The 56,776-nt window shown below is 54.4% G+C and carries 55 protein-coding genes (1 of these 55 cut by a window edge); 25 read left to right on the top strand and 30 right to left on the bottom strand.

The features are described 5' to 3' along the window. Positions 1-118 precede the first annotated feature (118 nt). Both mobB and mobA read right to left on the bottom strand, forming a co-directional pair. Positions 119-640 carry a molybdopterin-guanine dinucleotide biosynthesis protein MobB gene (gene mobB, locus AC1RKC_RS22540; protein WP_174574934.1) on the bottom strand — a complete coding sequence of 174 codons (522 nt, stop codon included), beginning with the start codon at positions 638-640 and terminating at the stop codon, positions 119-121. Next, positions 633-1,226, bottom strand: a complete 594-nt coding sequence (gene mobA, locus AC1RKC_RS22545; RefSeq protein ID WP_020837685.1) for a molybdenum cofactor guanylyltransferase MobA — start codon at positions 1,224-1,226, stop codon at positions 633-635. The genes mobB and mobA overlap by 8 nt, the downstream gene beginning before the upstream one ends. Before the next feature lie 151 nt (positions 1,227-1,377). On the opposite strand from mobA, the gene AC1RKC_RS22550 reads away from it, so the two are divergent. The 3 genes from AC1RKC_RS22550 (at position 1,378) to dsbA (ending at position 3,392) form a co-directional block, all read left to right on the top strand. After that, entirely contained in the window at positions 1,378-1,647 is a 270-nt protein-coding gene (locus AC1RKC_RS22550; RefSeq protein WP_046375106.1) for a YihD family protein, read from the top strand. Between the two features lie 105 nt (positions 1,648-1,752). After that, a complete protein-coding gene (locus AC1RKC_RS22555; RefSeq protein ID WP_149573771.1) occupies positions 1,753-2,739 on the top strand; it encodes a serine/threonine protein kinase in 987 nt (328 codons plus the stop codon). A 29-nt stretch (positions 2,740-2,768) separates the two neighbouring features. Then, positions 2,769-3,392: a thiol:disulfide interchange protein DsbA gene (gene dsbA, locus AC1RKC_RS22560; RefSeq protein WP_020837681.1), complete on the top strand. Its 624-nt coding sequence runs from the start codon at positions 2,769-2,771 to the stop codon at positions 3,390-3,392. Positions 3,393-3,440: 48 nt separating this feature from the next. On the opposite strand, the gene yihG is transcribed toward dsbA, so the two are convergent. Next, positions 3,441-4,331 (bottom strand): 1-acylglycerol-3-phosphate O-acyltransferase, YihG family, encoded by an 891-nt coding sequence (yihG, locus tag AC1RKC_RS22565; RefSeq protein ID WP_020837680.1) that lies wholly within the window; start codon positions 4,329-4,331, stop codon positions 3,441-3,443. A 496-nt stretch (positions 4,332-4,827) separates the two neighbouring features. Between yihG and polA the strand changes: the two genes are divergently transcribed. Further along, positions 4,828-7,620: a DNA polymerase I gene (polA, locus tag AC1RKC_RS22570; protein WP_020837678.1), complete on the top strand. Its 2,793-nt coding sequence runs from the start codon at positions 4,828-4,830 to the stop codon at positions 7,618-7,620. 207 nt (positions 7,621-7,827) lie between these two features. Next, positions 7,828-7,875, top strand: a complete 48-nt coding sequence (spfP, locus tag AC1RKC_RS22575; protein ID WP_071892919.1) for a small protein SpfP — start codon at positions 7,828-7,830, stop codon at positions 7,873-7,875. Between the two features lie 276 nt (positions 7,876-8,151). Here spfP and yihA read toward each other — a convergent pair whose 3' ends face one another. Next, the gene (gene yihA / locus AC1RKC_RS22580) at positions 8,152-8,802 is read right to left on the bottom strand and encodes a ribosome biogenesis GTP-binding protein YihA/YsxC (RefSeq protein WP_020837676.1); all 651 of its coding nucleotides are present in this window, start codon (positions 8,800-8,802) and stop codon (positions 8,152-8,154) included. Positions 8,803-9,554: 752 nt separating this feature from the next. Here yihA and yihI point away from each other — a divergent pair. Together yihI and hemN are read left to right on the top strand one after the other, a co-directional pair. Continuing rightward, positions 9,555-10,103, top strand: a complete 549-nt coding sequence (gene yihI / locus AC1RKC_RS22585) for a Der GTPase-activating protein YihI (protein WP_020837675.1) — start codon at positions 9,555-9,557, stop codon at positions 10,101-10,103. Positions 10,104-10,285: 182 nt separating this feature from the next. After that, positions 10,286-11,659 carry an oxygen-independent coproporphyrinogen III oxidase gene (gene hemN, locus AC1RKC_RS22590; protein WP_493092753.1) on the top strand — a complete coding sequence of 458 codons (1,374 nt, stop codon included), beginning with the start codon at positions 10,286-10,288 and terminating at the stop codon, positions 11,657-11,659. A 35-nt stretch (positions 11,660-11,694) separates the two neighbouring features. Here the strand turns inward: hemN and AC1RKC_RS22595 are convergent, their stop codons facing one another. From AC1RKC_RS22595 to glnA, 4 genes are all read right to left on the bottom strand, one after another. After that, a complete protein-coding gene (locus AC1RKC_RS22595) occupies positions 11,695-11,817 on the bottom strand; it encodes a YshB family small membrane protein (RefSeq protein WP_139285489.1) in 123 nt (40 codons plus the stop codon). A 112-nt stretch (positions 11,818-11,929) separates the two neighbouring features. Further along, on the bottom strand, positions 11,930-13,342 hold the full coding sequence (glnG, locus tag AC1RKC_RS22600; protein ID WP_041415118.1) for a nitrogen regulation protein NR(I): 1,413 nt from the start codon (positions 13,340-13,342) through the stop codon (positions 11,930-11,932). A gap of 8 nt (positions 13,343-13,350) precedes the next feature. Continuing rightward, on the bottom strand, positions 13,351-14,400 hold the full coding sequence (gene glnL / locus AC1RKC_RS22605; protein WP_020837668.1) for a nitrogen regulation protein NR(II): 1,050 nt from the start codon (positions 14,398-14,400) through the stop codon (positions 13,351-13,353). A gap of 309 nt (positions 14,401-14,709) precedes the next feature. Beyond that, the gene (glnA, locus tag AC1RKC_RS22610) at positions 14,710-16,119 is read right to left on the bottom strand and encodes a glutamate--ammonia ligase (protein WP_020837667.1); all 1,410 of its coding nucleotides are present in this window, start codon (positions 16,117-16,119) and stop codon (positions 14,710-14,712) included. A 370-nt stretch (positions 16,120-16,489) separates the two neighbouring features. Here glnA and typA point away from each other — a divergent pair, with 370 nt between their 5' ends. From typA to fabY, 5 genes are all read left to right on the top strand, one after another. Then, positions 16,490-18,313: a ribosome-dependent GTPase TypA gene (gene typA, locus AC1RKC_RS22615; protein WP_020837665.1), complete on the top strand. Its 1,824-nt coding sequence runs from the start codon at positions 16,490-16,492 to the stop codon at positions 18,311-18,313. Between the two features lie 163 nt (positions 18,314-18,476). Further along, positions 18,477-19,067 (top strand): glucose-1-phosphatase, encoded by a 591-nt coding sequence (gene yihX, locus AC1RKC_RS22620; RefSeq protein ID WP_020837663.1) that lies wholly within the window; start codon positions 18,477-18,479, stop codon positions 19,065-19,067. A gap of 49 nt (positions 19,068-19,116) precedes the next feature. Next, entirely contained in the window at positions 19,117-20,007 is an 891-nt protein-coding gene (locus AC1RKC_RS22625; protein ID WP_020837662.1) for a virulence factor BrkB family protein, read from the top strand. Continuing rightward, positions 20,004-20,441, top strand: coding sequence for a D-aminoacyl-tRNA deacylase (gene dtd / locus AC1RKC_RS22630; protein WP_020837661.1), 438 nt, complete (start codon positions 20,004-20,006; stop codon positions 20,439-20,441). Before AC1RKC_RS22625 ends, dtd begins: the two co-directional genes overlap by 4 nt. A 22-nt stretch (positions 20,442-20,463) precedes the next feature. Next, on the top strand, positions 20,464-21,411 hold the full coding sequence (gene fabY, locus AC1RKC_RS22635; protein WP_020837659.1) for a fatty acid biosynthesis protein FabY: 948 nt from the start codon (positions 20,464-20,466) through the stop codon (positions 21,409-21,411). A gap of 39 nt (positions 21,412-21,450) precedes the next feature. Here the strand turns inward: fabY and AC1RKC_RS22640 are convergent, their stop codons facing one another. Continuing rightward, on the bottom strand, positions 21,451-23,112 hold the full coding sequence (locus tag AC1RKC_RS22640; protein ID WP_392454917.1) for an AsmA family protein: 1,662 nt from the start codon (positions 23,110-23,112) through the stop codon (positions 21,451-21,453). Between the two features lie 132 nt (positions 23,113-23,244). Continuing rightward, the gene (locus AC1RKC_RS22645) at positions 23,245-24,645 is read right to left on the bottom strand and encodes a nucleobase:cation symporter-2 family protein (protein WP_046374860.1); all 1,401 of its coding nucleotides are present in this window, start codon (positions 24,643-24,645) and stop codon (positions 23,245-23,247) included. A 242-nt stretch (positions 24,646-24,887) separates the two neighbouring features. Between AC1RKC_RS22645 and gltS the strand changes: the two genes are divergently transcribed. Beyond that, a complete protein-coding gene (gene gltS / locus AC1RKC_RS22650) occupies positions 24,888-26,099 on the top strand; it encodes a sodium/glutamate symporter (RefSeq protein WP_020837656.1) in 1,212 nt (403 codons plus the stop codon). Between the two features lie 58 nt (positions 26,100-26,157). Here the strand turns inward: gltS and recG are convergent, their stop codons facing one another. The 5 genes from recG to gmk are packed head-to-tail and all read right to left on the bottom strand — an operon-like array spanning position 26,158 to position 32,024. Beyond that, positions 26,158-28,239, bottom strand: coding sequence for an ATP-dependent DNA helicase RecG (recG, locus tag AC1RKC_RS22655; protein WP_261440416.1), 2,082 nt, complete (start codon positions 28,237-28,239; stop codon positions 26,158-26,160). Further along, positions 28,236-28,931, bottom strand: coding sequence for a tRNA (guanosine(18)-2'-O)-methyltransferase TrmH (trmH, locus tag AC1RKC_RS22660; RefSeq protein WP_493092752.1), 696 nt, complete (start codon positions 28,929-28,931; stop codon positions 28,236-28,238). The genes recG and trmH overlap by 4 nt, the downstream gene beginning before the upstream one ends. A 5-nt stretch (positions 28,932-28,936) precedes the next feature. Continuing rightward, positions 28,937-31,048 carry a bifunctional GTP diphosphokinase/guanosine-3',5'-bis pyrophosphate 3'-pyrophosphohydrolase gene (gene spoT, locus AC1RKC_RS22665; protein ID WP_020837653.1) on the bottom strand — a complete coding sequence of 704 codons (2,112 nt, stop codon included), beginning with the start codon at positions 31,046-31,048 and terminating at the stop codon, positions 28,937-28,939. Between the two features lie 22 nt (positions 31,049-31,070). Next, positions 31,071-31,346, bottom strand: coding sequence for a DNA-directed RNA polymerase subunit omega (rpoZ, locus tag AC1RKC_RS22670; RefSeq protein ID WP_004953385.1), 276 nt, complete (start codon positions 31,344-31,346; stop codon positions 31,071-31,073). Between the two features lie 54 nt (positions 31,347-31,400). Then, positions 31,401-32,024 (bottom strand): guanylate kinase, encoded by a 624-nt coding sequence (gene gmk / locus AC1RKC_RS22675; RefSeq protein WP_041415115.1) that lies wholly within the window; start codon positions 32,022-32,024, stop codon positions 31,401-31,403. A 275-nt stretch (positions 32,025-32,299) separates the two neighbouring features. Here gmk and ligB point away from each other — a divergent pair, with 275 nt between their 5' ends. Continuing rightward, positions 32,300-34,003 (top strand): NAD-dependent DNA ligase LigB, encoded by a 1,704-nt coding sequence (ligB, locus tag AC1RKC_RS22680; protein WP_261104511.1) that lies wholly within the window; start codon positions 32,300-32,302, stop codon positions 34,001-34,003. Positions 34,004-34,064: 61 nt separating this feature from the next. Here the strand turns inward: ligB and AC1RKC_RS22685 are convergent, their stop codons facing one another. Next, on the bottom strand, positions 34,065-34,682 hold the full coding sequence (locus AC1RKC_RS22685) for a trimeric intracellular cation channel family protein (RefSeq protein ID WP_020837649.1): 618 nt from the start codon (positions 34,680-34,682) through the stop codon (positions 34,065-34,067). A 294-nt stretch (positions 34,683-34,976) separates the two neighbouring features. On the opposite strand from AC1RKC_RS22685, the gene AC1RKC_RS22690 reads away from it, so the two are divergent. Further along, the gene (locus AC1RKC_RS22690; RefSeq protein WP_116691542.1) at positions 34,977-35,411 is read left to right on the top strand and encodes a DUF3574 domain-containing protein; all 435 of its coding nucleotides are present in this window, start codon (positions 34,977-34,979) and stop codon (positions 35,409-35,411) included. 31 nt (positions 35,412-35,442) lie between these two features. Here the strand turns inward: AC1RKC_RS22690 and AC1RKC_RS22695 are convergent, their stop codons facing one another. After that, complete coding sequence (locus AC1RKC_RS22695) at positions 35,443-36,627, bottom strand: NupC/NupG family nucleoside CNT transporter (protein ID WP_020837645.1); 1,185 nt, start codon at positions 36,625-36,627, stop codon at positions 35,443-35,445. 335 nt (positions 36,628-36,962) lie between these two features. On the opposite strand from AC1RKC_RS22695, the gene AC1RKC_RS22700 reads away from it, so the two are divergent. Further along, positions 36,963-37,703 (top strand): SDR family oxidoreductase, encoded by a 741-nt coding sequence (locus tag AC1RKC_RS22700; RefSeq protein WP_174574924.1) that lies wholly within the window; start codon positions 36,963-36,965, stop codon positions 37,701-37,703. A 90-nt stretch (positions 37,704-37,793) separates the two neighbouring features. Here AC1RKC_RS22700 and AC1RKC_RS22705 read toward each other — a convergent pair whose 3' ends face one another. Further along, positions 37,794-38,657 carry a YicC/YloC family endoribonuclease gene (locus AC1RKC_RS22705; protein ID WP_020837642.1) on the bottom strand — a complete coding sequence of 288 codons (864 nt, stop codon included), beginning with the start codon at positions 38,655-38,657 and terminating at the stop codon, positions 37,794-37,796. Between the two features lie 126 nt (positions 38,658-38,783). On the opposite strand from AC1RKC_RS22705, the gene rph reads away from it, so the two are divergent. Continuing rightward, positions 38,784-39,500: a ribonuclease PH gene (gene rph, locus AC1RKC_RS22710; protein ID WP_046374863.1), complete on the top strand. Its 717-nt coding sequence runs from the start codon at positions 38,784-38,786 to the stop codon at positions 39,498-39,500. Between the two features lie 93 nt (positions 39,501-39,593). Then, entirely contained in the window at positions 39,594-40,235 is a 642-nt protein-coding gene (pyrE, locus tag AC1RKC_RS22715; RefSeq protein ID WP_020837639.1) for an orotate phosphoribosyltransferase, read from the top strand. Positions 40,236-40,282: 47 nt separating this feature from the next. Here pyrE and slmA read toward each other — a convergent pair whose 3' ends face one another. The 3 genes from slmA to coaBC form a co-directional block, all read right to left on the bottom strand. Next, entirely contained in the window at positions 40,283-40,879 is a 597-nt protein-coding gene (slmA, locus tag AC1RKC_RS22720; protein WP_020837638.1) for a nucleoid occlusion factor SlmA, read from the bottom strand. A gap of 260 nt (positions 40,880-41,139) precedes the next feature. After that, positions 41,140-41,598 (bottom strand): dUTP diphosphatase, encoded by a 459-nt coding sequence (gene dut, locus AC1RKC_RS22725; protein WP_046374864.1) that lies wholly within the window; start codon positions 41,596-41,598, stop codon positions 41,140-41,142. After that, complete coding sequence (gene coaBC / locus AC1RKC_RS22730) at positions 41,576-42,793, bottom strand: bifunctional phosphopantothenoylcysteine decarboxylase/phosphopantothenate--cysteine ligase CoaBC (protein WP_020837634.1); 1,218 nt, start codon at positions 42,791-42,793, stop codon at positions 41,576-41,578. The genes dut and coaBC overlap by 23 nt, the downstream gene beginning before the upstream one ends. A 180-nt stretch (positions 42,794-42,973) precedes the next feature. Here coaBC and radC point away from each other — a divergent pair, with 180 nt between their 5' ends. The 4 genes from radC (at position 42,974) to mutM (ending at position 45,225) form a co-directional block, all read left to right on the top strand. Then, positions 42,974-43,657, top strand: a complete 684-nt coding sequence (gene radC / locus AC1RKC_RS22735; protein ID WP_020837632.1) for a RadC family protein — start codon at positions 42,974-42,976, stop codon at positions 43,655-43,657. A gap of 263 nt (positions 43,658-43,920) precedes the next feature. Further along, positions 43,921-44,157, top strand: a complete 237-nt coding sequence (gene rpmB / locus AC1RKC_RS22740) for a 50S ribosomal protein L28 (RefSeq protein WP_004931195.1) — start codon at positions 43,921-43,923, stop codon at positions 44,155-44,157. A gap of 11 nt (positions 44,158-44,168) precedes the next feature. After that, positions 44,169-44,336, top strand: a complete 168-nt coding sequence (gene rpmG, locus AC1RKC_RS22745) for a 50S ribosomal protein L33 (protein ID WP_002208990.1) — start codon at positions 44,169-44,171, stop codon at positions 44,334-44,336. Positions 44,337-44,415: 79 nt separating this feature from the next. Then, positions 44,416-45,225: a bifunctional DNA-formamidopyrimidine glycosylase/DNA-(apurinic or apyrimidinic site) lyase gene (mutM, locus tag AC1RKC_RS22750; protein WP_044554887.1), complete on the top strand. Its 810-nt coding sequence runs from the start codon at positions 44,416-44,418 to the stop codon at positions 45,223-45,225. On the opposite strand, the gene coaD is transcribed toward mutM, so the two are convergent. The 3 genes from coaD to waaA are packed head-to-tail and all read right to left on the bottom strand — an operon-like array spanning position 45,226 to position 47,766. Then, complete coding sequence (coaD, locus tag AC1RKC_RS22755; RefSeq protein ID WP_020837609.1) at positions 45,226-45,711, bottom strand: pantetheine-phosphate adenylyltransferase; 486 nt, start codon at positions 45,709-45,711, stop codon at positions 45,226-45,228. Positions 45,712-45,714: 3 nt separating this feature from the next. Next, positions 45,715-46,488, bottom strand: coding sequence for a glycosyltransferase family 2 protein (locus AC1RKC_RS22760; RefSeq protein ID WP_258090731.1), 774 nt, complete (start codon positions 46,486-46,488; stop codon positions 45,715-45,717). Beyond that, positions 46,489-47,766 (bottom strand): lipid IV(A) 3-deoxy-D-manno-octulosonic acid transferase, encoded by a 1,278-nt coding sequence (waaA, locus tag AC1RKC_RS22765; protein ID WP_115060835.1) that lies wholly within the window; start codon positions 47,764-47,766, stop codon positions 46,489-46,491. Between the two features lie 125 nt (positions 47,767-47,891). On the opposite strand from waaA, the gene AC1RKC_RS22770 reads away from it, so the two are divergent. Then, positions 47,892-48,905 carry a glycosyltransferase family 9 protein gene (locus AC1RKC_RS22770; protein ID WP_046374869.1) on the top strand — a complete coding sequence of 338 codons (1,014 nt, stop codon included), beginning with the start codon at positions 47,892-47,894 and terminating at the stop codon, positions 48,903-48,905. A 32-nt stretch (positions 48,906-48,937) separates the two neighbouring features. Here the strand turns inward: AC1RKC_RS22770 and AC1RKC_RS22775 are convergent, their stop codons facing one another. The 3 genes from AC1RKC_RS22775 to rfaQ are packed head-to-tail and all read right to left on the bottom strand — an operon-like array spanning position 48,938 to position 52,244. Further along, entirely contained in the window at positions 48,938-50,035 is a 1,098-nt protein-coding gene (locus AC1RKC_RS22775; RefSeq protein ID WP_115060832.1) for a glycosyltransferase, read from the bottom strand. A 2-nt stretch (positions 50,036-50,037) separates the two neighbouring features. Further along, entirely contained in the window at positions 50,038-51,165 is a 1,128-nt protein-coding gene (locus AC1RKC_RS22780) for a glycosyltransferase family 4 protein (RefSeq protein ID WP_046374871.1), read from the bottom strand. After that, on the bottom strand, positions 51,162-52,244 hold the full coding sequence (gene rfaQ / locus AC1RKC_RS22785) for a putative lipopolysaccharide heptosyltransferase III (RefSeq protein ID WP_046374872.1): 1,083 nt from the start codon (positions 52,242-52,244) through the stop codon (positions 51,162-51,164). The genes AC1RKC_RS22780 and rfaQ overlap by 4 nt, the downstream gene beginning before the upstream one ends. Positions 52,245-52,455: 211 nt before the next feature. Here rfaQ and AC1RKC_RS22790 point away from each other — a divergent pair, with 211 nt between their 5' ends. Continuing rightward, positions 52,456-53,412 carry a polysaccharide deacetylase family protein gene (locus tag AC1RKC_RS22790; protein WP_115060830.1) on the top strand — a complete coding sequence of 319 codons (957 nt, stop codon included), beginning with the start codon at positions 52,456-52,458 and terminating at the stop codon, positions 53,410-53,412. A gap of 1 nt (position 53,413) precedes the next feature. Beyond that, positions 53,414-54,511: a glycosyltransferase family 9 protein gene (locus tag AC1RKC_RS22795; RefSeq protein ID WP_115060828.1), complete on the top strand. Its 1,098-nt coding sequence runs from the start codon at positions 53,414-53,416 to the stop codon at positions 54,509-54,511. A 1-nt stretch (position 54,512) separates the two neighbouring features. Here the strand turns inward: AC1RKC_RS22795 and AC1RKC_RS22800 are convergent, their stop codons facing one another. The 3 genes in view from AC1RKC_RS22800 to AC1RKC_RS22810 are tightly spaced (at most 28 nt apart) and all read right to left on the bottom strand, a layout consistent with a single transcriptional unit that may run on beyond the window. Continuing rightward, a complete protein-coding gene (locus AC1RKC_RS22800; RefSeq protein WP_174574907.1) occupies positions 54,513-55,496 on the bottom strand; it encodes a glycosyltransferase family 2 protein in 984 nt (327 codons plus the stop codon). 4 nt (positions 55,497-55,500) lie between these two features. Then, positions 55,501-56,739 carry an O-antigen ligase family protein gene (locus AC1RKC_RS22805; protein WP_174574906.1) on the bottom strand — a complete coding sequence of 413 codons (1,239 nt, stop codon included), beginning with the start codon at positions 56,737-56,739 and terminating at the stop codon, positions 55,501-55,503. Between the two features lie 28 nt (positions 56,740-56,767). Further along, positions 56,768-56,776 carry the end of a glycosyltransferase gene (locus AC1RKC_RS22810; RefSeq protein ID WP_115060822.1) on the bottom strand. The gene runs 1,155 nt beyond the window's last position, so the window shows 9 of its 1,164 coding nt (coding positions 1,156-1,164); its start codon lies off the right edge, out of view; its stop codon occupies positions 56,768-56,770.

Below are 56,776 nucleotides of genomic sequence, written 5' to 3' on the forward strand. Positions count from 1 at the left end.
CGCCGATGGTAGTGTGGGGTCTCCCCATGCGAGAGTAGGACACTGCCAGGCATCAATTAAGCCAAGAGGCCATCCGCGAGGATGGCCTTTTTGCTATGTGCGAAAGAAAAAGGCGCAGCTAGGCTGCGCTTTTTAACCAGTCCCCGATAAAGTCAGCGATGCACTCTGGGTCATTAAGATCCAACAGTGGGGCATTGCCAGTGATTGATCGATCGCTGGCAATGGCGATCACAAACTCGTCCAGCATATCCTCCAGTGGTTTACCCACCTCTTCACGATAGAGAATGATTTTACTGATGGGCTCATGCTTGAATCCTTCGACTAAAATGATATCCACCTTGCCAGTATCAAAACGACTCGCCAAATATTGCAGATCCAGTGGGGGTTGTTCCGGCGTTTCTGTCATTAATGCCCAGCGGTTATTGCTGGCGACCAACGTTTGGTCGGCACCGGCTTTGCGCAGTTCATAACTGTCTTTGCCGGGGGTATCGACATCCATATCATGGTGAGTATGTTTGATCAGCCCTACGCGGATTTGCCGCTGCTTTAATAAAGGAATCATTTGTTTAAGCAGAGTGGTTTTGCCCGTGCCGCTATAGGCAGCAATGGCCAGTAGAGGGGGTTGGGAAGGGCTATTCATGGATAATTCCTTTTTCTTTTACCCAACGTTGGCAGTCCTCAAGGGTATTAAGATTGTGGAAGGCCGATTGTTGCCCTTTGAACTCCACCTGCTGTGCACCCGCAGCGTCCAGGAACAGCATCAGCTTGCGTTCCCCGCGGGCCAGATAATCTTCCAACGGAGTCGCCAGACTGGTGTGCAATAGCGCTAGCGTTGGGTGAGCCCGTTCCCCATCACTGGCATAGGCGGCTATCGCACTTCCTTTTTGTTGCCAGAGTTTCTCGATAAGCGTTGCAGGAAAGTCAGGAACATCACAGGGGACAAAGGCCACCCACTCGGTCGTTGCGTATTTCAGGCCGGCCAGCATACCGGCGAGCGGGCCTGAAAAGTCAGGGATCAGATCGCCAATTATCGGCAGGCCACTTTCCCTATACCGTGCTTGATTGCGATTGGCGTTGATGGCTATCGGCCCGACCTGCGGCCGTAGCCGGGCAAGCACGTACTGATACAGGGGGATGCCGGCAACGGGAACCAGACCTTTATCTTCCCCGCCCATGCGAGTGGCACGCCCTCCGGCCAGAATAATGCCGGTAATCTCTTCATGCATATTTCAAATTCCGCATTGTGACTAACGCCATGATTGTAGCGCTAAAGCAGGTATGGCATCAGGATTTACCTTTATTGACAAGCTGCTTCTTTCACTGCGTTGGCAAGCCTGTTACTTTGTGTGTTTATTGATTCTATTGGACAATATTGCGATGAAAACGCACCGCGTAAACGAGCTGATTGAGCTTCTGCACCCGGCCTGGCAGGAAGATCCGGATCTTAATCTGATCCAGTTTTTACAGAAGTTGGCGCAAGAAGCTGGCTTTCAGGGCAATCTGACTGAACTGAGCGATGATATTCTGATCTACCATTTGAAAATGCGCGGCAGCGCCGGCAACGAACAGATCCCTGGTCTGAAAAAGGATTATGAGGAAGATTTCAAAACGGCACTGCTACGCGCCCGTGGCGTGATCAAGGATTAGCATTCGTGCGTTAGGGGTAAGCCGTTGCTCGTGCAACCCGTCATTAATGCTACTATTTCTCAATCCCGGCATTGTGATGTCGCCCAACCGAAACCGAATGTTGTTATGAACAACTCAGCTTTTAATTTTCAGACCCTGTCGCCCGACCTGATTATGGACGCGCTGGAAGGGGTTGGCCTGCGTGTAGACTCCGGGCTAACGGCGCTTAACAGTTATGAAAACCGCGTCTATCAGTTTATGGACGAGGATCGTAAGCGTTATGTGGTGAAGTTTTATCGGCCAGAACGTTGGAGCGCGAAACAAATTGGTGAAGAACACCAGTTCTCCCATGATCTTGCTCTGGCGGAGATCCCTGCAGTTGCCCCATTAGTTCTGCAGGGCAATACGCTGCATACGCACAACGGTTTCTTTTTTACGGTTTTTCCCAGCGTTGGCGGACGGCAGTATGAGATCGACAATCTCGATCAACTGGAGTGGGTTGGCCGTTTCCTGGGGCGCATTCATCAGGTGGGCAGCGAAAGCCTGTTTGTTGAACGTCCGACGATGGGCATCGAGGAGTACCTCACTTTACCGCGTCAGGTCTTGGCGGGCTGCGCGCTGTTGCCCAAAGCGCAGCGTGACAGCTTTCTTGCAGCGACTGACAAGCTGATTGAGGCGATCAAACAGCATTGGCATCAGGATTGGCAGCCGCGGCGTTTGCACGGTGACTGCCATCCGGGCAATATTCTGTGGCGTGATGGCCCACTGTTTGTTGATCTTGATGACGCGCGTAACGGGCCGGCGATACAGGATCTGTGGATGTTGTTGCACGGTGAGCGTCGCGATCGTTTGATGCAGTTAGATATTTTGTTGGAAGCGTACTCAGAGTTTGCTGAGTTTGATCAAAATGAGTTGGCGTTGATCGAGCCGCTGCGTGCTATGCGTATGGTTTACTACCTGGCATGGGTTGCTCGCCGCTGGCAAGATCCTGCGTTCCCTAAAAGTTTTCCGTGGATGGCGGAGTCTGATTTTTGGTTATCTCAGACGGCGGCATTCACCGAACAGGTTAAGCTGTTGCAGGAGCCCCCTCTGCAGCTGATGCCAATGTATTGAAGCTTTAACACAATGGAGAGTTTAGTCTTATGAAGAAAATTTGGTTGGCGCTCGTTGGCATGGTAATGGCATTCAGTGCCTCGGCTGCGCAGTTTAGCGATGGTACCCAGTATGTCACCCTGGACAAGCCAGTGACGGGTGAACCTCAGGTCCTGGAGTTCTTCTCCTTCTATTGCCCACACTGCTATCAGTTCGAGCAGGTTTATCACGTTTCCGAAAATGTGAAAAAAGCGCTGCCTGCGGGCACTAAAATGACCAAGTACCACGTTGAGTTCCTGGGGCCGTTGGGTAAACAACTGACTCAGGCATGGGCTGTTGCAATGGCGCTGGGTGTGGAAGATAAAGTCAGCCCGCTGATGTTCGAAGCGGTGCAGAAAACCCAGACCGTACAAACGCCTGATGATATCCGCAACGTGTTTGTGAAAGCAGGCGTGAGCGCGGCTGATTATGACGGGGCTCTGAACAGCTTCGTAGTTAAATCCCTGGTGGTTCAACAGGAGAAAGCTGCAGAAGATCTGCAGCTGCGTGGCGTACCGGCGGTATTTGTTAATGGCAAATACATGGTCAAAAATGACGGCCTGGACACCAGTTCGATGGATGCTTACGTGAAGCAATTCGCCGACGTGGTTAAATTCCTCAGCGAGCAGAAGTAACCGAAATTTAAAGTAAAAAAGCCGGCTTAGCCGGCTTTTTTTTAACTTCTATTGCCGTTTCAATCGATCCAGCAATCTGTCTTTATCCTGCCACAGCGTGTTCAGCCAAAGCTGGAAACGTCGCTTGAACTGCTTATCGTTAAAGTAATCGCCATGCATGCTTTCGTCGATTGGCAGCAATTCAACCCTTACCACAATGCGTTTTAACCGGCCGCACAGCATATCCATAAAAGGCCGCTCAGTATTATCTGGATAAAGCAGGGTGACGTTTAACACCTTATCGAACTGCTTACCTAATGCACTGAGTGTAAAAGCAATACCGGCAGCTTTAGGGGCTAATAAATTGCGGTAGGGCGAACGAGTTTTAATTTTCTTGGCTTCGGTAAAGCGCGAGCCCTCTACAAAATTAACGATGGTGGTCGGGCGTTTACGAAACTTCTCGCAGGAACGGCGTGTGGTCTCGATATCATTACCGCGCTTTTCAGGGTGTTTGAGCAAATAGGCGCGCGAATAGCGTTTCATGAAGGGCATATCCAGCGCCCAGCAGGCCAGACCGACAAAAGGGACCCAGGCCAATTGCTGTTTAAGAAAGTACTTATTCATTGGAATATGGTTACGGAACAATACGCACAGCACCACAATATCCGACCAGCTTTCGTGATTACTGATCAGCAGATACCAGTTTTTTCGATCCAGGCCTTCCAACCCTTCTATATCCCAGCGCAGTTGGCCGTTAATACGTAATAGCAGCGATAACCCCAGGCACCAGCACCACATCATAAAGTCGGCGAAGGCGGAGATACGTCGCCATACGGCAGGAAAGGGCACCAGTAACTTAATGACGCCGGCGATCGTAATGGGGATCGAACACAGTACGGTGACCAAAATGGCGAGCAGGCTGGAAACGATAAAAATAACAGGGGATAGCAATCTTGGCATGGTTATAGGCTGACGGTTGGTGAGAACAGCGTTACATGCCAGTATGCATGAACAAAAAATATTTTAGCGACATTATAGGGGGAAAATGCCTGCCAACAGTAGCTGTTTTAGAGGGGAAGAAATAGGCATTTGCTGCGTTTTCGTGCAACTTGCTCACCTTGTGCTATGGTAATTGAGGCGCCAAATTTGATTAATAGTGCGATTAAAATCGGGCGCAAGTTATATCCACAAATTGTGTAAAAGTCGATAATAACCTTCAGTTAAAACAGCTCTGTTTAACACAGTGATTTCAATAGGATTTTTATTTTCCATTATAACGATAAACTCATCGTTATAATTTGTTGTCTTTTCTATGCACAAAGTTATCCACAGGCAGGATCTTGCGGATCGCTTTGCAGAATCACATGATTTTCGCCCTTAATGCACGCTAAGGTTCGTCTCAGGCGGCCAGCTATGGCATGCTTACCGTCATGTCCGATCACGATAAAGAAACGCTATGGCCCAGATTGCAGAAAACCCATTAATCCTGGTTGACGGTTCCTCGTACCTCTACCGCGCTTATCATGCCTTCCCTCCGCTGACCAACTCTGCGGGTGAACCTACTGGGGCAATGTATGGCGTGCTGAACATGCTGCGCAGTCTATTGCTGCAGTACCAGCCAAGCCATGTTGCGGTGGTGTTTGATGCCAAAGGAAAAACCTTCCGCGATGAGCTGTTCGCAGAATACAAATCGCACCGGCCGCCGATGCCGGACGACCTGCGTGCGCAAATCGAACCGTTGCACAAAATGGTCAAGGCGATGGGGTTGCCGCTGCTGGTCACGCCTGGCGTAGAAGCCGACGATGTGATTGGCACTTTGGCACTGGAGGCAGAAAAAGCCGGCCATGCGGTGCTGATCAGCACCGGCGATAAAGACATGGCGCAGTTGGTCACACCGAACGTCACCCTGATCAACACCATGAACAACACCATCCTTGGTCCACAGGAAGTGTGCGACAAGTACGGCATTCCGCCGGAGCTGATTATCGACTTCCTGGCGCTGATGGGTGATTCCTCGGATAACATCCCTGGCGTACCTGGTGTTGGCGAGAAAACCGCGCAGGCGCTGTTACAGGGGCTTGGGGGGCTGGATGCGCTCTATGCCAACCTCGATAGCATCGCCACGCTCAGCTTCCGCGGCGCCAAGACCATGGCGGCCAAGCTGGAACAGAACAAAGAGGTGGCTTACCTCTCCTACAAGCTGGCGACCATCAAAACCGACGTCGAACTGGATCTTACCTGCGCCGATCTCGAAGTATCAGCGCTGGATGTCGATGTGCTGCAGCAGTTGTTTAAACAATACGAATTTAAACGCTGGCTGGCGGATGTTGAAGCCGGTATTTGGCTGGAAGGTAAAAAGGGTACCGGCGTGAAAGCTGCCAGTGCGCCAAAGGCGACGGCGGTAGCAGACAAAGCACCTGCCGAAGCGACGTTATCGCAAGAAGGTTATGTCACCATCCTGGATGAAGATACTTTCGTGCAGTGGCTGGAAAAGCTGAAAAAAGCCGAGGTATTTGCGTTTGATACCGAAACCGACGGTTTGGACACCCTGACCGCCAATCTGATCGGCCTGTCGTTTGCCATTGCACCGGGCGAAGCCGCCTATTTGCCGGTAGCGCATGACTATCTAGATGCCCCGGCACAGCTGGATCGCGATTATGTGCTGGCCACCTTGAAGCCGCTGCTGGAAGACGAGAAAGCGCTCAAGGTCGGGCAAAATCTGAAGTTCGATATGGGCCTGCTGGCGCGTTACGACATTACCCTGCGTGGCATTGCCTTCGACACCATGCTGGAATCTTATGTGCTGGACAGCGTGGGCGGTCGTCACGATATGGACAGCTTGTCCGATCGTTACCTCGGCCATAAAACCGTGACCTTCGAAGAGATAGCCGGCAAGGGGAAAAAGCAGCTCACCTTCAACCAGATTGCACTGGAGCAGGCGGCTCCTTACGCTGCCGAAGATGCCGACGTTACCTTGCAATTGCATTTGGCGATGTGGCCGCAATTGAAGGAAAGCGCCGAGCTGCTGAAAGTATTCAATGAGATTGAAATGCCGCTGTTGCCGGTGTTGTCGCACATCGAACGCACCGGGGTGCTGATTGATCAAAGCATTCTGGCCACGCACTCCATCGAATTGACCAAACGCCTGGCCGAGCTGGAAATTCAGGCCCATGAACTCGCGGAAGAGCCTTTCAATCTGGCGTCAACCAAACAGCTGCAGGCGATCCTGTACGAAAAGCAGAAGCTGCCGGTACTGAAGAAAACGCCGGGTGGAGCCCCATCTACTAACGAAGAAGTGTTGGCCGAACTGGCGTTGGATTACCCGTTGCCTAAGGTGATCCTGGAATACCGTGGCTTGGCGAAGCTGAAGACGACCTACACCGACAAGCTGCCGCTGATGATCAATCCGGTCAGTGGCCGGGTGCATACCTCTTATCATCAGGCGGTGACGGCTACTGGACGTCTCTCCTCGAGCGATCCTAACCTGCAGAATATCCCGGTGCGTAACGACGAAGGGCGCCGGATCCGCCAGGCCTTTATTGCTCCTGAGGGTTACCGCATCGTTGCGGCCGACTATTCGCAAATCGAACTGCGCATTATGGCCCATCTGTCACAAGATGAAGGGTTACTGAAGGCCTTTGCGGCCGGTGAGGATATCCACCGTGCCACCGCAGCCGAGGTATTTGGCCTGCCGCTTGATAAAGTGACCAACGAACAGCGTCGCAGCGCCAAGGCAATTAACTTTGGCCTGATTTATGGCATGAGCGCGTTTGGTCTGGCACGCCAATTGGGCATTCCGCGTGGTGAAGCGCAGCGCTACATGGATCTCTACTTCGAGCGCTACCCGGGCGTATTGGAATATATGGAGCGTACCCGCCAGCAGGCTGCCAGTCAGGGCTATGTAAGCACGCTGGACGGCCGCCGTCTCTATCTGCCGGATGTCAGCTCCAGTAACGGCATGCGTCGCAAGGCGGCCGAGCGCGCGGCGATTAACGCCCCTATGCAAGGGACTGCCGCCGATATCATCAAACGTGCGATGATCGAGGTGGACGCCTGGTTGCAAGCTCAGGAAGAGCCGCTGGTGCGTATGATCATGCAGGTACACGATGAATTGGTGTTCGAGGTGCATGAATCGGTGCTGGAAACCTCTAACCAACGCATTCGCGAGCTGATGGAAAATAGCATGACGCTGGCTGTCCCACTGAAAGTGGATGTCGGCGTGGGAGCCAACTGGGACGAAGCCCACTGATTGCGTGGCCGTTCGCTGGCCTCGTTCTTAAAGGATGGGCTAACTGGCGATAACCTAAGCAGTTTTTGTAATTAAGCTACAGGATACGGCGATTGTTTCCCCAACCTCGCCGTTATTACGCGCCAAACTGTGTAAGTAAACTACAAAAAATTCTTTTGCACTGCGAAAAAATCATGTAGAGTTACTGGCGTAGGGTACAGAGGTAAGATGTTCTATCTTTCAGACCTTTTACTTCACGTAATCGGATTTGGCTGAATATTTAGCCGCCCCAGTCAGTATTGACTGGGGCGTTTTTTATTGTAAAAACAAAGCCAAACCATAGGTTCTTCTTATTCGTCCCGCGACCTCTTTCCTTCAGATTTTCCCCCGAAATGGCCTGCTCATCGGATTCTCAATACCAAGTCATCATAAGTATTTATGATGGATTTCAGTCAGAACTGTAATTAGATAACGAAAATAGCCTGGCGCCCGAATAACGCACATAAAAAAGCCGATGCGTTTCCACATCGGCTGTTGCAGCACAGCGGCTTTTTATTCGCTGGCGGCTTCATCATCTTCCGGTAGCACTTCCGGCGGGATCTCGTTAAACCAGGTGTTCAGTTTCTGGCTCAGTTTGTCGACGCCCATTTTTTTCGGTGAGGAGAAGGCCTCAACCTGGATATCACCCATAAACGGCACTACCGCTTCACGCACCATATTCAGTTGCGCCTTACGTGCGCCGGATGCCAGTTTGTCCGCTTTGGTCAGCAGAACCAGAACCGGCGTGCCGACATCGACAGCCCATTGGATCATCTGCTGGTCGAGATCTTTCAACGGATGGCGGATGTCCATCAGCACCACCAGGCCTTTCAGGCAGTTGCGCATTTGCAGGTATTCACCCAGCGCCCGCTGCCATTTGCGTTTCATCTCTTCAGGCACTTCGGCGTAGCCATAACCCGGCAGGTCGACTAGGCGAATGCCTTCTTCCACTTCAAACAGGTTGATAAGCTGGGTACGCCCCGGCGTTTTACTGGTACGCGCCAGGCTTTTCTGGTTGGTCAGGGTATTTAACGCGCTGGACTTACCGGCGTTAGAACGGCCGGCGAACGCAACTTCAATACCTTCATCCCCCGGCAGATGGCGAATATCGGGCGCACTGGTGACGAAATGGGTCACATGATAATTGTAATTCTTGCTGGTCAAAATTTTTCGTCTCCGTGAGGATGGCTAACTGGTTGGCGATTATAACTGCATCAGCGCTAAAAATGGTGTGTTTCTCTGTTTTTAAGCGCCGGGCCAGTTGGGTGTGGCAATTTATGTGGGGCAGGCTTGTGAGACATTTGCCATTCGAATAGGGGGTAATGTCGCTTTTATTCGAAAGTTGTTTTTATTCTTTTTATTATAAAACATGATGTTAATTCTCCGATGTGTATTTTTATCAGCCTATTACGCAGCGGGTGCCTTGAGCCTGACCCCTGATAGCGTAAAGTAAGTTGCAGCACAGGACTGTGCAGGATTAAGGAACATCCGGGAAGGGTGATAAATCTCAGGGAGAGCACGGGACGTGCTAATGAGTGCCAGGACGAATAACCGAAGGAATGGGTCTATTTGCATCGGAATTTGCAAATAGCACAGGGATGGTGAAGTTACCGCAATTGGGATGCCGGCAGGAAGCAAACTCAGGAAGAGTGGACACGAACGGATTTCGCCATGGATGATTTTCCCTTCAGGATGAAGGAAGTAGTGCGGCAGGGAATGCGCTTACAGCAAAAGGAAAAACCTGGATGTTGAGTGTGCGCACGGAATGCGTAGCAGGAATATCCTTCGAAAGAGGGTGCAAAAAGGCGGCGGGTTTAACCTGCCGCCTTTTTTCTTTGTTCGCTTTCTGCTAGATTCCGCCGCAATCGTATAGCATCTATCTCTATACTGAATCTACATACCTAAGAGCATACGCTATGAACCAGCCATCAAAAGCACCTCGCGCCCCACGCAGCAGCGCGGCGACGTCGAAAACCAAAAAGAAAAGCCGTGTGGAGCTCGATCAGGAAGCCCGTGAGCGCAAGCGTCTGAAAAAGCGCCGTGGTCTTGCCTCCGGTTCTCGCACCCAGGTTGAGTCTGCCAATCAAAAGAACAAGGCCGACGCGCAGACCAAAGATCCGCGTATTGGCAGCAAAGTGCCGGTAGCGCTGGTGGTCGAAGCCAAGCCAAAAGCCAAGCCGCAGCCAAAACCTAAGGCCGAAGCCAAACCACGTCTGTCCCCGGAAGAAGAGCTGGCGAAGCTGGAAAATGATGAGCGTCTGGACGCACTGCTGGATCGTATTGACGACGGCGAGACGCTGAGCGCAGAAGATCAGAGTTATGTTGACCAGACTCTGGATCGCATTGATGCCCTGATGGAGCAACTGGGCATTGAGCTGGGCGACGATGAAGACGACGAAGAAGAAGAGAAAAAGGAAGATATCCTGAAACTGCTGAAAGGCGGTAACCCGAAAGACGTAATTTAACGCGTCATGTGGCTGATCCCGTCAATAGCCCTACTCTTGATGTGTTATCTGCTGTGGTTATTCGGTAAACTATGGCGGCTGTCTAAACGCAAAAAGCGTTTTCGCAGCGCTTCCGCGGCCAGACAGCGTAGACAACTGCCCATCTCCCGGCCCGGTAGGAAAAAATATCGGAAGGAGTGAGCATGTCAGAGCAGGCAATTGTCTGGGATCTGGCCCTGATCCAGAAATATAACTATTCAGGGCCGCGTTACACCTCATACCCCACAGCGCTGGAATTCAACCAGAGCTACGACGAAGCGGCGTTTCAACGCGCCGCGGCGCGTTATCCTGGGCGCCCTTTATCGCTGTACGTGCATATCCCTTTCTGCCACAAGCTCTGCTATTTCTGTGGTTGTAACAAGCTGGTGACGCGTCAAACGCACAAGGCCGATGAATATCTGGCGGTGCTGGCGCAAGAGATTGCTCAACGTGCACCGTTGTTTGCCGGGCGTAAGGTCGGCCAGATGCACTGGGGCGGCGGTACGCCAACCTATCTGAGCAAGGCACAAATCAGCCAACTGGTAACGATGCTGCGCCAACACTTTGATTTCCTTCCCGATGCCGAAATGTCGATCGAAGTCGATCCGCGTGAGATTGAGCTGGATGTGCTCGATCATTTACGCAGCGAAGGTTTTAATCGCCTGAGCATGGGGGTGCAGGACTTCAATAAAGAGGTGCAGCGGCTGGTGAACCGCGAGCAGGATGAAGCCTTCATCTTTGCCCTGATTGCTCGCGCTAAAGCGCTTGGCTTTAATTCCACCAATATCGATCTAATCTACGGCTTGCCAAAGCAAACGCCGGAGAGCTTTGCCTACACTCTGCAGCGGGTGGCAGAGCTAAGCCCCGATCGCCTGAGCGTATTTAACTATGCCCATATGCCGAACCTGTTTGCTGCCCAGCGCAAAATCAAAGATGCAGATCTGCCGAGCGCGCAGCAGAAACTGGATATCTTGCAGCACACCATAGCCTCCCTGACCGAATCGGGTTATCAGTTTATCGGCATGGATCATTTCGCACGACCGGACGATGAGTTGGCGGTGGCACAGCGCGAAGGAAAACTTCATCGTAACTTCCAGGGGTACACCACCCAGGGCGACAGTGATTTGCTGGGGCTGGGTGTCTCCGCCATCAGCATGCTGGGGGACAGCTATGCGCAGAACCAGAAAGAGCTGAAGGTTTATTACAGCAGCGTCGAAGTACAAGGTCATGCACTGTGGCGCGGCCTGGCGATGACCGAAGACGACTGCTTGCGGCGTGAGGTGATCAAAACGCTGATCTGCAATTTCAAACTGGACTATCTGGCCATAGAACGTCAGTTCGGCATCAACTTTGCCGATTATTTTGCCGAGGATTTGCAATTGTTGGCGCCGTTTGAACGCGATGGGCTGGTGGAGCGTGATGAGCAGGGCATTCAGGTTACGCCGCGTGGCCGGTTACTGATCCGCAATATTTGCATGTGCTTTGATATCTACCTGCGTCAACAGGCCCGCACTCAGCAATTCTCTCGGGTTATTTAATGAGTAAAACATCGGCCGCTTTCGCGGCCGTTGTTTTAACTGAAGAAATTAATCAGTGCGGCGCACAATACCGCAGCAACGGCTGCCTGCGGCGTGTGGCTGGCGGCAGAACCAAGTTCTGCGCCTTGAGAAATGAATGCGATTAACGAATCCAGCATGGAAGCCTCCAGGGTGTGCGCCCCGATCATACTGCGGCCTCTTCGGCTGTAAAGCCTGAAATAGCCGTTTTTTTGTGCGCTTGATTGTATTTTCTATAATCAATTCCGCAAACTATTCCATTCCCAATTCTTTCAACTTACGCGTTAACGTATTGCGCCCCCACCCCAGCAAACGGGCGGCTTCCTGCTTATGCCCCTGGGTATGACGCAGTGCAGTGGTGAGCAAGGTGCGCTCCATCTCCGGTTGCGCTTCCGACAGCAGGTTTTGATGACCGGAACGCAGCGCGCGGTCTGCCCACTGTGCCAGCAGCGTGGCCCAACTGTCGGGCAGGCTATGCCCGGTCGTTTCCGGCGCAGAGGTTTCAAACAGCTCGCTCGGCAGATCCTGAATCAGCACCTCCTGACCAGCGGCCATCACGGTTAACCAACGGCAGGTGTTCTCCAACTGGCGAACGTTACCTGGCCATGGCAGGCGCGTCAGTGCAGTTTCAGTCTCCGGGTGCAGGTTTTTCGCTTCCACACCCAGCTCCTTTGCCGCCACCTGCAGGAAGTAACGCGCCAGACGCGGAATATCCTCACGGCGTTCACGCAACGGCGGAAGGTGCACGCGGATCACATTCAGGCGGTGGAACAAATCCTCACGGAATTTACCTTCCTGTACCCGCATTTCCAGGTTCTGGTGGGTGGCGGCGATGATGCGTACGTCAACCTTCACCGGGGCATAACCACCGACCCGATAGAATTGGCCATCTGCCAGCACCCGCAGCAAGCGGGTTTGCACATCCAGCGGCATATCGCCGATTTCATCCAGGAACAAGGTCCCGCCGTCGGCCTGCTCAAAGCGACCCTGACGGATTTGGTTGGCGCCGGTAAAGGCCCCTTTTTCATGCCCGAAAAGTTCGGACTCGATCAGGTCTTTGGGGATCGCCGCCATATTCAGCGCGATAAAAGGCGATTTGGCGCGCGGACTGTGACGGTGCAGGGCATGGGCAACCAGCTCTTTACCGGTACCTGATTCGCCGTTGATCAGTACGCTGATCGACGAACGCGACAGGCGTCCGATGATGCGGAACACGTCCTGCATCGCCGGGGCTTCACCGATGATGTCTGCCACCGGATCGTTGGCCGGTTGGCTGCGTGCAGGCTGCTGCTGCTCCTGATAATGGCTGATGGCGCGTTCTACCAGCGCTACGGCTTCATCGATATCAAAGGGTTTCGGCAGGTAATCGAACGCCCCTTGCTGGTAGGCGCTGACGGCGGCGTCGAGATCCGAATGTGCGGTCATTATGATGACCGGAAGCATCGGATGACGCTGTTTGATCTGCTTGAGCAACGCAAGGCCATCCATACCCGGCATGCGGATGTCAGACAGCAACACGTCAGGAGTTTGCGTGGCCAGGGCTTCGAGCACCGCATTGCCACTGTCGAAGGTCACGCAGCTCACACCGGCTCCAGTGAGCGCACGTTCAAGCACCCAGCGGATGGAGCTATCGTCATCGACGATCCAGACTATCCCTCGTTGCATAGAAAACCTCACTGGCGAATAGGCAGGTAAACCGAGAATTCGGTATGTCCTGGCCAACTGTTAAATTCAATTTTTCCGCAATGCTGATCGATAAGATTACGGGCGATGGATAACCCCAGGCCGGTCCCGCCTTCGCGGCCGCTGACCATCGGGTAAAATAGCGTGTCCTGCAACTGCGCCGGCACACCGGGGCCGTCATCTTCTACGTCGATACGTGCCGCTAACCGGTAGCGGGTGCCGTGCAGGGTGATCTGGAAAGCGGTACGAGTGCGCAGCGTGATGGTGCCGCCCGTTTCTCCCAGCGCCTGCAGTGCATTGCGGGTGATGTTCAGCAATACCTGTTCGATTTGATCCGGGTCGTGCGCCATTTCAGGCAGGCTCGGGTCGTAGTCCCGCACCAGCGTCACGTTATCCGGCTTCTCCAGCGACACCAGTTGGCACACTCGCTCTGCCACCTGATGAATGCTTTGGGTTATGTGCTGGCCCGGCCGCTGCGGGCCGAGCAGGCGATCGACCAGGTTGCGCAGGCGATCGGCCTGCTCAATGATCACCTTGGTGTATTCGGTCAGCGACGGATCGGGCAGCGCTTTGGCCAGTAGCTGTGCCGCGCCGCGCAGTCCGCCAAGCGGGTTTTTAATTTCATGCGCCAGGCCACGGACCAGATCGCGGGCTGCCACCTGCTGGGCGTGCTGAAGTTGTTCCTGGCTCAAACGGCGTTGGTTATCCATTGGCGCCAGCTCGATCAGGATATAGCCATCAGGCAGCGCCTGTGCGGTCAGGGAGAGGATATGCGCACGCCCGTCAACCACCAGGGTCACTTCGTTATCGGTAAAACCCTGACCGGCATGCAGGCTCTCACGCATCAGATCGACGTTCAGTGAGAAATAACCGAGCAAATCGGGTAACGGTGTACCGAAAAGTTTACGAGAACTTTGTGCCAGCAGTTGTTGTGCTGCCGGATTGGCGTAATGAACCGCCAGTGAGTCATCCAACAGCAGGATGCTGTTGATGAGAGAATTGAGGATCTGCCCTGCGTCGGGCAGCTTGCCAGTTGCCATATATGCCCTTTATCTTTCAAGACGCAGCGTTGTTGGCTGCTCTTACTCACACCAGTCACTTGGCAGACCAAGCTCCTGTCGGTTCGCTCGGTTGCCGCCTAGCTGCACCGTGAAATCTCTTGGGCATAGCAGACGACTGCACCTTTTTAGTGCATTTATCCTACTCCATCCGTTATGCACGCGGTATGGAATAGTTTTGCAGAAAATACGGTGGAGAAAAAAACCCATCCGAAGATGGGCTGAAAGTTTCCACGGCAACAAAAAAAGACAACTAAATCTGGGCGCCGCCCGCAGACGGCGCGGTAAAACTTAAACGCTGTAGTACAGTTCGAATTCAACCGGGTGTGGCGTCATGCGAACGCGGTCCATCTCTTCTTTGCGCAGATCGATGTAAGCATCGATAGCGTCGTCGGTGAATACGCCGCCACGGGTCAGGAACTCGCGGTCTTCGCTCAGTGCTGCCAGCGCTTCATCCAGGGAGCCTGCAACTTTTGGAATTTCAGCTTCTTCTTCCGGTGGCAGGTCATACAGGTTTTTGTCCATGGCGTCGCCAGGGTGGATTTTGTTAATCACACCGTCCAGGCCTGCCATCAGCAGGGCCGCGAAGCACAGGTACGGGTTAGCCGCTGGATCCGGGAAACGGGCTTCGATACGGCGCGCTTTCGGGCTGGCAACCACTGGGATACGGATGGAAGCGGAACGGTTACGGGCAGAATAAGCCAGCATGACCGGAGCTTCGTAGCCTGGGACCAGACGCTTGTAAGAGTTGGTGGTCGGGTTGGCCAGGGCGTTGATCGCTTTAGCGTGCTTGATGATACCGCCGATGTAGAACAGGGCAGTCTCAGACAGGCCGCCGTATTTGTCGCCGGCGAACAGGTTAGTCCCGTTCTTGGACAGCGACATGTGGCAGTGCATGCCGGAACCGTTATCACCGAACATTGGTTTCGGCATGAAGGTCGCGGTTTTGCCAAATGCGTGAGCCACGTTGTGAACCACGTATTTGTAGATTTGGATTTCGTCGGCTTTCTTGGTCATGGTGTTGAAGCGGGTTGCCACTTCGTTCTGACCTGCGGTTGCCACTTCGTGGTGGTGCGCTTCAACGACCAGGCCCATTTCTTCCATGGTCAGACACATGGTAGAACGGATGTCCTGTGAAGAATCGACCGGAGGAACCGGGAAGTAACCGCCTTTGACTGCCGGACGGTGGCCTTTGTTGCCGCCATCGTATTGGGTGCCGGAGTTCCATGCGCCTTCGATATCGTCGATGGCCACGTGGGAACCGCGGATGCTGCTGCCGAAACGAATGTCGTCAAACAGGAAGAATTCTGGCTCTGGCCCGAACAGAACGGTGTCCGCGATGCCGGAAGAGCGCAGGAAATCTTCTGCACGCTTGGAGATGGAGCGTGGGTCACGATCGTAGCCCTGCATGGTGCCTGGCTCGAGGATGTCGCAGCGAATGATCAGGGTAGATTCTTCGAAGAACGGATCCAGTACCGCAGTGCTGGCGTCTGGCATCAGCACCATGTCAGATTCGTTGATGCCCTTCCAACCGCCGATCGAGGAACCGTCAAACATTTTACCTTCTTCGAAGAAGTCGGCATTTACCTGATGAGCAGGGATGGTGACGTGTTGTTCTTTACCCTTGGTGTCAGTGAAACGCAGGTCTACGAATTTCACTTCATGCTCATTCAGCATCGTCAAAACGTGTTCAGCGGACATACTTAACTCTCCCGGATTTATCATTGTCGTCGTCGTGGAACGAATCTGTGAAACTGGCTTTTTTTGCCTTGAAAAGACTAAAGCGAAAACTGTGCCAACTTTGCTAAAGCGCTTTAATCGCCTTTCTGAGTGGGTTTTGCACAGAATCAGTATGCACCATCAGTGACGTTTTGCACTTAAATGGTGCAATCGGTGCGGGGTGGGGCACTGTAATGGTGCAAAAGTGCACCGGATGCTGCTTTTTGCACCGTGAAAGGGATCACATACTGACCTGTACACAGTTGTTTATAAGAGACTGTTGTGATCTTGTTTAGTCCCTCGCTTAATACGTGTACAATAGCGCGCTATTTCTAATGCCTGAGGCAAAGCTGTGATCGAAAATTTGCGTAACATCGCCATTATTGCCCACGTTGACCATGGTAAGACCACCCTGGTTGATAAGCTGCTGCAACAATCCGGTACTTTCGGAGAGCGTGTAGAAGCCACCGAACGCGTAATGGACTCCAACGATTTGGAGAAAGAGCGTGGGATTACCATCCTCGCAAAAAACACCGCCATTAATTGGAAAGACTACCGCATCAACATCGTGGATACCCCAGGACACGCCGACTTCGGCGGTGAGGTTGAGCGTGTGATGTCAATGGTTGACTCGGTGCTGCTGGTTGTGGATGCAATGGATGGCCCAATGCCGCAAACCCGCTTCGTGACCAAAAAAGCCTTCGCTAATGGTCTGAAGCCGATCGTGGTAATCAACAAGGTTGACCGTCCGGGCGCACGTCCTGATTGGGTTGTTGATCAGGTCTTCGACCTGTTCGTTAACCTCGACGCAACCGACGAGCAGCTCGACTTCCCAATCATCTATGCTTCTGCATTGATGGGGATCGCCGGTACTGACCACAATGAGATGGCGGAAGACATGACCCCGCTGTATCAAGCGATCGTAGACCACGTGTCTGCACCGCAGGTTGAGCTCGAAGCGCCATTCCAGATGCAAATCTCCCAGTTGGACTACAACAACTACCTGGGCGTGATCGGTATCGGCCGTATCAAGCGCGGTAAAGTGAAGCCAAACCAGCAGGTCACCATCATCGATAGCGAAGGTAAAACTCGCAACGGTAAAGTGGGCAAAGTGCTGGGCCACATGGGTCTGGAGCGTATCGAGTCTACCCTGGCTGAAGCGGGCGACATCATCGCTATCACCGGTCTGGGCGAGCTGAACATTTCCGACACCATCTGTGACACCTCTGCAGTGGAAGCACTGCCGGCGCTGTCTGTAGATGAGCCGACCGTAACCATGTTCTTCAACGTCAACACCTCACCTTTCTGCGGTAAAGAAGGTAAGTTTGTGACTTCGCGTCAAATCCTTGAGCGTCTGAACAAGGAACTGGTGCACAACGTGGCACTGCGCGTTGAAGAAACTGAAGATGCTGATGCATTCCGCGTATCTGGCCGTGGTGAACTTCACCTGTCGGTTCTGATCGAAAACATGCGTCGTGAAGGTTTCGAACTGGCGGTATCCCGTCCGAAAGTAATCTTCCGTGAAATCGATGGTCGTAAACAAGAGCCGTTCGAAAACGTGACCTTGGACATCGAAGAACAGCACCAGGGTTCAGTCATGCAAGCCATGGGTGAGCGTAAAGCTGACCTGAAAAACATGGATCCAGACGGTAAAGGCCGTGTGCGTCTCGACTACGTGATCCCAAGCCGCGGCTTGATTGGCTTCCGTAACGAGTTCATGACCATGACTTCCGGTACCGGTCTGCTGTACTCCACCTTCAGCCACTACGACGACGTGCGTCCGGGTGAAGTTGGCCAGCGCCAGAACGGCGTGCTGATCTCTAACGGCCAGGGTAAAGCGGTAGCGTTCGCCCTGTTCGGTCTGCAAGATCGCGGCAAGCTGTTCCTGGGTCACGGTGCGGAAGTGTATGAAGGCCAGATCATCGGTATTCACTCACGTTCCAACGACCTGACCGTGAACTGCCTGACCGGTAAGAAGCTGACCAACATGCGTGCTTCCGGTACTGACGAAGCCACTACCCTGGTTCCGGCTATCAAAATGACTCTGGAGCAAGCTCTGGAATTCATCGATGATGACGAACTGGTAGAAGTCACGCCAACCTCGATCCGTATCCGTAAGCGTCACCTGACGGAAAACGATCGTAAGCGTGCAAGCCGCGGTCCTAAAGAAGCCTAATCGCCGATTTAGTCTGCAACACTTAGGGCGCGCCAGCGCCCTGAGTTTTTTCCTCTGTCTTTTCTCATTTCTGCCGCGTGCTATACGCTTTTCCATCCGCTCTCTATTCAGCCTCTGCTTTTCCCGCTACAGTAAAATCTCACCGGCCCATCAGGAGAGGACTATGCTGTATATCTTTGATTTAGGTAATGTGATCGTCGATATCGATTTCAAACGTGTACTGGGTGTATGGAGCAGTTTGAGCGGTACGCCATTGGCGGTCTTGTCCGAACGTTTTGCTATGGGCGAATTGTTTCAGCAGCACGAGCGCGGTGAAATCAGCGATGAAGACTTTGCCGAAGGGCTGAGTGCCGAAATGGGGATTGCCCTCAGTTTCGAGCAGTTCGCTACCGGTTGGCAGGCGGTGTTTGTTGCCCTGCGTCCAGAAGTGATCGACATCATGAAGCGCCTGCGCAGCGAAGGTCACCGGGTGGTGGTGTTATCGAACACCAACCGATTGCACTGCAATTACTGGCCGCAGCACTACCCGCAGGTGGCCGAAGCCGCCGATCATCTCTATTTGTCGCAGGATCTTGGCATGCGTAAGCCGGACGCCAACATTTATCTGCACGTACTGGATGCAGAAAATACTTCGCCGGATGACGCGGTGTTCTTTGACGATCACCCGGATAACGTCGCCGCGGCACAGGCGCTTGGCATCAAAACGGTTCACGTGACCGACCGCGACGTAGTACCGGCTTATTTTGCCCAATGACCGCAAAGGGTTAAGCTTAAGGCGTACAAACTGACATCAAGGAGTGGCCATGTCGTTTTTCCGCCGCAAGAAGCTGCCCGCTTCGATCAAACCCAGCGTCACCTTTTTACGACTGCTGATTAAACGCGTCGACAGCGATGGCCTGACCATGTTGGCGGGCCACCTGGCCTACGTATCACTGCTGTCACTGGTACCTCTGGTGACCGTGGTGTTTGCGCTGTTTGCCGCGTTCCCGATGTTCTCCGACATCAGCGTTCAACTGAAAAGCTTTATCTTTTCCAACTTCATGCCGGCCGCCGGCAACGTGATCCAAAGTTATCTGGAGCAGTTTGTCGCCAACTCCAACAAGATGACCGCCGTCGGGACCTGCGGCCTGATAGTCACTGCGCTGTTGCTGATCTCGTCGGTGGACAGCGTGCTCAACACCATCTGGCGCAGCAAGAATCAGCGTCCTATCGTGTTTTCTTTCGCCGTGTACTGGATGGTGCTGACCCTGGGGCCGCTGTTGGTGGGGGCCAGTATGGCGATCAGTTCCTATCTGCTGTCGCTTAACTGGCTGGCGCAGACCGGCGTCAACAGCCTGGTGGATCAGGTGCTGCGTATTTTCCCGCTGATCCTGTCGTGGATATCGTTCTGGCTGCTGTATTGCATCGTGCCGACGGTTAGGGTGCCACCCAAGGATGCGTTGATTGGCGCACTGGTGGCCGGTTTGCTGTTTGAGCTGGGCAAGAAGGGGTTTGCGCTGTATGTCACCATGTTCCCGTCTTATCAGCTGATTTACGGCGTGTTGGCGGTGATCCCCATTTTATTCCTTTGGGTCTACTGGAGCTGGTGTATCGTGTTACTCGGTGCGGAAATCACGGTTACCATTGGGGAATACCGCGACTACCGACAGCAAAAGGCACAACAACAGGAACAGTCATCAGAAGGGCAGTTATGATTGCGTTAATTCAACGGGTATTAAATGCCAGCGTCACGGTGGAAGGCCAGACGGTAGGCAACATAGGCCCCGGTTTGTTAGTGTTATTGGGCGTGGAGCAGGACGATAACGAACAGAAGGCCGAGCGCCTGTGTGAGCGCGTATTGGGGTACCGCATCTTTGGCGATGAGAACGACAAAATGAATCTCAACGTCCAACAGGCAGGGGGCAGTTTGCTGGTGGTCTCGCAGTTCACGCTGGTGGCCGACACGCAAAAAGGTATGCGTCCGAGTTTTTCTCGCGGTGCGGTACCGCAAGAGGCCGATCGGTTATACCAATATTTTGTTGGCCAGTGCCGCGAACGCGGTATCGAAACCCAAACCGGTGAGTTTGCGGCCGACATGAAAGTCGCGCTGGTGAACGACGGGCCGGTGACGTTTTGGCTTCAAGTCTAAGATTCTGAGAGAGAAGGCGTCTATGTATCACCTACGAGTACCGGTAACAGAGCAAGAACTGAAAGAGTATTACCAGTTCCGCTGGGAAATGCTGCGCAAGCCGTTGCACCAGCCGGTGGGGTCGGAAAAGGATGCCTACGACGCCATGGCGCACCACCAAATGGTGGTGGACGAGAGCGGAAAAATTGTCGCCATTGGGCGGCTGTACATCAATGCCGATAACGAAGCCGCGATTCGTTTTCTGGCGGTAGACCCGACGGTGCAGGACAAAGGCCTGGGGACGCTGGTAGCTATGACGCTGGAATCCGTGGCGCGCCAGGAGGGCGTGAAGCGCGTAGTCTGTAGCGCCCGTGAAGACGCGGTAGATTTCTTTGCCAAGCTGGGTTTCATTAATCAGGGTGAGATCACCGCGCCGCAAACCACGCCGATTCGCCATTTCCTGATGATCAAACCGGTAGCGACGCTGGACGACATCCTGCATCGGCCCGACTGGTGCGGTCAGCTGCAGCAAGCCTGGTACGATCACATTCCGCTCAGCGAGAAGATGGGGGTGCGCATCAGCCAATATACCGGCCAGCGTTTTGTCACCACCATGCCGGAAATTGGCAACCAGAACCCGCACCACACGTTGTTTGCCGGCAGCCTGTTCTCTCTGGCCACTTTGACCGCTTGGGGCCTGATCTGGCTATTGCTGCGTGAGCGCCATCTCGGTGGCACGATCATTTTGGCCGATGCCCATATTCGTTACAGCAAGCCCATCACAGGCCGACCGCGTGCAGTGGCGGATCTCAGCTCGTTGAGCGGCGATCTGGCCCGTTTGGCCCGTGGCCGCCGCGCTCGTGTGCAGGCGGAAGTCCATCTGTTCGGTGACGACGACAAAGGTGCGGTATTTGAAGGCACTTATATGGTGTTGCCGGCCGAGCCGGAAGTGCCCCTGGATCAGGGCGGCTGTGAGGCGATAGACAGTTAACACCCAGGCCCTCTCTATGCGGAGAGGGCCTATCCAGGATTAAGGCAGTTGCTGGCTGACCGTTTGGCCATCGGCGGCAGTGGCCTGCAACCTGCCCTGCAATGAAGCCTTAAATGGCCCATCGCTGTTCAACAAACCTTTCAACTGTAATTGCAGATTACCGTCGCCTTCCAGCGGCACTGCTTGCCATCCCCATTGTTGTAGCGTATTCAGCGGTACCGAACGCCCATTCAGCGACAGCGTAAAAGGCTTGCCTGGCAGCTGCTCGACGGTGGCTTTGGCATCCAATAACCCCTGTGGCATAAAGGCGCTGAGCTCGGTGACGTTGATCTGCCCGTCATTGGCGTTCAGCGCCAGCGATGGTCGGCGCACGTCAATCTTGTTGAAGGTAGCTTCACTGCCGTTCAAATTCAGCGTGCCGGACCAGATGCCCCACTGGTGGTCGCGCGCCAGCAGCAGGTTGCTGCCATAACCGTCCAGTGCCGTGATTTGGAAAGGGAAGACCGGGTTGATATCGATGATCAGGTTACGGTTGGTGGTCAGTTTATTGACATACACCTCCGCCAGCCAGTTCGGCAGCGGTTGTAACCACAATGCGCGCCAGTCTATAGGCAACGTATATTCCAACGCAGCGACAGCGACCTCATCCAGCTGCAGGCGGTTGTTGGCACGCAGCCAGTTGCCCGAGGTGCGCAATAGCCCACCTTCCCAGCGGGTGGTGAACTGCTGAATGGCGATGCCGGCCGGCGACAGTCGCATATTCATGATCGGATCAATCAGATGGAAACTGCCATTAATCAGGTCGCTGGCATTAAAGTTCAGCGAACCGTCCTGGCTGCTCCAGTCGCCCTGTTGGAAGGTGACATTTTGCAGCGACAGGTCGAGATCGTTAAATGCCCACTCCTTGCCTTCCAGCCGTGCATCTATCAGATCAAAACGCTTGAGCGTAACGGGGGGCAGAGCGGTAAAACGTTGCCAGAACTGTTCCAGTGTCAGGGGAGTTTGCATGCGCACGCCGCTGAGCCTCAGTCGCTCTACCTGCCAACTGCCGTCGGCGGCGCGAGTGGCTACGCCGGTCAAATCCCCCTGCGCCAGGTCGGCGCCGAAATTGCTGAGCAGCAGCTGATTTTGTTTCAGCTCGCCCTGAACCAGCACCTGAGAGGCCGGGATGCCATTGAGCGTCATCGAACCGGCGCTGAACTGGAACTGATTGTTATCACCAAATGGATGGCCGGCTTTGGGTTGCCATGGCGTGATGCCGGCGTTGACCTGCTGCGCGTTGAGCTGCCAGGTTTCATCATTGGATTGCAGCGCCATATTGCTCAGTTGCAGCACGTCGGCCTGTATTGGCATTGCCGCGTCCTGCTGCTGCAGATTCAGCGTGCCGTCACGCAGCGTGACGCTATGGAAATGACGAGGTTCGGTAATTTGGCGCAGGCTGAGGCCGAGGTCCAGCCGTTTGGCCGCCAGCGCTTGCGGTTGATTTTTTTTGGCTAACTGAACGTCTTCCAGACTGATTTGGCCCGGCTGGTTCCATGAGTGCGAGATTGCCGCGACCGACAGACGGTAGTCGCTGTTATCGCTGACCCAGCGGCTGACCCAGCCCGCGGCCCACCGGGTTTGCCCTATGACGTACAACAGTGCAACGGCCAGCACGACCAGCAGCAGCAACGTCAGCAACAGTTTTCCGATAAATTTCATCGTCTACATCCGCGTCGGTCAAAAAAGATACCCTGTTTATGCCGCAATTGGCCGGGCATCTCAAGTGCAATGGTCTGATAGGCAATAAAAAACGGCCGCAAGCGGCCGTTTGTCACAAGGCAGTTCGATGGATTATTGTTTCTCGTGTTCCTGCGGGAACAGCAGGTTCAGAGCGATGGCAGTGATGCCACCGGCAGCAATGCCTGAGGAGAGCAATGTTTTCAGCCAGTCCGGTGCGAACTGCAAGATCAACGGTTGCTGGGAAACGCCCATCCCCACGGCCAACGACAGCGCCATGATCATGATTGCACGGCGGTTCAGACGCTCTCGCGACACGATGCGCACACCGGATGCGGCGATGGTGCCGAACATCACCAGGGTGGCGCCACCCAATACCGGCTCAGGAATGTGTTGTACGAAGCCGGCCACCGCCGGGAACAGCCCCAGCGCGATCAGCATCAGTGCCACCACGAAGCCGACGTAGCGGCTGGCGACGCCGGTCAGTTGGATCACGCCATTGTTTTGGCCGAAGCAGGAGTTAGGGAAGGTATTAAACACCGCCGACAGCATGGAGTTCAGGCCGTTGGCCAGTACGCCGCCCTTAAGGCGCTTCATATACAGTGGGCCACTGACAGGTTGTTCCGACACGTCAGAGGTCGCGGTGATATCGCCGATTGTTTCCAGCGAGGTGACCATAAATATCAACATCAGCGGCAGCAGCAGATTCCAGTCAAAACCCAGACCGTAATACAGCGGGGTCGGGATGATGATCGCCGCCGTCTCGGGGGTGGGCTGGCTTTCTGGCAGCATGCCCATGGCCCAGGCCAGCAGATAACCCACCGCCATGGCAATCACCAGTGAGGCGACGCGCAGGTAGGGATTGCGCTGACGGTTAAGCAGGATAATGACCAGTAATACCGCGCCGGCCAGCAGCAGATTTTTGGGGGCACCGAAGGTACCTCCGTTCATCGCAGCATAGCCGCCGCCGATGGAAGTCAAACCGACCTGAATCAGAGACAAACCGATAATCATCACCACAATGCCGGAGACCAGCGGGGTGATGATGCGCCGTGCCAAGTGCAACACGCGTGACAGCAGGATCTCGGTGCAGGAGGCGACCATCAGCGTACCGAACAGCGCAGCCATCATGGTGGGAACGTCCGCGCCGCCATTTTTCAGCGCCAGCCCGCCCATGATCAGCGGCGAAACAAAGTTAAAGCTGGTGCCCTGAATAGACAGCAAGCCCGAGCCGACGGGTCCCCAGGTTTTGATTTGTAAAATCGAGGCCAGGCCGGAGGCGAACAGCGACATGCTGATAATGTGCTGAGTGTCCTGCGCCGGCAGACCCAGTGCCTGACAAATCAACAGAGCCGGTGTGATCACGGCAACGAACATCGCCAACAGGTGCTGACCGGCGGCAAACAGCGTTTGCGGCAGCGGTGGGCGATCTTCCAGGCGATAAATCAGTTCACTGTTGCGGGGAGTGGCGGATGCTTTTTGCGCAGCATCGAGCTCGGCGGATGGCTGGGTCATGGTGTGGCATTTCCAGAAACGGCAAAGCAGGCATTTTAATGATTTGGCCCATAAAAGCAAACGGTTGCGCGTTAATGCTTTGTTAGCAGTATCGTCACTTATGTCGCATTTTCGTTCATTTTTTCTTGTGTTATCAGCGTTTTTTACTTCTAATCCTGCACTCATCAAGTTTTAAAAACTAAGCGGTTTTCTCTAACTTATTATTTATTAATTGGATCTTTTCCCTTACATGGAGTAACTGGATGTTTCATCTTGATACTTATGGCACGTTAGTCGCAGCAACATTGGTTCTGCTCCTTGGGGGCAAATGCGTCACCAGCATCCCCCTGTTGAGGAAATACACCATTCCCGCTCCTGTCGCCGGTGGTTTACTGGTGGCACTCCTGTTGTTAGCCCTGAAAAAGTTCGTTAACTGGGAAATCAGCTTCGATATGTCGCTGAAAGACCCGTTAATGTTGGCCTTCTTCGCCACCATCGGTTTGAACGCCAACCTGTCGCGGTTGCGCGCGGGTGGCAAGGCATTAATGGTATTTCTGTTTGTGGTGCTGGGCCTGCTGCTGGTGCAGAACGCTATCGGCATCGGCATGGCGAAAATGCTGGGTCTGGACCCGTTGATGGGCCTGATCGCCGGCTCGATTACCCTGTCCGGCGGTCATGGTACCGGGGCTGCCTGGAGCAAGCTGTTTATCGAACGCTACGGCTTTGAAAACGCCACGGAAGTGGCGATGGCCTGTGCTACCTTCGGTCTGGTTCTGGGTGGCCTGATCGGCGGTCCGGTGGCGCGTTACCTGGTGAAGCACTCTTCCACCCCGGAAGGCTCGCCGGATGACAGCGTCCAGCCAAGCGGTTTTGAAAAACCGGAGAGCGGCCGTTTGATCACCTCGCTGATCATGATTGAAACCATCGCGATGATCGCCATCTGCCTGAGCCTGGGGCAGTTTATCTCCGGCTTGCTGAGCGGTACGGTATTTGAATTACCCAACTTTGTTTGCGTGCTGTTCGTTGGGGTGATCCTCAGCAACACCCTGGCCTTCACCGGGTTCTATACCGTGTTTGAGCGTGCGGTGTCGGTGCTGGGCAACGTTAGCCTGTCGCTGTTCCTGGCGATGGCGTTGATGAGCCTGCGTTTGTGGGAGCTGGCTTCTCTGGCGCTGCCAATGCTGGCGATCCTGGCCGTACAGACGCTGGTGATGGCGCTGTACGCAATCTTCGTTACTTATCGGGTGATGGGTAAAAATTACGATGCAGCGGTGTTGGCTGCGGGCCACTGCGGTTTCGGCATGGGAGCCACGCCTACGGCGATCGCCAACATGCAGGCTATTACCGATCGCTTCGGTCCATCGCACCTGGCGTTTCTGGTGGTGCCTATGGTGGGGGCGTTCTTTATCGATATCGCCAACGCGATTGTGATTAAGCTGTATCTGCTGTTGCCGGTGTTTCCGGCGATTGGCTGATTAACCGGTCGTAATAACGAAAAAGGCGCCTATCTGGCGCCTTTTCTCTGCCTGAAAATCAGGCATTGGAGTAACGTGCTTTCTCCGGTAGCCAGCGTTCAATCAGGGCTCTGGCATGCTCCGGGTACTGCTGGTGAATATGGCGGGCGACGCGTTGTACTTCCGGGATCATCGCCTGATCGCGCAGCAAATCCGCCACTTTGAACTCAGCACTGCCGGTTTGGCGCGTGCCCAACAGTTCACCGGGACCGCGGATTTCCAGATCGCGTTGGGCAATAACGAAACCGTCATTACTGTCGCGCAGCACCTGCAGGCGCTTTTGCGCCGTTTTGCTCAGCGGGGTTTTGTACAACAACACGCAGTGAGACGCTACGGCGCCACGACCCACGCGGCCCCGCAACTGGTGCAGTTGCGCCAGCCCCAGTCGCTCGGGGTTTTCGATAATCATCAGGCTGGCGTTGGGCACGTCGACCCCCACCTCGATCACCGTCGTCGCCACCAACAGCTGCAGCTCACCCTGTTTAAAGGCCTGCATTACCGCCTGCTTCTCTTGTGCTTTCATGCGACCGTGCACCAGCGCCACTTTTAGCTCCGGGAGTGCGATTTTCAATTCTTCCCAGGTGGCTTCGGCTGCCTGGGCTTCCAGCAGTTCGGATTCTTCGATCAGGGTACAAACCCAGTACGCCTGGCGACCTTCTTCCATACAGGCGCTTTTCACCCGCTGAATAATATCGGCGCGCCGGGTGTCTGGAATGGCAACGGTAGTGACGGGCGTTCTGCCCGGTGGCAGTTCATCGATCACCGAAGTGTCGAGATCGGCATAGGCGGTCATTGCCAGCGTGCGTGGGATTGGCGTGGCGGTCATGATCAACTGATGGGCATGGAAGCCTTGTTCTTCGCCTTTCTCCCACAGTGCCAGCCGCTGGTGTACGCCAAAACGGTGCTGTTCATCGATGATCACCAGCGCCAGACCGGAAAATTGCACCTGTTCCTGGAAGATGGCGTGGGTACCGACCACCATGGAGACCTGCCCGCTGGCAATTGCCTCTTGCTGTGCGATACGTGCCTTGCCTTTTTGCTTACCAGCTAGCCAGCCAACTTCTAACCCCAGCGGCTCAAACCACTGACGGAAGTTATTGGCGTGCTGTTCGGCCAGCAGTTCCGTCGGGGCCATTAACGCCACCTGCTTGCCGTGAGCGATAGCGCGCAGTGCTGCCAGCGCGGCCACCAGCGTTTTGCCGGAACCGACGTCTCCTTGCACCAGGCGCATCATCGGGAAGCCTTTTTGCATATCGGCTTCGATATCGGCCACTACGCGATCTTGCGCGCCGGTGGGGGCAAAGGGCAACTGGGCGAGGAATTGCTTTTTAAGCCGGTCGTCGGGCATTAACGGCAGGGCCTGATAGCTCTGCGCACCGGCTCGTACCGCCAGCATGCTGAGGTTATGCGCCAACAGCTCTTCCAGGATCAGGCGTTTTTGCGCCGGATGCTTGCCCTGTTCCAAATCCGCCAATTGGATATCCGGTGGCGGGCGGTGCAGGGTATGCAGCGCCTGTGGCAGGCTCATCAGACCGCCGCTCAGTTCCGGCGGCAGCAGTTCGGCAATAGCGCAGGTATCCAGCAACTCCAGCGCCTGATCGGTCAGTTTGCGCAGCGTGGCCTGGCGTATGCCTTCGGTGGTGGGATAAACCGGTGTCAATGACTCTTGCAGCTCAACTTCGCTGCTTTCCCCTTGAATGCGATATTCAGGGTGAATAATTTCGGCGCCGTGGTTACCGCGTTTGACTTCACCGTAGGCGGTCACGCGACGGCCGGTGGCCAGGCTGTTTTTCATCGCGGCGTTGAAATTGAAGAAACGCAGGGTGAGCAGGCCGGTACCGTCGCTGATCTGGCAGGTTAGCATCCGCCGGCGTCCAAAACTGATGTCGGTACGCAGCACTTCGCCTTCCACCGTGGCAAAAATGCCAGGCTGCAGATCGTTTATCGGGTAGAGGCGGGTGCGGTCTTCATAGCGCAGCGGCAGGTGCAGCAGCAGATCTTGAATGGTTTCCAGGCCAATCTTGGCCAGTTTGCCCGCCTGGCTGGCGCCAACTCCGGAAAGCGTAGTGAGTGGGACAGCATCCAGCAGACGGCCTTTCATTTGCGTACCGTCGCCTGCATGGCCGCCCACCATTCGGCATCGGCGACCACCTGGCCCTGTTGATCGATATGAGGACGCGGCAGCTTTTTACGCTTGGCCACATTGGCCAGCACCGGGTAGCCACCTTCAAACAGCAGACGTTGTTGTTCTTCTGCGTCGAGCATACTGTGCTCACGGCGATACAGGCCGGCATTTTGCCGCTGGCGTTGCGCTTCGTACAGGATCAAGGCTGAGGCAACCGACACGTTGAGTGACTGCACCATACCGATCATCGGAATAATGATGTCCTGATCGGCAAGCGCCAGCGCTTCTTCGGTAATGCCGGTTTTTTCCTGGCCCAGCAGGACGCAGGTAGGGCGAGTGTAATCCACTTCGCGAAAGTCTACCGCCCGGGCGGAAAGGTTAGTCGCCAGGATCTGCATGCCCTGGCCTTTCAGATGAGTGACGGCGTCGCCGATAGTGCGATGGGTTTGAACATTGACCCAGCTGTTGCTGCCGGCGGCGGAGGAAACCAGGGTTCGCATGCGTGTAGTTGGCCACACGGCATGCACCTGATGCACGCCGACAGCGTCGGCGGTGCGGATAATGGCGGAGACGTTATGCGGTTTGTGAACCTGTTCCAGGCAGACGGTTAAATCCGGCTGCCGGGCGGCCAGCATTTCACAAATCCGCGCATAGCGTTCAGGGCTCATAAGCGCTAATTTCGGTTACGGTTAACTTTGATGACATCCGGCATGATACGGATTTTACGCATAATATTTGCCAGATGGATGCGATCGCGGGTGGTCAAGCGGATAAAGGCGCTATAAACCCGGCCGTCTTTCTCTTCGGTATTCAGGCTTTGAATATTGGACTCAGCTGCATTGATGGCTGCCGTCAGGTTGGCCAGCGCCCCCTGATGGTTAAACATGTCCACTTTGATCTCGGCAATGAATTCCTGCTCGATGTCTTTATCCCACTCTACCGCCATGAACTTTTCAGGTTCTTTCTGGTAGCCGCGGATATTGCGACAGGATTCATGGTGGATCACCAGGCCTTTACCTGGGCTGACGTGGGCGATAATCGGGTCACCCGGAATAGGTCGGCAGCATTTGGCAAAGGTGATCAGCACGCCGTCTGCGCCCTTGATCGCCAGATTACGAACGCCGGAAGAGGTGCCCAGATTGGACTGATCGCCCTGCAGGTTTTTCGCGACCACGACGCTCATGGCATTGCCCAGGCCGATTTCAGCCAGCAGATCGTCCAGCGTCGCCAGCTTCATGCGATCCAACTCGTGTTGGATATTTTCCGGCGGGATCTCGGCCAGTTTGCGACTGCCGCCCAACGCATGGTTTAACAAACGGCGGCCGAGGCCAACCGAATCATCGCGCTTGAGGTTTTTCAACATCTGGCGAATTTTAGCGCGCGCTTTGGAGCTGACGACAAAGTTCAGCCAGGCGGCGTTTGGCCGTGCGCCCGGAGCGGTGATGATTTCGACCGTCTGGCCGCTGGTCAGTGACTGCGACAGCGGGTATGGCTGACGATCAACCCGTGCGCCAACGCAAGCGTGGCCGATATCGGTATGCACCGCGTAGGCGAAATCGACCGGGGTGGCGCCCGCAGGCAATTCAACGATGCGGCCTTCCGGGGTGAAAACGTAAATCTCATCCGGGAACAGATCGGATTTGACGCTCTCAATAAATTCAAACGAGCTACCGGCGCTCTGTTGCAGCTCCAGCAGGCTCTGCATCCAGCGCTGGGCTCGGATTTGCGCGGTGGTGCCGGTTTCACCCTGTTCTTTTTCTTTATAAGCCCAGTGCGCGGCGACCCCCATTTCGGCCATCTGATCCATATCTTCGGTACGGATCTGCACCTCTACCGGAACGCCATGCGGGCCGATAAGTGAAGTGTGCAGCGATTGATAGCCGTTGGCCTTGGGAATGGCGATATAGTCTTTGACCCTGCCAGGGCGCGGTTTATACAGGCTGTGAGCCTGACCCAGCACGCGGTAGCAGGTATCCACCTCTTTCACGATCACCCGGAACGCATAGATATCCATAATCGAATGGAAGCGCTGTTCTTTCAGGTGCATCTTGAGGTAAATGGAATACAGATGTTTTTCTCGCCCGCTGACGCGGCAGGGGATGCCGGCTTCGGTCAATCGCCCCTCGATTTCGGCGAGAATCTTCTGGATCATCTCTTTACGGTTACCGCGGGCGGCTTTCACCACTTCTTTGATTACGCGATAACGGTTCGGATACAACGCCTCGAAACCCAGCTCTTCCAGCTCGGTTTTCAGGTGGTGAATACCCAGACGATGGGCCAGTGGGCTGTAGATTTCCAGGGTTTCACGCGCAATACGCCGCCGTTTGTCGGGGCGCAGCGAACCTAAGGTACGCATGTTGTGCGTGCGGTCGGCCAGTTTAATCAACACGACGCGGATATCCTGCACCATCGCCATGATCATCTTGCGGAAGTTTTCCGCCTGGGCTTCTTTTTTGTCCTGGAATTTCAGCTTGTCGAGCTTGGATACGCCCTCAACCAATTCGGCGACGCTTTTGCCGAACAGCTGTTCCATATCCTGATAGGTGGCTGGGGTGTCTTCGATGACGTCATGCAGCAGGGCTGCCATCAGCGTCTCATGATCGAGACGCATTTCCGCCAGAATACAGGCCACAGCAACCGGGTGAGTAATGTAGGGCTCACCGCTGGAGCGTGTCTGTCCCTCGTGAGCATCACGTGCAACGAGGTATGCCTGTTTGAGGCGCTTAATCTGCTCCTCAGGCAGGTAACGTTGAATCAGCAGATTCAGGCTTTCAAACAGGTACAAGGCAGGCTCGCAGTCTAATTAATTAACGACGACCTTCAGCAATCGCGGTAACCGCTTGAATTTCTGCGGCTTCCTGCTCTTGCTGCTCCTGACGATCGCGAACATCGAGGATCTGGCTGGTGATCAGGCCTTCTTCGATTTCGCGCAGTGCGATAACGGTGTACTTGTCGTTTTCTTCCGGAACAAGTGCATCTTTACCGCCAGTCTGGATTTGACGTGCCCGACGAGCAGCGACCAACACCAGGTCAAAACGGTTACCAATTTTCTCTACAGCGTCTTGAACAGTTACGCGTGCCATATTTGTGCTACTCCACAGGTGACGAAAAGACTGGGCATAATACTGAAACTGTCTTCAGTCTGCCAATAGTTTGCTGATTAAAGCGTCATGCCGCAGTAATTGGCGGCCTAAACGCAGGCGTTCGGCGCGAATTATGGTTTTCAGATCGGACAGTGCCAGATCGAAATCATCGTTCACGATTAAATAGTCATACTCCGCGTAGTGCGTCATTTCCGCCACGGCTTGCGCCATGCGTTTGGCGATCACTTCATCAGAGTCTTGTCCGCGTCCACGAAGGCGACGGCCAAGTTCTTCCTTCGACGGCGGCAATATAAAGATGCTACGCGCCTGGGGCATTTTGGCACGAATTTGTTGCGCGCCCTGCCAGTCGATATCCAGGAAAACGTCTACCCCGGTCGACAGCACCTGCTCAATGGCAGCACGTGAGGTACCGTAATAGTTGCCGAACACTTCGGCGTGCTCAAGAAACGCATCCTGCTCAATCATTCGGCAGAATTCTTCTTTTGAGACGAAGAAATAATGATCGCCATGCTGTTCACCCGGGCGGCTGTCGCGCGTGGTGTGCGAAACCGAAACCTGCGTGTCGTACAGCGGTTGCGTCTTTAACAAAGCCTGAATCAGACTTGATTTCCCTGCGCCACTAGGGGCAGAGACAATATAAAGCGTGCCTTGAGCCATGATGATATTCGTTGATATGCCAATAACAGCGGATGTGTATTTTCTCCGCACAGTATACACGGCTAACGTGCCGGATGCAGCGTTAGCTCGCATTTTGCCCGCCGCTTTATGCTGAAAAAACCTCAAACAGGGTGGTTTGCGCAGCGTATCGCCAAATTTTGACGGTTTTCTGCAATGCCGGCAGGCGTTAATCGAACCGCTGCGCAGAACGCCTCATGGGCCATTGTCTTGCTTTCCTCTTCCGGCTTTACTGCCGGTTATCAGGGAGGTGAAAGATGCGCAAAAGTGTCATGAGAATAGGGATGATGCTGCTGGTCGGTTTGCTGTGCAGTGAGACTGTTCGGGCGCAAGCCTGTCCGGCGTGGCGCCCGGTGCGGATGCAACTGGAGATAACCGCCTTAAAAAACCAGCTTGAACGCTGGGACGTAGCTTATTACCAGCAGGGCAGCAGTTTAATTGAAGATGAAGTCTACGACAGCCTGCGCGAAAAGCTGCGGTTATGGCAGCGTTGCGCCGGGGTAGCGCCGGAGGAGGGGGCTGGCCCGCTTTTACCCGAAGGCAAGGTGCCGCACCCGGTGGCGCATACCGGGTTGCGGAAATTGCCGGATCTTGCCGCCGTCGACCAATGGTTAAAGGGGCGTAGTGATGTCTGGGTTCAACCCAAAGTGGACGGTGTCGCCATCACGCTGGTTTATCACGACGGAAAACTGACGTCGGCGATCAGCCGAGGGAACGGGCTGAAAGGCGAGAACTGGCTGGAAAAAGTGCGGACTATTCCTGCGGTGCCGGTCAGTATTAAGGGGGCCCCGCCAACGTTGATTCTGCAGGGCGAGCTGTTTCTGATGGTGAACGGTCATCAACAAAAGGTCAGCGGCGGCATCAACGCCCGTGCCAAGGTCGCCGGTGCGCTGATGAAAAATAAACCCTCGCTGCTACTCCAACAGATTGGGCTGTTTGTCTGGGCCTGGCCCAACGGTCCGCAGGAGATGGCGCAGCGTTTACGCCAGCTTGCTGAAATGGGTTTTCCTCTTGCCCTGACTTTTTCGCAGCCGGTGAACTCCTCGGCGGAGGTGCAACAATGGCGAGAGCATTGGCATAAAACTGCTTTGCCTTTCGTCACTGATGGTGTGGTGATCCATCAGGCACACTCACCCCAGGGGCTCTACTGGCAAGCCAGGCCCGGTGATTGGGCCGTTGCCTGGAAGTATCCGCCCGCGCAGCAGGTGGCGCGAGTAAATGGCATTGATTTCAATATTGGCCGCACCGGAAAAATCGCCGTGGTACTGCGGCTTGACCCCGTCAGGATGGACGATAAATGGGTAATGCGGGTTAACCTCGGCTCGCTACCACGTTGGCGAAAATGGGCGGTTGTGCCCGGCGATCAGGTTGCAATCAGCCTGATGGGACACGGCATTCCACATCTTAATAACGTGGTCTGGCGCGTAACGGACCGGTCGCTGCCCAGTGCGCCGTCTGCTGAACGTTATCACGCGTTGAGTTGTTTCAGTTGGCGGCCGGATTGCCGTCAGCAGTTTCTTGCCCGACTGGTGTGGTTGAGCGGCCCGCAGGGGTTAAGTTTGCACGGCGTCAGTGAATCCACCTGGCAGACGCTGATCGATCAGGGGTTAGTGCGGAATTTGCTGGATTGGCTGTTGCTGACGCCGGAACAACTGATGGCCGCGCCCGGGATCGGCGGTAAGCGAGGGCAAAGCATTCACCGGCAATTTCAGCAGGCGCGACAACAACCGTTCGCGCGTTGGCTGCTCGCTTTAGGTATACCGCTCTCCCCGCAGCAAACGATGGCGCTGACAAACTGGCATCAGGTCCAGCAAATGTCTCCCGTGGCGTGGCGGAAAATCGTCGGTATTGGTGCAAAAAGGGCACAACAGATTGCCGATTTTCTCCAGCACCAGCCAGTCTTGGCGCTGGCCAGCACCCTGGGCTCACAAGGGATTGTGGGTTTTGCCAGCTCGCCTTGATGTGATGTTCCTCTTGGAGTCCATCAACAACGGGATTGCCTATGCTGTTATGGTGCCCTTATTAATGATCCGGATGCTGATAGTTAAACACCGGCAGACCCAGCCGAAAGCGCAGAGCAATCAGTCGGGCGCTGAGGCCGGCCACCAAAGTGATGATCACCACCATATTATGTGGCAGGCTGAAGTGTTGCAGACCGATGTACAGCCAGGCGGCGGCGAAGGAGATCCCGGCGTAGATTTCTTTCTGGAATACCAACGGAATGCGGTTGCAGAGCATATCGCGCAGAACGCCGCCGAATACGCCGGTGATCACCGCGGCAATCGCGGCAATGATGGCACCGTGGCCCATGTCCAGCGCGACCTGCGCGCCGATGATTGAAAATACAATCAGCCCAACGGCGTCCAACACCAGAAACAGACGACGCAGGTGGCGCATCAAGGGGGCCAGCCAGGTGGTGACGATCGCGGCAATGGCAACGATAACGATATATTCAGGATGTTTGACCCACCCCAGGGGGAAATGCCCGAGCAACATGTCGCGTACCGAACCGCCACCGATTGCTGTGGCAGAGGCAATAATAATGACGCCAAACATGTCCATTTGGCGGCGGCCGGCAGCCAGTGCGCCAGTCATGGCTTCGGCAGTAATACCGATGATATAAAGAATGCTCAATAACATAAGATATTCACAGGGTAGGCGGGAATGAGTGTCATGGTGGCAGGGTAATGGCCGCGAGGACATAGCACCACTGAGTTTTTCTAACCGATGGCAATTCGGATTACTTTAGTTAATCCATTTTTTGTTTTATTTGCTTATCCATTGCCTTTTTTAACCTTATTCTTTTCAAGAATGGATTAGATATTTCGCATTGGTTTCTATTGCTGACTATGCTTTTTGCATGCGATCCCGAGACCGCTTGGCGGTGAGGGATCTCTGGCTGATGATGGTGTTTACTGAGGAACATGAAGATAAATGAAAGCAACTTCCCTGCTGGCGGCGGCTGCCGCTGTGACCATCCTGTTGAGCGGTTGCGTTGCGCCGGTTCAGAACGCTGGGCCGCAAAAATCGGCGACCTGCCAGGTTGGCGATCCTATGGTCCAAACTACGCTTTATTTTGGCCTTAATCGCCCTGCGGGGCCGGCGATCGGTGCTGCCGAATGGCAGAATTTTGTCGATCGGCAAGTGACGCCGCGTTTTAAAGATGGGTTATCGGTATTTGATGCCAAAGGACAGTGGTTGGGTAATGACGGCAAGCTGGTGCGCGAAAACAGCAAAGCGCTGATGCTGATTCATGCGCCGGGCAAGGAAAGTGAAACCCATATTGAGGCATTACGCAGCAGCTATAAACAACAGTTTGCACAGGATTCCGTGATGCGGGTTGATGCGCCCGTGTGCGTCGCGTTTTGATAAGCTCCCGGCCCGCAGGCCGGGATAGTGTTTACAGTACCAGTCCGGCGATGGCTGCCGAAAGCAGGCTGACCAGCGTGGAACCATAGACCAGCTTCAAACCAAAACGAGAAACCACGTTACCTTGTCGCTCGTTAAGCCCTTTGATTGCCCCGGCGACGATGCCGATAGAGGCAAAGTTGGCGAAAGACACCAGGAATACCGACAGAATGCCCAGGCCGCGCGGTGACAGCTCCGTAGCGATTTTCTTCAGTTCGATCATTGCCACAAACTCATTGGCCACCAGTTTGGTCGCCATAATGCTGCCCGCTCGTAGCGCATCCGGTGCCGGGATACCGATCAGCCAGGCCAGTGGATAGAATACATAGCCCAGGATTTGCTGGAAGCTGATGCCGAACACGGCGGAGAACAGAGCATTTACCGCAGAAATCAGTGCAATAAAGCCAATCAGCATGGCGGCGATAATCATCGCGATTTTGAAGCCCGCCAGGATGTACTCGCCCAGCATTTCAAAGAAGCTTTGGTCTTCATGCAGCTTGCTCAGTTTCAGTTCGGGTTCATCGTCCAACTGATAAGGGTTGATGATCGACAATATGATAAAGGTGCTGAACATATTGAGGATCAGCGCGGCTACCACGTATTGCGCATCGATCATCGACATGTAGGCACCGACGATGGACATGGATACCGTCGACATGGCGGTGGCTGCCATGGTGTACATGCGACGCGGCGAGATATCGCCGATGATGCCCTTGTAGGCGATAAAGTTTTCAGACTGGCCGAGCACCAGCGTGCTGACGGCGTTGAAAGATTCCAGTTTGCCCATGCCGTTAACCTTGGACAGCAGGGTGCCGACCAGACGGATAATCAGCGGCAGAATGCGGAAATGCTGCAAAATACCGATCAGCGCGGAAATAAAGATAATCGGGCATAACACGCCCAGGAAGATAAACGCCAGCCCATCCTTACTCATGCCACCAAACACAAAGTCGGAACCCTGTGCGGCGTAGGTCAGCAGCGTTTCAAAGAAACCGGCAACGTGCTTGATGACGCTCAGGCCGCTTTCTGAATGCAGGAAGAAATAGGCGAGTGCGCCTTCAATGACTAAAAGCTGAATAATATAACGCAGGCGGATTTTCTTGCGGTCATTACTGACCAGTAGTGCCAGGGCGATGATCACCACCAGGGCAAAAATAAATTGCAGAATTTGCGGCATAAAGAGTCCGTACGGCTTAACGGGCAGGAAAAAACACATTTAGCCACAGCTCTCCCGGCCTTTCATTACATTACGTGATAATTAGAACAAAATACTTTCGGTAAGCCGGGTAAGTTGCCGATTGTCATCCTCTCTTACTTATCGGCAGTTTTTCATAAATAAATTCAACGCGAATTTCACGGCGAGAGTCGCTTGTGACCCGGTTTTTACGGCTGTACTATACTTCAGCCTTTGCGATGACTTATAAATCGCAGGGTTATTTTTGGCTTCACGACACATCGCGACATCCGGTTCTATAACGGAGGCTTTATGGCCTTTTTGCTGAGGAGAACTGTATGAACCAGATTTCAGGCAAGGTTGTGATTATTACCGGCGCCAGTAGCGGATTGGGCGAGGCGACAGCTCGCCATCTCGCCGCTCGGGGCGCAACGTTGGTATTGGCAGCGCGTCGCAAAACGCGTCTTGATGCATTGGCGAATGAAATCATCGAGGCCGGGGGTAAAGCGCTCGCGGTAGCGGTAGATGTCACTCGCCGTAACGACGTGGAGGCAATGGTCGATGCCGCAATAACGGAATTTGGGCGCGTTGATGTGTTGGTGAACAACGCAGGGTTAATGGCGATAGCCCCGCTGAGCGCCACCCGGGTCGACGAATGGGAACGGATGATCGATATCAACCTCAAAGGCGTGCTGTATGGCATTGCCGCTTCGCTACCGGTGTTCGAGCAACAGCAGAGCGGTCACTTTATCAATGTCGCCTCCGTCGCCGGTCTGAAGGTGCTTAGCCCGGGCGGCGCCGTTTACAGCGGCACCAAGTTTGCGGTACGCGCTATCTCTGAAGGTTTGCGTTATGAGGTGGGGGCACATATTCGCACCACCATTATCTGTCCGGGAGCCGTGGATTCCGAACTGAAGCTTGGCACCTCGGACCGTGAAAGCGTGAAATTCGTTGAGGAGTTTTATCAACAGGCCATCCCGGCGGATTCCGTAGCGCGTGCCATCGCTTATGCCATCGAGCAACCGGCGGAGGTGGATATCAACGAAATTGTTTTGCGGCCAACCCAAGAGCTGTATTAAGCCGCATACCACCGCCGCCCGTTTCAGTTGCGGTCTTCTGCGCCATAAAAAAAGCCCGCGGGTGCGGGCTTAAGCGAATGAAGCAATGTATTACTCGATGTTCTGGATCTGTTCGCGCATCTGCTCGATCAACACTTTCAGCTCGATGGCTGAAGTGGTCACTTCGGCATTGATGGACTTGGATGCCAGCGTGTTGGATTCGCGGTTGAACTCCTGCATCATAAAGTCGAGGCGACGGCCCACGGCTTCTTTCTTCTTCAGGATGTTGTGCGTTTCTTTTACGTGAGCTTCCAGGCGATCCAGCTCTTCGGCAACGTCAATACGCTGCGCCATCAGCACCAGCTCTTGCTCCAGGCGGGTGTTTTCCAGCTGCACCTGGGCTTCTTCCAGTTTGCTGACCAGACGCTCACGCTGCCATTGCAGAATGTTGGGCATTTGGGCGCGAACCTTGATTACTTCAGCGCTCACGCCTTCCAGACGCTGTTCGATCAGCGCTTTCAGTGCGGTGCCTTCGCTTTCGCGAGCCACAATGAAGTCATCGAGTGCACCATCCAGCGCTTGCATCAGTTGTGCACTGATGGCGTCCAGATCCTGCTCTTGAGCAGACATCACGCCAGGCCAACGCAGGACGTCGATAGGATCGATTTCCCCTTCGTCGCTCTGCATTTTTACCCAGTTGGCGGCTTCAACCAGCTGCTTGGCCAGTTTTTCGTTCAGGATCATCGAGCTTTGCGCGCTCGGATCCAGCTCAAAGCGCAGGTTGCACTCCACTTTGCCGCGGGTCAAACGACCACGAATGCGTTCGCGGATCACCGGTTCCAGGCTGCGGAATTGTTCCGGCAGACGGATGTAGGTTTCCAGATAGCGTTGGTTAACGGAACGCAGCTCCCAAGCTGCGCTGCCCCATTCACCCTTGATTTCTCGCCGAGCGTAGGCTGTCATGCTGCGGATCATTGATGCGTACCCGTAATAGGAAAAGATGGAGCGATTATAGCGTTGGACCTTCGGGCAGGATAGGCATTACGTCACGAAGCCCGTATAATGCGCAGCCAATCGTTGATAAGAAGCCGGAGAGAGCCCATGCGTCCTGCAGGCAGAGCACCACAACAAGTTCGCCCACTGACACTGACCCGTCATTATACCAAACACGCAGAAGGCTCAGTGCTGGTTGAGTTTGGCGATACCAAAGTTTTGTGCACCGCCACGGTAGAAGAGGGTGTGCCGCGCTTCCTGAAAGGTCAGGGCCAGGGTTGGATCACCGCTGAGTACGGCATGTTGCCGCGTTCCACCCACAGCCGTAACGCCCGCGAGGCCGCAAAAGGCAAACAGGGTGGCCGTACGCTGGAGATCCAGCGCCTGATTGCCCGTTCGCTCCGTGCCGCGGTAGATCTGAAAAAACTCGGTGAGTTCACCATCACTCTCGACTGTGACGTATTGCAGGCTGATGGCGGTACCCGTACCGCGTCCATTTCCGGCGCCTGCGTTGCGCTGGCCGATGCGTTAAATGCGCTGGTAGCCAACGGCAAGCTGAAAGCCAACCCGATGAAAGGGATGGTGGCGGCGGTTTCCGTCGGTATCGTTAACGGCGAAGCTCTGTGCGATTTGGAGTACGTTGAAGACTCTGCAGCAGAAACCGACATGAACGTGGTGATGATGGAAGATGGCCGTATGATCGAGGTGCAGGGCACCGCCGAGGGCGAGCCGTTCAGCCATGATGAACTGTTGGCGTTATTGGCGCTGGCCCGAGGGGGCATCGATACCATCTTCCAGGCGCAGAAAGCGGCGCTGGCAGACTAATTTTTTAAGGCGACTCAAGAGTCGCCTTTTTTACGCCCGGCGATCGGGCGGCAGTATTAACAGATCTAACCGACCAGACGAGGAGAAGCAGTAATGAAAGCCTATCAGCGCCAGTTTATCGAGTTCGCGCTTAACAAGCAGGTATTGAAATTCGGCGAGTTCACCCTGAAATCCGGCCGCACCAGCCCATATTTCTTTAATGCCGGCCTGTTTAATACCGGGCGTGATCTTGCGCTACTCGGGCGTTTCTACGCTGAAGCTCTGATGGATTCCGGTATTGAGTTTGATCTGCTGTTTGGTCCTGCTTACAAAGGTATCCCGATTGCCACCACCACGGCGGTGGCTTTGGCAGAGCACCATGAGCGCGACGTGCCTTACTGCTTTAACCGTAAGGAAGCCAAGACCCACGGCGAAGGCGGCACGCTGGTAGGCAGCCCGCTACAGGGCCGCGTGATGCTGGTGGATGATGTGATCACTGCCGGTACGGCTATCCGTGAATCCATGGAAATCATCGGTGCCAGCGGCGCAACGTTGGCCGGCGTGCTGATTTCACTCGATCGTCAGGAACGAGGTCGTGCGGATATTTCGGCCATTCAGGAAGTTGAGCGTGACTATCACTGCAAGGTGATTTCCATCGTGACGCTGAAGGATTTGATTGTTTATCTCGAAGAAAAGCCAGAAATGGCGGATCACCTGGCGGCGGTGCGCGCCTATCGTGAGCAGTACGGGGTCTAACTCAGTATCTACGTTACCGGGCGCGTAGAATGCGCCCGGTAACGGGTTTATTGCAGCTGTGCCGCCAGCAGTGGCCAGCGGCCATCGAACTCTTGGGTTGGGCGATAGCGGAATTCAGATCGCACGTAGCGCGACAGCATCCCCTCGCAGAACGCCAGCAGCTGGCTTGCCAGCAGCGTTTCGTCCACGATAAAGCCTTTGCCTTCCCGCAGTTTTCGCTCTTTCAGTACCTGACGCAATTGCGCTTCAATGCGTTCAAACAGCTGGTTGATTCGGCCTTGCAGGCGATCCTGTTCAAACATCAGCGCATGGCCGGTCATGATTCGTGTCAGGCCAGGGTTGCGTTCGGCGAACCCCAATACCAGCAGCAAAATCAGGCGCAGGCGGTTAAAGGTCTCTTTTTCATCCTGCAAAATCAGGTTGATGCGCGTGATCAGGCTGTCTTCAATAAACTCGATCAGGCTGTCGAACATCCGTGTTTTGCTGGGAAAGTGCCGGTACAGTGCAGCTTCGGAGACTCCGACGTTAGCGGCAAGTTTAGCGGTGGTAATACGCTGGCTACCGTCGCTGGACTCCAGCATCTGTGCTAATGCCTGCAGTATTTCCTCGCGCCGATTCCTTTTGATATTTTCTTTTTCTGCCATGTCTGATTAGACCCTTGCTAAAACTGCTTAGACTTTCGGAAACCCGGGCACCGGCCGTTGCAGAGAAAGCTCTGTGCGGCTTATGTGATAGCTTTTTTACGATGCTGGGGTCAGCGGCCTTAACGACCTGTATTCTCCGTGCGCCCTGGTGTGCGCTGTAATCGTAGTCGGCCAAATCTTGCCATGGAGCTGTCCTTCTCTCCGGGGTAGCAAGATTTAAGGCGACAATTCCTTGTCGTCGGTCAGGTATCAGGCAGCGCTTAGTGGCGGCCTGAGTGGCCAAAGCCACCGGCACCGCGTTCGCTGCTGTCGAACTCTTCTACCAGATTGAATTCAGCCTGAACTACCGGCACGAACACCATCTGCGCGATACGTTCACCTGGCTCAATAGTGAAGGATTTCTGACCACGGTTCCAGACGGAAACCATCAGCTGGCCCTGGTAGTCGGAGTCGATCAGGCCGACCAGATTGCCCAGTACCACACCGTGTTTATGGCCCAGACCGGAACGCGGCAGGATCACTGCGGCAAGATCGGTGTCGGCAATATGAATAGCCAGGCCCGTTGGCAGCAGCGTGGTTTCACCCGGCGCCAACTCGACAGCGCTGTCCAGGCAGGCACGTAGATCAAGGCCTGCGGAACCTGGGGTGGCGTAGGTCGGTAAAGGGAAGTCCTTCCCGATACGCGGGTCGAGGATTTTAACGTCGATTTTTTTCATCATAACGGCTGACTATCTCGTCTATTAAACGTTGGCCAAGGAGTGCCTTGTCGCTCAGCGGCAGGCGCTTTTCTCCATTCTGCCAAAAAAGGTGCAAGGCATTGGTGTCACTGTTAAACCCATGCTCTGCAAGCGATACATCGTTAGCGCAAATTAAATCCAGTTTCTTACGCGCCAGTTTTTGTCGCGCGTATTCTTCCACATTCTGGGTTTCGGCAGCAAACCCCACGACAAAAGGCCGATTTTTGGTCATCGCGGCGACGCCGGCAACGATATCGGGGTTTTTTACCATTTTGAGGATGATTTCATCACCCTGTTTTTTTATTTTTTCATCGGAAATCTGCTCGGCACGGTAATCGGCCACGGCGGCACAGGAAATAAAAATATCCTGTTGGCCGGCGCTTTGCTGGACCGCCTGCTCCATTTCCAATGCGCTGATCACGTCTACCCGGGTGACCGATGGCGGTGTCGGCAGAGTGACCGGCCCCGCGATCAGCGTGACCTGCGCACCGCGTGCGGCGGCGGCGGCGGCGATGGCAAAGCCCATCTTGCCGGAGCTGTGGTTGCTGATGAAACGAACCGGATCCAGCGCTTCGCGCGTGGGGCCGGCGGTGAGCATAATCTTTAAATGTTTCAGATCTTGCGGTGCGGAGAAATGGCTGTTCGCCAGTTCGACGATTTCCAGCGGATCGAGCATGCGGCCTGGGCCGACGTCGCCACAGGCTTGGCTGCCGCTGTCAGGTCCCCAGAGCAGCATACCGCGCGCTTGTAGCGTCTGCAGATTGGCCTGGGTGGCGACGGCGCGGTACATCTGCTGGTTCATGGCGGGTGCGGCAGCGATCGGTGCCGCCGTGGCCAGGCAGACGGTGGTCAGCAGATCGTTGGCCATTCCGGCGGCGACGCGCGCCAGCAGATCGGCGGTAGCCGGCGCCAGAATCACCAGGTCCGCCCATTTGCCGAGCTCAATATGGCCCATGGCAGCTTCGGCGGCGGGATCCAGCAGATCGTCCGAGACCGGGTAGCCGGAAACGGCCTGCAGCGTCAGCGGCGTGATAAAGGCTTTCGCCGCGCCTGTCATTATCACACGCACTTCCGCGCCTCTGTCACGCAGGCGGCGTACCAGTTCTGGGCATTTGTATGCGGCGATACCGCCACTGATGCCAAGCACAATATGTTTGCCGGAAAGTCCCGTCATCATGATTGTCCGATTGAATCCGAAAGATGTGCCATTTTAGCATAACCGCCCGACAGGTGAGTGATTCCGCTGCGCCTGCAACGCGTTACATTGTGCTTTGCGCAGCACTTCGCAATGTTATCAAACACCTGTCGTGAGCTGCTTCGCTGCGTGGCATGCTGTGGCGTTTTCGGGAGGGTGTTAATGAGCAGTCAGGTAATCACCCTGTGGCAGGATACATTGGCGCCACGGGAAAAATTGTTGCGTTACGGGGCGTCGGCATTGTCCGATGCGGAGCTGCTGGCCATTTTCCTGCGCACCGGCTTTCCCGGCGTGCACGTTATGCAACTGGCAGAGCAATTATTGGCGCAGTTTGGCTCGCTGTATCACCTGATGTCGGCAGACCATTCGGTTTTTTGCAGTCACAAGGGGCTGGGTAATTCCAGTTATGCCCAACTGCAGGCGATTTCGGAGCTGGCGTTCCGCTTCTTTTCCAGTCATCTGGCACAGGAAAATGCCATGCTCAACCCCAGGATGACCCAGCATTATCTGCAAAGTTTGCTGGCGCACCATGAACGGGAAGTGTTTTTGGTATTGTTTTTAGACAATCAGCACCGTGTTATTCGCCATCAGGAGATGTTTGCTGGTACCATCAGCAGCGTCGTCGTACACCCGAGAGAAATTGTGCGTGAAGCGTTGAAGGCTAATGCGGCCGCCATTATTCTGGCGCATAATCATCCTTCGGGTAAGGCTGAACCCAGCCACGCCGACCGTTTGATAACTGAGCAAGTGGTTAATGCCTGCCTGTTATTGGAGATCCGAGTGCTCGATCATTTGGTTATAGGTCGGGGTGAATGCGTCTCTTTTGCCGAACGCGGATGGCTTTAAGCGATTTTTTCGCGATCCTTATGGGATCTTTAGCTGTTCGGGACTTGAGCACTTACGCTTCAGAGCGTATACTACGCCACCTTTGAGAATCTTGGGTTTGGCGCAAGAGCCTATCTCAGCAGGTTTCTAACCTGATGTGTGGTTTCTGACCTGATGACGAGAGTCTCCTCAGTATGAAGTTTGCTGAGATGGGCTCTAAAAGCCTGACGAGGCGGCCATACCCTATACGAAGCTCGAGCTGATTTGATTTTTGGAGAATAGACATGTCCCGAGTCTGCCAAGTTACTGGCAAGCGCCCGGTGAGCGGTAACAACCGTTCCCACGCAATGAACGCGACCAAACGCCGTTTTCTGCCGAACCTGCACTCACACCGTTTTTGGGTTGAGGCTGAGAAGCGCTTTGTAACTCTGCGTGTATCTGCTAAAGGTATGCGTGTTATCGATAAGAAGGGTATTGAGACGGTCTTGGCCGATCTGCGTGCCCGTGGTGAGAAGTATTAAGGAACTGAATCATGGCTAAAGGTGTTCGCGAGAAGATCAAGCTGGTTTCTTCTGCTGGTACTGGTCACTTCTATACCACCACGAAGAACAAGCGTACTAAGCCGGAAAAATTGGAACTGAAGAAATTCGATCCAGTTGTCCGTCAACACGTACTGTACAAAGAAGCTAAAATTAAATAATTTTAGTGGATTAATAAAAACCCGGCCTCGGCCGGGTTTTTTGTTTTATAAAGGTAGGAAATCAACGGGAGAGCGCCAGATGCCTGAATTACCAGAAGTTGAAACCAGCCGACGCGGGATTGAACCTTATCTTGTCGGTCACAGCATTCAATATGCGGTGGTGCGTAATGCCCGCCTGCGCTGGCCGGTTTCCGAGCAAATTCTGGCGCTGAGCGACCAACCGGTGCGCAGCGTGCAACGCCGTGCCAAGTATCTGCTGATTGAACTGGACCACGGTTGGATTATTGTTCACCTGGGCATGTCCGGCAGCCTGCGCATGCTGGCTGAGGAAACCGAAGCCGGCAAGCACGACCACGTCGATCTGGTGATCAGCAATGGCATGACCCTGCGCTATACCGATCCCCGCCGTTTTGGCGCCTGGTTATGGTGCGAGGATCTGGCGGCCAGCAACGTGCTGGCGCACCTGGGGCCGGAACCGCTAAGCGAAGCCTTTAACGGCGCTTACCTGTACGAAAAGTCACGCAACAAGCGCACGCTGATCAAACCCTGGTTGATGGATAACAAGTTGGTGGTCGGGGTAGGCAACATCTACGCCAGTGAATCGCTGTTTACCGCCGGGATCTTGCCAGACCGTCCAGCGGGCTCGCTGAGCAAAGCGGAGGCGGAGTTATTGGCGGAGACCATCAAGGCGGTGTTGCTGCGTTCAATCGAACAAGGGGGCACCACGCTGCGCGATTTCCTGCAGTCAGACGGTAAACCGGGTTATTTCGCGCAGGAGTTGCAGGTGTACGGCCGTGCGGGGGAGCCTTGTCGCGCATGCGGCACGCCGATTGAGTCTGCGAAACACGGGCAGCGCAGCACATTTTTCTGCCGTCGCTGCCAGCGCTGATTAGTGTTCGGCGAGCTTTTCGAACAGTGCCTGAGTGACTACGGCCGGCAGGAAAGGTGAGATATCGCCGCCGTGCCGTGCGACTTCCTTCACCAGGGTGGAGGAGATGAACGACCACTCTTCGGAAGGCATCAGAAACACGCTTTCCAATGTCGGCATTAAATGGCGGTTCATGTTCGCCAACTGCAATTCATATTCAAAATCAGAGACCGCACGCAAGCCGCGTACCAGAATATTGGCATTCTGATGGGCGGCAAAGTGTGCCATCAGTTCACTGAACCCCAGCACTTCCACGTTATCCAGGTGCGACGTCACCTGGCTGGCCAAGGCTACGCGCTCATCCAGCGTGAACAGCGGCTTTTTGCTCGGGCTGGCGGCGATGGCCAGGATGACGTGATCGAACATCAAAGATGCGCGTGTCACCAAATCCAGGTGGCCGTTAGTCATGGGATCGAAAGTACCGGGATAAATGGCTTTACGGGTCATGATTCACTTCTCTGAATAGTTGCGGCCCAATGCCCAGAGTGCGGCATATTTATTGAAGGTATATTGCGCGTTGACCACGGCTAACAGCAACCCCTGTTTACCGTCCAGGAAGCCGGCACGCAGCAGCCAGGTTTTGCAAAAGGCGCCAAGGGTGTGGGTCAGTATCGACAGATAGCTGCAGCGCTTGCCGGCCTGGTGGCGTTGAATGGCCCACTCTTCGGCATAACGCAGCTGTTTGCGTTGAAAGGCAAAGAAGTCACGGCAGGTCAGGTGCAGCAGATCGCCGCTAAGGGGCACCACTTTCGCCCCGTCAGTATTGAGCGACTCGTGCACCAGATTGTCGTTATAGCGATAACGCCGATTGGCATACAGGCGGTTGACGCGATCGGGATACCAGCCGCTGTGGCGCATAAAGCGCCCCAGGAACAGGTTGCGGCGTGCGCAGCTGTAGACCTTATTCTCATCCGGCGTGACCAGCGCTTGTTCAATCGACTGGCGCAATTCCGGCGTAACGCGTTCGTCGGCGTCAATCATCAGAATATAGTCGTGGCTGGCGTAACTTTGAGCCAGTTGCCGCTGTTTGCCGAAGCCCTGCCAGTCGGTATGGGTGAATACTTTGGCACCCAGGCTTTCGGCAACGGCGACGCTGTCATCCTGGCTGCCAGAATCGAGCATGATGATTTCGTCTGCCCAGGCAACGGAGTGCAGGCAATCCGGCAGCAGCCCGGCCTCGTTCTTGGCGATAATCACCACCGACAGGCTTTTACGGTCGCTCATTTAATGGCTCCGAGGCGGCAGGTGCGGTTCCAACAGTTGCAGCAGGCGTTGCAGCGCTCCCTGATTTTGATACAGCACTTCCACCGCGTGGCGGCCGTAATAGCGACGATAGTCTTCGTCGGTGAGCAATGTAGCCACTTCCTTGACCAGTGATTCCTCGTCGGTCACGGTGATCAACCCTTCCGCTTGCGACAGTTTGGCGCAAATGTCCTTGAAGTTGAAGGTATGGGGACCCATCAGTACCGGAATGGCATGTGCCGCGGCTTCCAGCGGGTTGTGTCCGCCACGTTCCACCAGGCTGCCGCCAACGAAGGCCAGATCGGCAATGCCGTACAGCAGCATCAATTCGCCCATAGTATCGCCGATCACCACCTGAGTACCGCCGGAAGGGATTTCACCGCTGCTGCGCAGGGTGTAACTGAAACCAGCTTTTTGTACCAGATCTTTAGCGGTAGCGAAGCGTTCCGGGTGGCGAGGCACCAGGATCAACAGCAGGTCAGGGTGTTTCTCCAGCAGTTTTCGGTGTGCAGCCAGCAGAATGCTTTCTTCACCTTCATGGGTGCTGGTGGCGATCCACACCGGGCGACGCGGCGCCCATTGACGGCGTAAAGTGACCGCGCGTGCGGCCAGTTCTGGAGTAACGGAAATATCGAATTTCAGGCTACCGGTAACGGTAAGCTGTGAGCGTTTCAGGCCAAGTTCGATAAAGCGCTCGCCATCTTCCTGATTTTGCGCGGCGATCAGCGTAATGCGGCGCAGCATATCGCGGACAAAACCGCCGATTTTTTTATAACCGGCGGCTGAGCGGGCAGAGAGACGGGCGTTGGCGATCACCAGCGGAATTTGGCGCTGATGCAATGCGTTAATCAGGTTGGGCCACAGCTCGGTTTCCATGATGATGACCAGCTTGGGATTCACCTGATCCAGGAAACGGCGCATCGAGCCAGGCAGATCGTAAGGCAGATAAACGTGGTGAACGTCTTTACCGAAGGCGGACTGCACGCGTTCTGAACCTGTCGGGGTCATCGTGGTCACAGTAATCGGTAAATAGGGGTAGCGGTGGCGTAGCGCGCGGACCAAGGGGATGGCGGCCAGCGTTTCACCCACGGAGACGGAATGCAGCATAATCCCGCCCGGCGCGACTTTACCGGCGCAGAAGCCATAGCGTTCTGCCCAGCGTTTACGGTAGGCTGGAGCTTTGCGGCTGCGCAACAGTAAGCGGAGCCAGATCAGGGGTTGGATAAGGTAGAGTAGTACCTGATATAAACGCAGCAACATTCTATCAATTTCATTTATATGGGTTATTCAGAATAGTACCATAACTGGAAGGGAAAGGCGCTAATTTGGTAACCTTGGGTGTCAGTTTCAGACAACAGGCGAGAGATTTCGCTGATAGGCTTGGAATGAAGAATATTTTAATTATTCGCCGTGACAATATTGGCGATCTTGTTTGTACAACCCCGTTGATCGAAGGGGTGAAAATTGCCTATCCGGACGCCAAACTTTATCTGTTAATCAATAAAGTTAGCCAGGATGTCGTTAAAAATAACCCGCATCTGGAAAAAGTCTTTGTCTATAAAAAAGCAAAGCATAAGGCGAAAAATGAAACCACGCTGGGGGTTTATTTCGAACGGCTGATGATTTTTCTTCAGCTGCGTAAAATAAAATTCGACGCGGCCATACTGGCCAATCCGGTACCCTGCAAGTACAGCCTGCGATTGGCAAAAATGGCCGGGGTCAGCAATATCATTGGTGCAGATTTAGGCACGCCTGATATTCATCATCCTTTCCGCAAGGCGAATTTCAGCGGAAAACATCAGGTTGAACATACCTTCAGCTACCTCTCGGCTATTACCGAACAACCCATCCCTATCCCGCCGGTGCGGGTGTTTCTGACCGCGGAAGAGCGTCAACAGGCTGCGCAGCGGTTGCAAGCCAGCTTACCGTCGGTCGAGCGGATTTGTGCCGTTCATATCAGCAGCCGCAGCCCTAAGCGGCGCTGGCCGATCGAACGCTATGCTGAAATTATCAATCGCTTAGTTGCTGAACCCAACACGGGAGTCCTGATTTTTTGGTCGCCTCAGGGTACGCTGACGCCGGATGATATTGGCGATCAGAAACGGGCAGAGCAGCTGTTGGCGCTGTGCCAGAACGAGCGTGTGGCGCTGTACCCAACGGCGTCGGTGCGGGAATTACTGGCCGGTTTTGATTTATGCGACAGGGTGTTGTGCAGCGATGGTGGGCAGATGCATCTGGCTGCCGCGTTGAATAAAGATATGGTGGTGTTCTTTGGCGATACGGATAAAGAATCCTGGCATCCCTGGTCCGGCCGCTATCACATTTTGCAGACCGAATCGGGTGACTGTATTGATGTGCCCGTTGATGATGTGTGGGAAAAAATACAGGCGTTCAATTAATTAAAAATAAGGCAGGGTTTCCCCTGCCTTAATTATTTTTTGAGCGATAAATATTGCTGACAAATAGGCTGTAACCCATAGCTCAGCAGCTGTTGGTGATTAATCTCCGGGGGCGAGGCATACATTTCCGCCATTTTTTCCGCCAGCGATTTTTCATTGAGATCCGCCAATGCGTTTTCCATTCCCGCTTTTTCCAGAATTTCCGCAGGACCGCCCGGGCAACGGGTGCTGACCACCGGCGTATCGCACAGCAGCGCTTCAACCAGTACGTTGCCAAAGCCCTCACTGTCGGAGCTCAGCACCAACAGTGATGCGTGGCGAATAAATGGGTAGGGATTGGCCTGGAAACCGAGAAACAGCACGCGTTCGGCAATGCCCAACTGGTTCGCCAGTTGCTTCACCTGCGCGATATGGGATTCGCTGCCGGTGCCGATCAGCGCCAACGGCGCCTGTATACCCGATTGGGCATAGGCTTTCAGCAGGCGATCGTGCCGTTTGTGCGGATGAAAACGCCCAACGTGCACCAGGTAATCTTTGCCCGCCAACTCGCAGGGCTCTGCCGCCTGCTGCTCTATGCTGGCAATGTCGAACGGATTATTGATCACTTCCAGTCTGCTTGGCTGGATCGGCAGGTTCCGCTGTAAATCGTCCCCGACGGCCTTTGATACCGCAACGATATTTCTGCCTTGGTAAACCGCCGCGATTTTTCGCTGTTTCAACCAGCGATCCAGCCCCTTGCGGTGGCCCAGATAAGAGGTTGAAAGGATGCCGTGAATGCAAAACCACAGGCGATCTGACGAGAGCAGTTTGCTGCGGCTGACGATGCGATCGGTTTTATGCAGGTTGGAGAACACCAGATCATAGGCGCCCTGTTGGCGTTCGTTATCTGCGATGGCCTTGTCCAACGCGGCGGCGCGGCGAGACAGTTCGGTCAGTTTACGCCATGGCGAACGGCTGCTGTCCGCCACCACCTGGTAGTGAATGCCGGTAGGGATAGGGTAGTTACAGACATCGCGCAATGAAATCAGACTGACGTCATTGCCCATTTGCTGCATGCCCTGGCACAGCGTCAGCACCACTTTTTCTGCGCCGCCGCCAGGCAGACCGTCGATAATCATCAGAATACGCATAGTTAATCCAGCAGCCGGTTATAAAGGGATATCAGCTGTTCCGACAGGTGTGCCGGGGTAGCCGACATGATACGTAATCTTGCGGCTTCACCCATGGTGGAACCCTGAGCCTGACGTGGCAACGCGGTGATCGCCTCGATCAGCGCCGGTACGTCGAGGGCATCGGTCACAAACCCATTTTGCCCCTGAGTGATAAACTCGGCACCGCCACAGGTGGTGCTGGTGATCACCGGAAGGCCACAGGACATGGCTTCCAGAATCACATTGGGGAACGGGTCGTACAACGTCGGTAATAACAGCGCATCGGCAGCCTGGTAGAAGGGCAGCGTTTGTTTCTGCACTCCCATAAACCGCACCCGTTCGCTGCAACCGAGCGACTGCGCCAACGCCTGATAGCGTTTTTCGGCCTTATCCTTGCCTACTACCAGCAGATAGCTGTCGGTGGCCGCGACGGCGCGAATGGCGGCGGCCAGCCCTTTGCGTTCAAAACCTGAGCCGACAAAAATCAGGCAGTGCGCCTGTTGCGGGATCTGGTATTGCTGACGTAGCTGCTGTCGCTGTTCGGCATTGGCGGGCAGAAATTTTTGATTATCAATGGCGTTGTAGATCACCGTAATTTTATCGGCGGGAACGCCGAAATCATCGATGATTTCCTGTTTAATCATTTCGGCGTTGCAGATGACCGCTTTCAGCTCCGGAGCGGCGTACATCGCCCGTTCCGCACACATAACGTAGCGGTGGTAGCGGTTGGAGAACAGCCACTTGCGGCGCCATTCCGGCAGCAGGCGCGCCCGCTGCAATAACCAGCGGCGATGCACGCCATCGCCGGCGCGATAAATATCGCAGCCCGGAATGCGCTCATGGCTTTGCACCAAATCGAAGCGTTCCTTTTGCCACAGGGCTCTGGCCGCGTCGGCAAAGCCGCGTTCACGGCTGATGCGGCCAAATTTCATCGGATTGCACAGGTGAATGTGCCAGTTCGGGTTGGCATCACCCTGCCATTCGCGGGTGATGACGTTAAGATCCAGGTCCTGCTGTTCCAGCGCCTCCAGGGCGCGTGAGACGAAACGCTCAGCTCCACCGTCCGGGCGGTATTTTTGGCGAACGATCGCCAAACGAAATGCTTTCATGCCAGCGTGCTCCGCGCGGCTGCAATCACCGCGTCTGTAGGAATAAGGTCCAGATAACGTTCATCGGTGCCGGTATCAATGGCGTCTGGATCGGGCAAGGTGCCATAATCACCGGCCCATATCACATGGCCAATGACCTGCCATGGACGCCAGAACACCAGCTTGGAAGGGCCAAATAGCGCGACGCAAGGGGTCTGCAGCGCGGCGGCCATGTGCATAGGCACCGAATCTACGCCGATAAACAGTTTAGCGTGGTCGATCAGGGCGGCCAGTTGCCGCAGCGTCAGTTGCCCAGCCAGGGACACTACGCCCTGTGGCGGACAGAGCGCCAGAATGCGTGCCACCATTTCGCGTTCTTTTTGATCCGGGCCAGAGGTGATCACCAATGAGTGACCGTCGGCCTGCAACGCGCTGATGGTGGCGGCCATTTTTTCTTCGCTCCAGCATTTGAAGAACCAGCGGGAAGTGGGTTGCACCACAATGTAATCGCCGGTAATGCCCTGTTGCTGCAACAGCTGCTCGCAGGCTTGCCAGTCCTGAGATGGATAGCTCATGGTAACCTGCTGACTGACGCCTGGCAGGCCAAGCGGCTGTAACAGCGACAGGTTTTGTTCAACGGTATGCAACCGGGCATGATCGCTGACCGGTACCAAATGCGTGTGGCAGTAGCGCCATAAAAAGCCCTGACGCTTGGGGAAATCAAATCCCAGCCGGATACGTGCGCCGGTCAGCCGGGCGAGAATAGCGCTGCGCCACTGATCGGCCAGGTTGACCACCAGATCGTAATGCCGGGCCTTAAGCTGTCGGATCAGATTCAGTTCATGACTCAGGTGCGCTTTCGTACCCTGTTTTTTCCATTGACGATCGATCACGAAGACGTTCGACAAGGCCGGATGGCTGGCCAGCATTTCCTGGGTTTCTTTATACAGCAGTACGTCGATCTGCGCCTGCGGGTAGTTTTGCTGCAGGGTATTGATGACCGGCGTGATCAGCAACATGTCGCCGTGGTGGCGAAGTTTAACGATCAAAATACGCTGTATCGAGGTATCAGGAGCAAGGGCTGGCGCGTCGTTCATCATGAGTCGCTTTCAGGGAAACCAATCTTTGATTCTAAATGACCCGATCGCATGTGGCTACTGTTGCACGGTTTTCTTGCCGTGAAGAGAAAAAATCGCCTTGGGAAGTGACAAATTGCCTTCAACGTTGTCAAAACCAGGCACTAAAGTCGTTTGCCCTGGCGAAACGCCCTGCGTAACATAATGCATTCTGTTGATATCAGGCTCGATATTTATGACCAAACCGGCATTTCTCATCACCATTGATACCGAAGGCGACAATCTGTGGCAAAACCACGATCGCATTTCGACCGATAACACGCGCTTTTTGCCGCGCTTTCAGGCGTTGTGTGAGAAATATGGCTTTAAGCCGGTGTACCTCACCAACTATGAAATGGCGATGGATGCAGAATATGTCGAGTTCGCTCGCGATGTGATTGCCCGCGGCACCGGCGAAGTGGGAATGCATCTGCATGCCTGGAACAGCCCACCGCTGACGCCGTTGACCGAAGATGACTGGCGACACAAACCTTATCTGATCGAATACCCGGCCGAACAAATCCGCGCCAAGGTCGATCACATGACCAAACTGTTGGAAGACAGCTTCCAGACAAAAATGCTCAGCCATCGCGCCGGGCGTTGGGCGTTTAACGAATACTATGCCGCCTTGCTGCTGGAGTATGGTTATCAGGTGGATTGCTCGGTTACGCCGCGCGTTAACTGGCAGTACTCACCGGGCAACCCGCAGGGCAACGGCGGCACGGACTATCGCCATTTCCCATCGCAAGCCTATTTTATCGATCCGGAAAATATCGCCAAAGCGGGCGCGTCCTCGCTGCTGGAAGTGCCGATGAGCATTCAATATAAGCATTCTGCGCTGATGAATACGCTGAAGCAGGGTTACGATCGGCTGCGTGGCAAACAACGTTCGCCGTCGGTCAACTGGCTGCGCCCAAGCGGCGGCAACCTGGAAAAAATGAAGCGGGTAGCTGAGCGCTGTTTGGCACAGGGGCATGATTACGTGGAATTTATGCTCCACTCTTCCGAGTTTATGCCTGGGGGCAGCCCAACGTTTAAGACTGAGCAGGATATTGAAGTGTTGTACCGTGATTTAGAGCAGCTGTTCGTCTGGCTGCAGCAGCGTACGGTTGGTATGACGCTGGCCGAGTATTATCAACTTAAAGTGAACTGAGATGTCGAAAAAATGGAAAATTAAGGTCGCGGATTGGTTTTTGCGACGTTATACCGCAAAGTCCGGCCGTTTCCAGGATAAGGCGACTTTCGACAGTCGGCTTCAATTTGACAATATCGTCATCTATTCCACGACGGCGTTGGGCGACTTTATGTTTAACACGCCTGCGCTGCGGGCGATGCGTGAACGCTATCCGAACGCGCATATTACTCTGGTGGTTCACAAGAAGAATCAGGAGCTGGTGGAAAACGGCCGCTACTACGATCGCGTGGTGTATTGGGACAGCAAAATCAAAAGTCTACGTCCGCTGTTGAAATCGCTGCGCGAACATCAGCCGGATTTGGCGCTGATCCTGCACTCACATCTGCCGTACGACATTATCAGCGCCGTCTTATCCGGGGCTAAATACATTATCCGGGATAACTACAGCTCTGGAATTTGCGGGCTGGAACCTTGGTTGACCAACTATATCTTCCATTACTACGGCCATTTTATTCGCCGCAAGTTGGAGCTGATTTCCATTTTGGGTTGCCGCAGCGACGATCCCACCATGGAAATTCCCGCGCCGTATCAACCGGGCGTCAAAAGCAGCGAGCACTGTACGATAGGCTTTCAGTTGGGCGCTTCTACCGAATCGCGCTGTTGGCCGGTATCGCATTTTGCCCGGTTGGCCGATGAACTGGTGGCCAAGCATGCCAATGTGCGCATCGTACTGATTGGCGGGCCTTTCGACGAAGGGAAAGCGCAGCAGTTTCTGAGCCAGGTTAGCTCTCAAACCCGGGAGTGTGTAGACAACCGCATCGGCAAAACGGGGTTGCAGGCGTTGCTGACGCTGATCGACAGCTTCCATGTGTTGGTCACCGGCGATACCGGCCCACTGCATTTAGCCGTGGCGCTGAAGGTAAAAACCATCAGCCTGTTTGTCACCGCGGATTCGCGTTCTACCGGACCGATTCAGGATCCGGAGCTGCATCGGATCATTCAGGTTTCCCGTACCGGCTATACTATGCCGCTGGAGGCTGAAAGCCCGATGGGCGTGATCCAACCACAGCGTATTTACGCTGAAGTGGTGGATCATTTATCGCTGAATAAAGAGTGAGTTAGCGCTTTTTCAGTTGCCAGCGCATTTTTGACAGCCAGGTGTCCACACGTGCGTACCGCATTTGCCGGATCTTTTTTCGCGGTACGCCGCTGTTGCTGCAGACTTCAGCCAGGCGTTTGAAGGTACGTAGTGTTTCCGGCTCATAGTGATAGTAACCGTACAGCGCTTTCGACATCGCTCTGATTTCTGAAAAACAGTTCCCGAGCATCAGAGCCGCCAGCTGTCGCAGTGGCTCGTCATCTCGGTGATGTTCGACAAAACTCAACATTTTCCCCGTCGCAAAAAGCATGTCCTCAATATCCTTGGGTTTGATATTGCGGGTGATCCCCTGACTGTTATCTCGATAGAAATAGAGCACGTGGTCGAGATGAGTAATTTTGCGCGTTTTGAAATATTGAAAAGGCGTGAAAATGACATCTTCATAGCGTCGGCCGTCTTCGAATCGGTCACCTTCCAACAATGAGCGTCGATAGACACGGCTCCACAGGTGCCACATTGAGTGGGAAAATAACGGGGTAAGACAGGCCAGGCCCTGGCCAGCAAAGTCATAAGTGCTGCTGCGGATCGCGATGCCAACAGGCTGTTCCGGCGGACTGTCAGCAAACTTCTGATAATTAAAATCGATCAGGTCGTCTTCGTTTGCCAGCAGCAGTGGCCGCAGAATGGACAGATAGTCGCTGCTCAGCAAGTCGTCGCCGTCGAGGAAGGTGACATAGCGCCCGGTAGCCAGCTGCAAGCCGACGTTGCGGGCGTGGGCGATACCGCTATTTTCTTGCGAAATAAAGACCACCTGGGGATGCCGGCGTTCGGCTAACAGTTGGCGCACCAGCGAGGAGGAATTGTCGGTCGATCCGTCATCAATGATGACCACCTCGATATCATCGCCGATCTGGTTAAACAGCGAGCTCAGGCTGGCAACGACGAAATTTTCGTTGTTGTAAAATGGCACGATAACGCTGAGCAGAGGCGGCGATGAGTTCATGAGGTTAATCCTGAGTGACCGACGTTTTTTTCACTGAAAGCACGCTGGCAACGATCGCCAGGCAAAAAATCGCCGTACCTTCAGTACTAAAGAATATGACGTCACTGAGCCCATAAACAAACAGGCTGAAGGTCACACCCAGCAACAGTGCATTGCGGTGAGGCTTTAATGAGGAAACAAATAGGCTGATGTAGAGCGCCAGTAAAAACAGGGCACCCCAGACGCCTTTGAGCGAGTAGGTCTCCAGCAGCTCATTGTGCATATGAACATTGATATAAGGTATGACGCCGGCCAAATGAGGTTCGTGCATGACCATGGCACGAATTTCCTCTCCACGTTGCTCGGCGGATTGGCCCAAAGGCGCTGTTGAACCTGAACGTATCGCGGCAATCTGCATTGAAATGCGGGAAATAATTGAGTTCTCGGTTTGAGGTTGATCGATCAATCGCAGGTCGGTTTGAAATGCGGCAATCCGCTGTTCAATCTGTGATTTGAAGACCAGACCACTGGCGAGCAGCAGCAGTGGAACCGAGGTTATCAGCAGGATTTTGTGCTTATGGGAAATCAGGTTTTTCGTCGCCAGTATCGACAGGCCTACCGCGACCGGGTAGACCAGCATCGCCGCCCGGGTGCCGGTCAGCACCAGCGTGGAGAAGGTGACCAGAAAGCCGATGATATACAGCGGAATGCGGTATTTCGTTCGCAGCATCAGAATCGCCTGCAGCATGGTCAAGTTGATGGCGGTAATCAAATAGGCGGCGACGGTGGCACGATCGAAGTTAATCTCTATGCGGCCAATATCCAGCCACAATCCCTGATAGAGGGAATAACCGTTGACCGCAATACCTGCCACCAACGCAATAACAATAAAGGCACGTTGCATGCAAAGGCGTTCATTTAACGCAATCAGCAGAATAAAGGCGGTGGCGATCTGCAACTTGCCGGTCGACATGTATGAGCGGTAAATATTGATGTACTCGCCTGGTTGTTTGAAGTGCTGCAGCCAGAAAATGCTCCCCATGCCTACGCAGAAAAACAGAACGGGCACGATAAGGTTTTTTTTGTTTTTAAAGTAATATTTCAGGTTTAAACAGACGGCGATAAATGAGATATAGCTGGCGACATAAAAAAGATTGCGCCCGGTGTCGGAACCGAAGGGGATAGTACAAAACGCGATAGCGCATCCCAAATAGATCAGATAACTGAAGACAGGGTGCGGTGTGGTTTCTTTGAGTAGTTGCATGGGGCTGGGTTTCCGGCTCGCATTAATGTTAAGCAGT

The sequence above is a fragment of the Serratia sp. GW822-FHT06E05 genome (genome assembly GCF_058799445.1).

Excerpts from the sequence above, each read along its gene's own strand:
- mobB (WP_174574934.1), bottom strand. The coding sequence starts at position 640 with ATGAATAGCCCTTCCCAACCCCCTCTACTGGCCATTGCTGCCTATAGC.
- mobA (WP_020837685.1), bottom strand. The coding sequence starts at position 1,226 with ATGCATGAAGAGATTACCGGCATTATTCTGGCCGGAGGGCGTGCCACT.
- AC1RKC_RS22550 (WP_046375106.1), top strand. The coding sequence starts at position 1,378 with ATGAAAACGCACCGCGTAAACGAGCTGATTGAGCTTCTGCACCCGGCC.
- AC1RKC_RS22555 (WP_149573771.1), top strand. The coding sequence starts at position 1,753 with ATGAACAACTCAGCTTTTAATTTTCAGACCCTGTCGCCCGACCTGATT.
- dsbA (WP_020837681.1), top strand. The coding sequence starts at position 2,769 with ATGAAGAAAATTTGGTTGGCGCTCGTTGGCATGGTAATGGCATTCAGT.
- yihG (WP_020837680.1), bottom strand. The coding sequence starts at position 4,331 with ATGCCAAGATTGCTATCCCCTGTTATTTTTATCGTTTCCAGCCTGCTC.
- polA (WP_020837678.1), top strand. The coding sequence starts at position 4,828 with ATGGCCCAGATTGCAGAAAACCCATTAATCCTGGTTGACGGTTCCTCG.
- yihI (WP_020837675.1), top strand. The coding sequence starts at position 9,555 with ATGAACCAGCCATCAAAAGCACCTCGCGCCCCACGCAGCAGCGCGGCG.
- hemN (WP_493092753.1), top strand. The coding sequence starts at position 10,286 with ATGTCAGAGCAGGCAATTGTCTGGGATCTGGCCCTGATCCAGAAATAT.
- AC1RKC_RS22595 (WP_139285489.1), bottom strand. The coding sequence starts at position 11,817 with ATGCTGGATTCGTTAATCGCATTCATTTCTCAAGGCGCAGAACTTGGT.
- glnG (WP_041415118.1), bottom strand. The coding sequence starts at position 13,342 with ATGCAACGAGGGATAGTCTGGATCGTCGATGACGATAGCTCCATCCGC.
- glnL (WP_020837668.1), bottom strand. The coding sequence starts at position 14,400 with ATGGCAACTGGCAAGCTGCCCGACGCAGGGCAGATCCTCAATTCTCTC.
- glnA (WP_020837667.1), bottom strand. The coding sequence starts at position 16,119 with ATGTCCGCTGAACACGTTTTGACGATGCTGAATGAGCATGAAGTGAAA.
- yihX (WP_020837663.1), top strand. The coding sequence starts at position 18,477 with ATGCTGTATATCTTTGATTTAGGTAATGTGATCGTCGATATCGATTTC.
- AC1RKC_RS22625 (WP_020837662.1), top strand. The coding sequence starts at position 19,117 with ATGTCGTTTTTCCGCCGCAAGAAGCTGCCCGCTTCGATCAAACCCAGC.
- dtd (WP_020837661.1), top strand. The coding sequence starts at position 20,004 with ATGATTGCGTTAATTCAACGGGTATTAAATGCCAGCGTCACGGTGGAA.
- fabY (WP_020837659.1), top strand. The coding sequence starts at position 20,464 with ATGTATCACCTACGAGTACCGGTAACAGAGCAAGAACTGAAAGAGTAT.
- AC1RKC_RS22640 (WP_392454917.1), bottom strand. The coding sequence starts at position 23,112 with ATGAAATTTATCGGAAAACTGTTGCTGACGTTGCTGCTGCTGGTCGTG.
- AC1RKC_RS22645 (WP_046374860.1), bottom strand. The coding sequence starts at position 24,645 with ATGACCCAGCCATCCGCCGAGCTCGATGCTGCGCAAAAAGCATCCGCC.
- gltS (WP_020837656.1), top strand. The coding sequence starts at position 24,888 with ATGTTTCATCTTGATACTTATGGCACGTTAGTCGCAGCAACATTGGTT.
- recG (WP_261440416.1), bottom strand. The coding sequence starts at position 28,239 with ATGAAAGGCCGTCTGCTGGATGCTGTCCCACTCACTACGCTTTCCGGA.
- trmH (WP_493092752.1), bottom strand. The coding sequence starts at position 28,931 with ATGAGCCCTGAACGCTATGCGCGGATTTGTGAAATGCTGGCCGCCCGG.
- rpoZ (WP_004953385.1), bottom strand. The coding sequence starts at position 31,346 with ATGGCACGCGTAACTGTTCAAGACGCTGTAGAGAAAATTGGTAACCGT.
- gmk (WP_041415115.1), bottom strand. The coding sequence starts at position 32,024 with ATGGCTCAAGGCACGCTTTATATTGTCTCTGCCCCTAGTGGCGCAGGG.
- ligB (WP_261104511.1), top strand. The coding sequence starts at position 32,300 with ATGCGCAAAAGTGTCATGAGAATAGGGATGATGCTGCTGGTCGGTTTG.
- AC1RKC_RS22685 (WP_020837649.1), bottom strand. The coding sequence starts at position 34,682 with ATGTTATTGAGCATTCTTTATATCATCGGTATTACTGCCGAAGCCATG.
- AC1RKC_RS22690 (WP_116691542.1), top strand. The coding sequence starts at position 34,977 with ATGAAAGCAACTTCCCTGCTGGCGGCGGCTGCCGCTGTGACCATCCTG.
- AC1RKC_RS22695 (WP_020837645.1), bottom strand. The coding sequence starts at position 36,627 with ATGCCGCAAATTCTGCAATTTATTTTTGCCCTGGTGGTGATCATCGCC.
- AC1RKC_RS22700 (WP_174574924.1), top strand. The coding sequence starts at position 36,963 with ATGAACCAGATTTCAGGCAAGGTTGTGATTATTACCGGCGCCAGTAGC.
- AC1RKC_RS22705 (WP_020837642.1), bottom strand. The coding sequence starts at position 38,657 with ATGATCCGCAGCATGACAGCCTACGCTCGGCGAGAAATCAAGGGTGAA.
- rph (WP_046374863.1), top strand. The coding sequence starts at position 38,784 with ATGCGTCCTGCAGGCAGAGCACCACAACAAGTTCGCCCACTGACACTG.
- pyrE (WP_020837639.1), top strand. The coding sequence starts at position 39,594 with ATGAAAGCCTATCAGCGCCAGTTTATCGAGTTCGCGCTTAACAAGCAG.
- slmA (WP_020837638.1), bottom strand. The coding sequence starts at position 40,879 with ATGGCAGAAAAAGAAAATATCAAAAGGAATCGGCGCGAGGAAATACTG.
- dut (WP_046374864.1), bottom strand. The coding sequence starts at position 41,598 with ATGATGAAAAAAATCGACGTTAAAATCCTCGACCCGCGTATCGGGAAG.
- coaBC (WP_020837634.1), bottom strand. The coding sequence starts at position 42,793 with ATGATGACGGGACTTTCCGGCAAACATATTGTGCTTGGCATCAGTGGC.
- radC (WP_020837632.1), top strand. The coding sequence starts at position 42,974 with ATGAGCAGTCAGGTAATCACCCTGTGGCAGGATACATTGGCGCCACGG.
- rpmB (WP_004931195.1), top strand. The coding sequence starts at position 43,921 with ATGTCCCGAGTCTGCCAAGTTACTGGCAAGCGCCCGGTGAGCGGTAAC.
- rpmG (WP_002208990.1), top strand. The coding sequence starts at position 44,169 with ATGGCTAAAGGTGTTCGCGAGAAGATCAAGCTGGTTTCTTCTGCTGGT.
- mutM (WP_044554887.1), top strand. The coding sequence starts at position 44,416 with ATGCCTGAATTACCAGAAGTTGAAACCAGCCGACGCGGGATTGAACCT.
- coaD (WP_020837609.1), bottom strand. The coding sequence starts at position 45,711 with ATGACCCGTAAAGCCATTTATCCCGGTACTTTCGATCCCATGACTAAC.
- AC1RKC_RS22760 (WP_258090731.1), bottom strand. The coding sequence starts at position 46,488 with ATGAGCGACCGTAAAAGCCTGTCGGTGGTGATTATCGCCAAGAACGAG.
- waaA (WP_115060835.1), bottom strand. The coding sequence starts at position 47,766 with ATGTTGCTGCGTTTATATCAGGTACTACTCTACCTTATCCAACCCCTG.
- AC1RKC_RS22770 (WP_046374869.1), top strand. The coding sequence starts at position 47,892 with ATGAAGAATATTTTAATTATTCGCCGTGACAATATTGGCGATCTTGTT.
- AC1RKC_RS22775 (WP_115060832.1), bottom strand. The coding sequence starts at position 50,035 with ATGCGTATTCTGATGATTATCGACGGTCTGCCTGGCGGCGGCGCAGAA.
- AC1RKC_RS22780 (WP_046374871.1), bottom strand. The coding sequence starts at position 51,165 with ATGAAAGCATTTCGTTTGGCGATCGTTCGCCAAAAATACCGCCCGGAC.
- rfaQ (WP_046374872.1), bottom strand. The coding sequence starts at position 52,244 with ATGATGAACGACGCGCCAGCCCTTGCTCCTGATACCTCGATACAGCGT.
- AC1RKC_RS22790 (WP_115060830.1), top strand. The coding sequence starts at position 52,456 with ATGACCAAACCGGCATTTCTCATCACCATTGATACCGAAGGCGACAAT.
- AC1RKC_RS22795 (WP_115060828.1), top strand. The coding sequence starts at position 53,414 with ATGTCGAAAAAATGGAAAATTAAGGTCGCGGATTGGTTTTTGCGACGT.
- AC1RKC_RS22800 (WP_174574907.1), bottom strand. The coding sequence starts at position 55,496 with ATGAACTCATCGCCGCCTCTGCTCAGCGTTATCGTGCCATTTTACAAC.
- AC1RKC_RS22805 (WP_174574906.1), bottom strand. The coding sequence starts at position 56,739 with ATGCAACTACTCAAAGAAACCACACCGCACCCTGTCTTCAGTTATCTG.